Annotated in this window: 62 protein-coding genes, 1 tRNA gene, 1 other RNA gene, 1 pseudogene and 1 riboswitch (2 of these 66 running past the window's edge); of the genes and pseudogenes, 17 read left to right on the top strand and 48 right to left on the bottom strand. The window is 36.5% G+C overall.

The genetic code is table 11. The annotated features are described in order from the left end of the window. From AC3WTA_RS21205 to AC3WTA_RS21195, 3 genes are all read right to left on the bottom strand, one after another. Positions 1 to 328 carry the 5' portion of an SET domain-containing protein gene (locus tag AC3WTA_RS21205; protein ID WP_000573650.1) on the bottom strand. The gene continues 68 nt to the left of window position 1, outside the view, so only the first 328 of its 396 coding nucleotides appear in the window; its start codon is at positions 326 to 328; its stop codon lies beyond the left edge, outside the window. A 211-nt stretch (positions 329 to 539) separates the two neighbouring features. Further along, positions 540 to 2042 (bottom strand): DUF4077 domain-containing protein, encoded by a 1503-nt coding sequence (locus tag AC3WTA_RS21200; protein WP_000455090.1) that lies wholly within the window; start codon positions 2040 to 2042, stop codon positions 540 to 542. A 34-nt stretch (positions 2043 to 2076) separates the two neighbouring features. Further along, positions 2077 to 3135 (bottom strand): endonuclease/exonuclease/phosphatase family protein, encoded by a 1059-nt coding sequence (locus tag AC3WTA_RS21195; RefSeq protein ID WP_000734839.1) that lies wholly within the window; start codon positions 3133 to 3135, stop codon positions 2077 to 2079. 221 nt (positions 3136 to 3356) lie between these two features. Further along, a riboswitch (Fluoride riboswitch) is annotated at positions 3357 to 3416 on the top strand. Between the two features lie 54 nt (positions 3417 to 3470). On the opposite strand from AC3WTA_RS21195, the gene crcB (AC3WTA_RS21190) reads away from it, so the two are divergent. Both crcB (AC3WTA_RS21190) and crcB (AC3WTA_RS21185) read left to right on the top strand, forming a co-directional pair. Beyond that, positions 3471 to 3875, top strand: coding sequence for a fluoride efflux transporter CrcB (crcB, locus tag AC3WTA_RS21190; protein WP_033659220.1), 405 nt, complete (start codon positions 3471 to 3473; stop codon positions 3873 to 3875). Next, the gene (gene crcB, locus AC3WTA_RS21185; RefSeq protein WP_000969608.1) at positions 3872 to 4228 is read left to right on the top strand and encodes a fluoride efflux transporter CrcB; all 357 of its coding nucleotides are present in this window, start codon (positions 3872 to 3874) and stop codon (positions 4226 to 4228) included. The genes crcB (AC3WTA_RS21190) and crcB (AC3WTA_RS21185) overlap by 4 nt, the downstream gene beginning before the upstream one ends. Positions 4229 to 4261: 33 nt before the next feature. Here the strand turns inward: crcB (AC3WTA_RS21185) and AC3WTA_RS21180 are convergent, their stop codons facing one another. The 6 genes from AC3WTA_RS21180 to psiE all read right to left on the bottom strand — a co-directional run bounded on the left by AC3WTA_RS21180 (position 4262) and on the right by psiE (position 9458). Then, a complete protein-coding gene (locus AC3WTA_RS21180) occupies positions 4262 to 4501 on the bottom strand; it encodes a DUF3947 family protein (RefSeq protein ID WP_000980965.1) in 240 nt (79 codons plus the stop codon). A gap of 100 nt (positions 4502 to 4601) precedes the next feature. Continuing rightward, positions 4602 to 4835, bottom strand: coding sequence for a DUF3955 domain-containing protein (locus AC3WTA_RS21175; protein ID WP_078183282.1), 234 nt, complete (start codon positions 4833 to 4835; stop codon positions 4602 to 4604). A 159-nt stretch (positions 4836 to 4994) separates the two neighbouring features. Next, entirely contained in the window at positions 4995 to 6188 is a 1194-nt protein-coding gene (locus AC3WTA_RS21170; protein WP_000016325.1) for an MFS transporter, read from the bottom strand. 5 nt (positions 6189 to 6193) lie between these two features. Further along, a complete protein-coding gene (locus AC3WTA_RS21165) occupies positions 6194 to 7741 on the bottom strand; it encodes an ABC-F family ATP-binding cassette domain-containing protein (protein WP_492333017.1) in 1548 nt (515 codons plus the stop codon). 435 nt (positions 7742 to 8176) lie between these two features. Then, positions 8177 to 8692 carry a spermidine N1-acetyltransferase gene (gene speG / locus AC3WTA_RS21160; RefSeq protein ID WP_000076834.1) on the bottom strand — a complete coding sequence of 172 codons (516 nt, stop codon included), beginning with the start codon at positions 8690 to 8692 and terminating at the stop codon, positions 8177 to 8179. A gap of 361 nt (positions 8693 to 9053) precedes the next feature. After that, the gene (gene psiE / locus AC3WTA_RS21155; protein ID WP_000834706.1) at positions 9054 to 9458 is read right to left on the bottom strand and encodes a phosphate-starvation-inducible protein PsiE; all 405 of its coding nucleotides are present in this window, start codon (positions 9456 to 9458) and stop codon (positions 9054 to 9056) included. Between the two features lie 294 nt (positions 9459 to 9752). Here psiE and AC3WTA_RS21150 point away from each other — a divergent pair, with 294 nt between their 5' ends. Next, positions 9753 to 10310 (top strand): cysteine hydrolase family protein, encoded by a 558-nt coding sequence (locus AC3WTA_RS21150; protein WP_064476230.1) that lies wholly within the window; start codon positions 9753 to 9755, stop codon positions 10308 to 10310. A 40-nt stretch (positions 10311 to 10350) separates the two neighbouring features. On the opposite strand, the gene AC3WTA_RS21145 is transcribed toward AC3WTA_RS21150, so the two are convergent. Further along, positions 10351 to 10779 carry an Lrp/AsnC family transcriptional regulator gene (locus tag AC3WTA_RS21145; protein ID WP_223270633.1) on the bottom strand — a complete coding sequence of 143 codons (429 nt, stop codon included), beginning with the start codon at positions 10777 to 10779 and terminating at the stop codon, positions 10351 to 10353. Between the two features lie 434 nt (positions 10780 to 11213). Here AC3WTA_RS21145 and AC3WTA_RS21140 point away from each other — a divergent pair, with 434 nt between their 5' ends. Next, complete coding sequence (locus AC3WTA_RS21140; protein WP_001036744.1) at positions 11214 to 12179, top strand: DUF4822 domain-containing protein; 966 nt, start codon at positions 11214 to 11216, stop codon at positions 12177 to 12179. A gap of 279 nt (positions 12180 to 12458) precedes the next feature. Here AC3WTA_RS21140 and AC3WTA_RS21135 read toward each other — a convergent pair whose 3' ends face one another. Then, positions 12459 to 12890 (bottom strand): Lrp/AsnC family transcriptional regulator, encoded by a 432-nt coding sequence (locus AC3WTA_RS21135; protein ID WP_002096214.1) that lies wholly within the window; start codon positions 12888 to 12890, stop codon positions 12459 to 12461. Between the two features lie 167 nt (positions 12891 to 13057). On the opposite strand from AC3WTA_RS21135, the gene AC3WTA_RS21130 reads away from it, so the two are divergent. The 3 genes from AC3WTA_RS21130 (at position 13058) to AC3WTA_RS21120 (ending at position 15552) form a co-directional block, all read left to right on the top strand. After that, the gene (locus tag AC3WTA_RS21130) at positions 13058 to 13639 is read left to right on the top strand and encodes a beta-class carbonic anhydrase (RefSeq protein WP_000926488.1); all 582 of its coding nucleotides are present in this window, start codon (positions 13058 to 13060) and stop codon (positions 13637 to 13639) included. Between the two features lie 55 nt (positions 13640 to 13694). After that, positions 13695 to 14144, top strand: coding sequence for a cyanase (cynS, locus tag AC3WTA_RS21125; protein WP_033657709.1), 450 nt, complete (start codon positions 13695 to 13697; stop codon positions 14142 to 14144). Positions 14145 to 14271: 127 nt separating this feature from the next. Beyond that, positions 14272 to 15552 carry a purine/pyrimidine permease gene (locus AC3WTA_RS21120; protein WP_492333016.1) on the top strand — a complete coding sequence of 427 codons (1281 nt, stop codon included), beginning with the start codon at positions 14272 to 14274 and terminating at the stop codon, positions 15550 to 15552. A 51-nt stretch (positions 15553 to 15603) separates the two neighbouring features. On the opposite strand, the gene alo is transcribed toward AC3WTA_RS21120, so the two are convergent. The 6 genes from alo to AC3WTA_RS21090 all read right to left on the bottom strand — a co-directional run bounded on the left by alo (position 15604) and on the right by AC3WTA_RS21090 (position 22555). Next, positions 15604 to 17142 (bottom strand): anthrolysin O/cereolysin O family cholesterol-dependent cytolysin Alo, encoded by a 1539-nt coding sequence (alo, locus tag AC3WTA_RS21115; protein ID WP_070169206.1) that lies wholly within the window; start codon positions 17140 to 17142, stop codon positions 15604 to 15606. Positions 17143 to 17633: 491 nt separating this feature from the next. Then, positions 17634 to 18386, bottom strand: coding sequence for an iron ABC transporter ATP-binding protein (locus tag AC3WTA_RS21110; RefSeq protein WP_215600787.1), 753 nt, complete (start codon positions 18384 to 18386; stop codon positions 17634 to 17636). Continuing rightward, entirely contained in the window at positions 18383 to 19447 is a 1065-nt protein-coding gene (locus AC3WTA_RS21105) for an iron chelate uptake ABC transporter family permease subunit (RefSeq protein WP_492333015.1), read from the bottom strand. Before AC3WTA_RS21105 ends, AC3WTA_RS21110 begins: the two co-directional genes overlap by 4 nt. Further along, on the bottom strand, positions 19444 to 20460 hold the full coding sequence (locus AC3WTA_RS21100; RefSeq protein ID WP_000042060.1) for an ABC transporter permease: 1017 nt from the start codon (positions 20458 to 20460) through the stop codon (positions 19444 to 19446). Before AC3WTA_RS21100 ends, AC3WTA_RS21105 begins: the two co-directional genes overlap by 4 nt. A 19-nt stretch (positions 20461 to 20479) precedes the next feature. Next, positions 20480 to 21493 (bottom strand): siderophore ABC transporter substrate-binding protein, encoded by a 1014-nt coding sequence (locus AC3WTA_RS21095; RefSeq protein WP_492333014.1) that lies wholly within the window; start codon positions 21491 to 21493, stop codon positions 20480 to 20482. A 384-nt stretch (positions 21494 to 21877) separates the two neighbouring features. Next, positions 21878 to 22555: a response regulator transcription factor gene (locus AC3WTA_RS21090; protein ID WP_492333013.1), complete on the bottom strand. Its 678-nt coding sequence runs from the start codon at positions 22553 to 22555 to the stop codon at positions 21878 to 21880. A 561-nt stretch (positions 22556 to 23116) separates the two neighbouring features. Between AC3WTA_RS21090 and AC3WTA_RS21085 the strand changes: the two genes are divergently transcribed. Further along, positions 23117 to 23746, top strand: coding sequence for a LysE family translocator (locus AC3WTA_RS21085; protein WP_492333012.1), 630 nt, complete (start codon positions 23117 to 23119; stop codon positions 23744 to 23746). Between the two features lie 338 nt (positions 23747 to 24084). Here the strand turns inward: AC3WTA_RS21085 and ssrA are convergent. The 7 genes from ssrA to AC3WTA_RS21050 form a co-directional block, all read right to left on the bottom strand. Further along, positions 24085 to 24439: a transfer-messenger RNA gene (gene ssrA / locus AC3WTA_RS21080) on the bottom strand. A 125-nt stretch (positions 24440 to 24564) separates the two neighbouring features. Beyond that, positions 24565 to 25032 (bottom strand): SsrA-binding protein, encoded by a 468-nt coding sequence (gene smpB, locus AC3WTA_RS21075; RefSeq protein ID WP_001123908.1) that lies wholly within the window; start codon positions 25030 to 25032, stop codon positions 24565 to 24567. 267 nt (positions 25033 to 25299) lie between these two features. Beyond that, the gene (gene rnr / locus AC3WTA_RS21070; RefSeq protein WP_492333011.1) at positions 25300 to 27726 is read right to left on the bottom strand and encodes a ribonuclease R; all 2427 of its coding nucleotides are present in this window, start codon (positions 27724 to 27726) and stop codon (positions 25300 to 25302) included. A gap of 142 nt (positions 27727 to 27868) precedes the next feature. Further along, positions 27869 to 28609 (bottom strand): carboxylesterase, encoded by a 741-nt coding sequence (gene estA / locus AC3WTA_RS21065; RefSeq protein WP_000761971.1) that lies wholly within the window; start codon positions 28607 to 28609, stop codon positions 27869 to 27871. 162 nt (positions 28610 to 28771) lie between these two features. Continuing rightward, on the bottom strand, positions 28772 to 29005 hold the full coding sequence (gene secG / locus AC3WTA_RS21060; protein WP_000557263.1) for a preprotein translocase subunit SecG: 234 nt from the start codon (positions 29003 to 29005) through the stop codon (positions 28772 to 28774). A 94-nt stretch (positions 29006 to 29099) separates the two neighbouring features. Then, a complete protein-coding gene (locus AC3WTA_RS21055) occupies positions 29100 to 29792 on the bottom strand; it encodes an LrgB family protein (protein WP_000078299.1) in 693 nt (230 codons plus the stop codon). Further along, positions 29789 to 30157, bottom strand: a complete 369-nt coding sequence (locus AC3WTA_RS21050) for a CidA/LrgA family holin-like protein (protein ID WP_000673212.1) — start codon at positions 30155 to 30157, stop codon at positions 29789 to 29791. Before AC3WTA_RS21050 ends, AC3WTA_RS21055 begins: the two co-directional genes overlap by 4 nt. Positions 30158 to 30492: 335 nt before the next feature. Between AC3WTA_RS21050 and AC3WTA_RS21045 the strand changes: the two genes are divergently transcribed. Then, positions 30493 to 31443: a nucleoside hydrolase gene (locus tag AC3WTA_RS21045; RefSeq protein WP_001125045.1), complete on the top strand. Its 951-nt coding sequence runs from the start codon at positions 30493 to 30495 to the stop codon at positions 31441 to 31443. A 51-nt stretch (positions 31444 to 31494) separates the two neighbouring features. On the opposite strand, the gene eno is transcribed toward AC3WTA_RS21045, so the two are convergent. The 15 genes and pseudogenes from eno to AC3WTA_RS20970 form a co-directional block, all read right to left on the bottom strand. Next, positions 31495 to 32790, bottom strand: a complete 1296-nt coding sequence (eno, locus tag AC3WTA_RS21040) for a phosphopyruvate hydratase (protein WP_000103948.1) — start codon at positions 32788 to 32790, stop codon at positions 31495 to 31497. Positions 32791 to 32820: 30 nt separating this feature from the next. Further along, positions 32821 to 34350: a 2,3-bisphosphoglycerate-independent phosphoglycerate mutase gene (gpmI, locus tag AC3WTA_RS21035; RefSeq protein ID WP_492333010.1), complete on the bottom strand. Its 1530-nt coding sequence runs from the start codon at positions 34348 to 34350 to the stop codon at positions 32821 to 32823. Beyond that, positions 34347 to 35102, bottom strand: a complete 756-nt coding sequence (tpiA, locus tag AC3WTA_RS21030) for a triose-phosphate isomerase (protein WP_001231043.1) — start codon at positions 35100 to 35102, stop codon at positions 34347 to 34349. The genes gpmI and tpiA overlap by 4 nt, the downstream gene beginning before the upstream one ends. A gap of 32 nt (positions 35103 to 35134) precedes the next feature. Then, complete coding sequence (locus AC3WTA_RS21025; RefSeq protein ID WP_001036333.1) at positions 35135 to 36319, bottom strand: phosphoglycerate kinase; 1185 nt, start codon at positions 36317 to 36319, stop codon at positions 35135 to 35137. Positions 36320 to 36458: 139 nt separating this feature from the next. After that, complete coding sequence (gene gap, locus AC3WTA_RS21020) at positions 36459 to 37463, bottom strand: type I glyceraldehyde-3-phosphate dehydrogenase (RefSeq protein WP_000161234.1); 1005 nt, start codon at positions 37461 to 37463, stop codon at positions 36459 to 36461. A gap of 26 nt (positions 37464 to 37489) precedes the next feature. Then, positions 37490 to 38518, bottom strand: coding sequence for a gapA transcriptional regulator CggR (cggR, locus tag AC3WTA_RS21015; RefSeq protein WP_001258183.1), 1029 nt, complete (start codon positions 38516 to 38518; stop codon positions 37490 to 37492). 135 nt (positions 38519 to 38653) lie between these two features. Beyond that, complete coding sequence (locus AC3WTA_RS21010) at positions 38654 to 38899, bottom strand: glutaredoxin family protein (protein WP_000869735.1); 246 nt, start codon at positions 38897 to 38899, stop codon at positions 38654 to 38656. Between the two features lie 9 nt (positions 38900 to 38908). Next, positions 38909 to 40216, bottom strand: a complete 1308-nt coding sequence (gene rpoN, locus AC3WTA_RS21005) for an RNA polymerase factor sigma-54 (RefSeq protein ID WP_000647950.1) — start codon at positions 40214 to 40216, stop codon at positions 38909 to 38911. Between the two features lie 272 nt (positions 40217 to 40488). Beyond that, positions 40489 to 40785, bottom strand: a complete 297-nt coding sequence (locus AC3WTA_RS21000) for a hypothetical protein (RefSeq protein ID WP_001226875.1) — start codon at positions 40783 to 40785, stop codon at positions 40489 to 40491. Between the two features lie 419 nt (positions 40786 to 41204). Continuing rightward, the gene (locus AC3WTA_RS20995; protein WP_000380119.1) at positions 41205 to 41480 is read right to left on the bottom strand and encodes a hypothetical protein; all 276 of its coding nucleotides are present in this window, start codon (positions 41478 to 41480) and stop codon (positions 41205 to 41207) included. Positions 41481 to 41517: 37 nt separating this feature from the next. Continuing rightward, complete coding sequence (locus AC3WTA_RS20990) at positions 41518 to 42087, bottom strand: imm11 family protein (protein ID WP_000708219.1); 570 nt, start codon at positions 42085 to 42087, stop codon at positions 41518 to 41520. Positions 42088 to 42126: 39 nt separating this feature from the next. Beyond that, a pseudogene (locus AC3WTA_RS20985) lies at positions 42127 to 42687 on the bottom strand (AHH domain-containing protein); the annotation flags it as partial. A 421-nt stretch (positions 42688 to 43108) separates the two neighbouring features. After that, a complete protein-coding gene (locus tag AC3WTA_RS20980) occupies positions 43109 to 44089 on the bottom strand; it encodes a tyrosine-type recombinase/integrase (protein ID WP_000821432.1) in 981 nt (326 codons plus the stop codon). Between the two features lie 228 nt (positions 44090 to 44317). Next, positions 44318 to 44393: transfer RNA gene (locus AC3WTA_RS20975), tRNA-Arg, on the bottom strand. A 155-nt stretch (positions 44394 to 44548) separates the two neighbouring features. Beyond that, positions 44549 to 44902 carry a YxeA family protein gene (locus AC3WTA_RS20970; protein WP_000722241.1) on the bottom strand — a complete coding sequence of 118 codons (354 nt, stop codon included), beginning with the start codon at positions 44900 to 44902 and terminating at the stop codon, positions 44549 to 44551. A 205-nt stretch (positions 44903 to 45107) separates the two neighbouring features. On the opposite strand from AC3WTA_RS20970, the gene AC3WTA_RS20965 reads away from it, so the two are divergent. The 8 genes from AC3WTA_RS20965 (at position 45108) to clpP (ending at position 49694) form a co-directional block, all read left to right on the top strand. Next, positions 45108 to 45314, top strand: coding sequence for a DUF1657 domain-containing protein (locus AC3WTA_RS20965; RefSeq protein ID WP_000216166.1), 207 nt, complete (start codon positions 45108 to 45110; stop codon positions 45312 to 45314). A gap of 93 nt (positions 45315 to 45407) precedes the next feature. Then, positions 45408 to 45893 (top strand): YhcN/YlaJ family sporulation lipoprotein, encoded by a 486-nt coding sequence (locus AC3WTA_RS20960; RefSeq protein ID WP_001228534.1) that lies wholly within the window; start codon positions 45408 to 45410, stop codon positions 45891 to 45893. Between the two features lie 29 nt (positions 45894 to 45922). Further along, on the top strand, positions 45923 to 46399 hold the full coding sequence (gene spoVAC, locus AC3WTA_RS20955; protein ID WP_000095399.1) for a stage V sporulation protein AC: 477 nt from the start codon (positions 45923 to 45925) through the stop codon (positions 46397 to 46399). After that, on the top strand, positions 46400 to 47416 hold the full coding sequence (gene spoVAD, locus AC3WTA_RS20950; protein ID WP_000938954.1) for a stage V sporulation protein AD: 1017 nt from the start codon (positions 46400 to 46402) through the stop codon (positions 47414 to 47416). Beyond that, positions 47413 to 47763 carry a stage V sporulation protein AE gene (gene spoVAE, locus AC3WTA_RS20945; RefSeq protein ID WP_000575918.1) on the top strand — a complete coding sequence of 117 codons (351 nt, stop codon included), beginning with the start codon at positions 47413 to 47415 and terminating at the stop codon, positions 47761 to 47763. Before spoVAD ends, spoVAE begins: the two co-directional genes overlap by 4 nt. Positions 47764 to 47774: 11 nt before the next feature. Beyond that, complete coding sequence (locus AC3WTA_RS20940) at positions 47775 to 47981, top strand: DUF1657 domain-containing protein (RefSeq protein ID WP_000215919.1); 207 nt, start codon at positions 47775 to 47777, stop codon at positions 47979 to 47981. Between the two features lie 20 nt (positions 47982 to 48001). Continuing rightward, the gene (locus AC3WTA_RS20935; protein ID WP_000018937.1) at positions 48002 to 48871 is read left to right on the top strand and encodes a DUF421 domain-containing protein; all 870 of its coding nucleotides are present in this window, start codon (positions 48002 to 48004) and stop codon (positions 48869 to 48871) included. A gap of 241 nt (positions 48872 to 49112) precedes the next feature. Next, positions 49113 to 49694, top strand: a complete 582-nt coding sequence (gene clpP / locus AC3WTA_RS20930) for an ATP-dependent Clp endopeptidase proteolytic subunit ClpP (protein ID WP_001049163.1) — start codon at positions 49113 to 49115, stop codon at positions 49692 to 49694. Positions 49695 to 49941: 247 nt separating this feature from the next. Here clpP and AC3WTA_RS20925 read toward each other — a convergent pair whose 3' ends face one another. The 9 genes from AC3WTA_RS20925 to AC3WTA_RS20885 form a co-directional block, all read right to left on the bottom strand. Then, positions 49942 to 50190, bottom strand: a complete 249-nt coding sequence (locus AC3WTA_RS20925) for an HPr family phosphocarrier protein (protein ID WP_000250305.1) — start codon at positions 50188 to 50190, stop codon at positions 49942 to 49944. 23 nt (positions 50191 to 50213) lie between these two features. Beyond that, complete coding sequence (gene whiA, locus AC3WTA_RS20920) at positions 50214 to 51164, bottom strand: DNA-binding protein WhiA (protein WP_000006568.1); 951 nt, start codon at positions 51162 to 51164, stop codon at positions 50214 to 50216. Positions 51165 to 51253: 89 nt separating this feature from the next. Further along, positions 51254 to 52207, bottom strand: coding sequence for a gluconeogenesis factor YvcK family protein (locus tag AC3WTA_RS20915; RefSeq protein WP_000712179.1), 954 nt, complete (start codon positions 52205 to 52207; stop codon positions 51254 to 51256). Between the two features lie 3 nt (positions 52208 to 52210). Beyond that, positions 52211 to 53092 (bottom strand): RNase adapter RapZ, encoded by an 882-nt coding sequence (gene rapZ / locus AC3WTA_RS20910; protein WP_000138461.1) that lies wholly within the window; start codon positions 53090 to 53092, stop codon positions 52211 to 52213. 20 nt (positions 53093 to 53112) lie between these two features. Beyond that, on the bottom strand, positions 53113 to 53571 hold the full coding sequence (locus AC3WTA_RS20905) for an NUDIX hydrolase (RefSeq protein ID WP_001190080.1): 459 nt from the start codon (positions 53569 to 53571) through the stop codon (positions 53113 to 53115). Between the two features lie 228 nt (positions 53572 to 53799). Then, on the bottom strand, positions 53800 to 54606 hold the full coding sequence (locus AC3WTA_RS20900; RefSeq protein ID WP_000455192.1) for a DUF368 domain-containing protein: 807 nt from the start codon (positions 54604 to 54606) through the stop codon (positions 53800 to 53802). Positions 54607 to 54768: 162 nt separating this feature from the next. Next, positions 54769 to 55725 carry a thioredoxin-disulfide reductase gene (gene trxB, locus AC3WTA_RS20895; RefSeq protein ID WP_001288065.1) on the bottom strand — a complete coding sequence of 319 codons (957 nt, stop codon included), beginning with the start codon at positions 55723 to 55725 and terminating at the stop codon, positions 54769 to 54771. A gap of 85 nt (positions 55726 to 55810) precedes the next feature. After that, positions 55811 to 57322: a tetratricopeptide repeat protein gene (locus AC3WTA_RS20890; RefSeq protein WP_000517700.1), complete on the bottom strand. Its 1512-nt coding sequence runs from the start codon at positions 57320 to 57322 to the stop codon at positions 55811 to 55813. 144 nt (positions 57323 to 57466) lie between these two features. Further along, positions 57467 to 57671, bottom strand: partial view of an acyltransferase gene (locus AC3WTA_RS20885; protein ID WP_001255051.1) — the 3' portion only. The gene runs 302 nt beyond the window's last position; 205 of the gene's 507 nt are visible here — the last part of the coding sequence; the start codon falls outside the window, past its right edge; it ends in the stop codon at positions 57467 to 57469.

The following is a 57671-nucleotide window of genomic DNA, read 5'->3' as shown; positions in this document are numbered from 1 at the left end:
AATTGATTAGAATCTCTTCTCCCGCTTTTATATCTTTGTAAGCAAAGAAGTTAAACGTATGATTCTCGAAGACAATATCATACGTTGCATTCGGATTATATGCATGATTAAATAACATGCCGTATCCTAAAAGGAATGCCGTATGATTTACCCCATACTCAAATGCGTAGTCAGCAAGTAACGTTTTCTCAATGTGTTCATGCTGTTCATTCGGATAAGAGATAACTGGTGCTGAGTGAATCAACTCACCCTTTTTAATATCACGAGTTGCAAATACCCCTCTATTAAATTCTCCATCACTAAGTTCAGAAGTCTTAACTTCGATCATATGCGTCACCTATATAATTCTTTCTTTGAAGTATTTTATTCCGCTATTTGCGGGGTTCAACTAATAATCAGTAGCGTATAGCCCCACTAATTAAAGTCTCAGTTTATCTCCTTAAGCTTGGCAGAAAACGCGCAGAAAAGCAATTAAATTACTATCAAGTATTCATTTAAATGAAAAAAGAGCACACACGGTGTGCCCTTTTTAAGAGATATTACTTTTCTAAAATATTTTCTAGCAACTTCACTTGCTCGCTAACAGTATGTAACGTCTTCACCGATATATCATTTCGATGTTTTTCTTCTTCCACACTTGCTAACACTTCTTCCGTAGCCGCAGAAGTTTGCTGAATTACATTAGAAGCATGTGTAACATCCTTTACGATATTCGTCGTTTTAATCTGCAAGTTTTCTTGATGACCAACAATCTCTCTCATTACATCATTAATTGCATCAATAAACTTCCCTAAATCCGTTACATTTGTTAAAACACTTGCTAGCATTTCATTACATTCTTCTTGTACTTTTTCTGATTTCTCTACCTGCACTTCCACTTTACTTGCTTGATTACTAAACTCCTTCAAAATACCTTGAATTCTCCCCGCAGAACGATTCGATTCTTCGGCAAGCTTTAATACTTCATTCGCTACAATAGCAAATCCTTTTCCATGCTCGCCTGCTCTTGCCGCTTCTATATTTGCATTTAAAGCTAGCAAACTCGTCTGACTTGAGATATTCGTTATTACATCTACAATTTCATTAATTTGCTTCGACTGCATCATTAAATCTCTAAATATAATTCCTGATTGTGAAACAACATCATTTAAACTTCTCATATTCGCTTCAAAATTTCGTAAAGTATGTACACTACCCTTTGAAATCTCTAAACTTTCATCAACACGAGTCGATGCATTTCTTACTTGCGAAATGATTTGTTCAATATTCCCCTCCATATCATTCAATACTTCTACTGAACGATGCATCATCTCTGATTGTGATTGAGTACCAACTGCCACCTCTTCAAAAGCGAAATTAATTTCACTCATCGACTCCATCGATGTATTCATATTTTGTCTTAAATGATTGAAATTACTATCTAGTTTCACAACAGTTTCCTCAATAAGTCTTTGAGTCTCTTCTAGCTCCTGAGCTTTCCTCATTACTTCTTGCTTCTCATCACTTAAACGAGCTAACAAATTAGAGCCAATCTTCGTTACGCCCCACATCGCGATCGTTACGATCGCTAACAAGCTTGCGAAGTTTGCAGCTTCAGATGCCGCTGTATAAGCAAAAAATTGTTCCGGCCAATAACTACAAAGAATAAATGTAATAACAACCGCCACTCCGCCGAGAATGATAACGAGACGTTCACTTAAATAAATAAGTGAAACTGCTAGCGTAAAGTAGACCATTTGAAATACAGCCGGACTTTCATTAAAAGCTTGTACCATAATGAAAGACATAATAAGCAACATAAATGTCATGATATATTTATACATCGCTTCCATGCTTTCTATAAAAGTAAGAAGCGTTCCAAATACAACAACTGAAATACCACAAACCCAAAACGCTATTGCTCTCTCTGTAAAAATATATCCGTAATACCCAATCGCGATTATTCCAAGAAAGAAACTACAAATCGTAATGAACAGCAATAAATGATTTTTCTGTGATTCTTTCTCAAGGTTAGAAAAACAAGTTCTCTTTAACCACTCCATATATGAAGCCCCACCTTCTACTTATACATATCGATTACTTCAGCTTAAATACCGCACTTACTGGGTTATGATCGCTATTTTCAAACTTTAAATCTTTCCCTTGTACATTTACAATTTCCACATTCGGTGAAACGATAAAACCATCAATAATCGTGACGAAGTTTTCACCCTCCACATATTTCTTCACATCATCTCTCACCGTCATAACAGACGGATCTACAGCCCACTTAAAGCCACCATCAGTAAAGTCCTTTGGTAACTCTACTAACCACTCTGGGCGCTCTTTCACAAACTTCGGATCACTTAACTGAGCGTTCGAAAGTAATTGATTCCAATCTCCGCCCATTATTACGTAATCACCATTTTCATAATGCTTGTTCATATATTCTTTTAAAAACTCTACTTGCTGTTTTCTAATTTTCCCGCCTTCATCATACGCAGACAAATGTAAATTTACGAGTCTCACAAACTTCCCATTATTAACAGGTATTTTATGCTCAACAATCGCTCGATCTAAATCAAACAAACGCTTTGGCCAAGGCTCCATTCCAGGAAGTTGGAACCTCTGCGCTGTTTGGACTGTATATTTAGAAAACGTACTTAGTCCAGCCTCCGCATATCCCATTGGACTTGTAATTGGTACAGGGACCCATTTTGTATCATAGTTCTTTCCGAACGACGAAGCATAATCAGGTAATCCTTTTTTCAAAAATTCATGTCCATTTACATCAAAAGATCGCAGTGATTTTATATCAACCTCTTGTAATAAGGTAAAATCACTATTCTCATTTTGTAAAAACGAAAGCATATTCTTTAAATTCGTTTCCGTTTGCTCTTTACTACTTGAACCAGATCTCTTTCCACCATCCATAAAGAAGTCTTGATCCTTATCTAATCCAGCATAGCCAATATTAAATGTTGTAACTTTAAATTCATTTCCAAGCGCTAACACGCGTTCCTTATTATTCTCCACCTTCAAACTTATAACATTAGCCGGCTGTTCTTTTGTAAGTGTCATATACGCTAAAAAACCACCTACAACTCCCAATCCTACTAAAATACATATAAGTACTATTTTTAATAATTTTTTCAAACGAACGACTCCTTTTCTAAAACTACCAATTTTACTTTTCTTTATTTTCAGTTAACTAAAAACAAATGACAGACATAAGAAACATTTTATCACATCAAAAACCTTATATCACTATATTTAGTTTATAAACAGAAGTTCCCTATCTTAAAGCATCACATACATACAAAACAGCTCCACTTCTTCACTGGAAATTCTACGCAATTTTTAGTACACTATATGTAATAATTATAGGCGATGGAGTTCGCCATAACTGCTGCTTAGCTAATGACTCCTACCAGTATAACTACTGGTAGGAGTCTATTTTTTTGAGCAAGCTATTTAAAGAGGTGAAGAAATTGATTTATATTATCGTTGGCATAGCCGGTATATTAGGAGCCCTCTCTCGTTATTATTTAGGTCTTACTATTCATACTTCATGGCATCATTCATTTCCATTAGCTACGTTACTTATTAACTTAGCCGGCTGCTTCTTATTAGCGTGGCTAACTACGTATATCGCTCGAAGAAATATCTTGCCTTCAGAAATTATCACAGGCATTGGAACTGGATTCATCGGTTCCTTTACGACGTTTTCGACATTTAGTGTAGAAACTGTGCAATTAATCAATCATTCTGAATGGAGTACGGCTTTCTTATATGTATCATGCAGCATACTTGGTGGACTCATTATGTCTGGTCTTGGCTATACATTAGGTGATTTCTTACTTAAGAAACATCTTACGAAAGGTGATCACTTATGATGGAAGCTTTATTAGTGGCAACTGGAGGTTTCTTCGGTGCTATTACACGATTTGCAATTAGCAATTGGTTTAAAAAAAGAAATAAAACTTCCTTTCCAATTGCTACATTTCTCATTAATATAACAGGGGCGTTTTTACTCGGATATATAATTGGCAATGGCGTCACTACAGGTTGGCAATTATTATTAGGTACTGGATTTATGGGTGCCTTCACGACATTTTCAACATTTAAACTAGAGTCCATTCAGCTCTTCAATCGTAAAAACTTTTGCATACTATTTATATATTTAAGTGCTACTTATATAATCGGTATCCTTTTTGCATTCCTTGGAATGAAGCTAGGCGGAATATAAAAAAAGAAAGCGACTCTTATCAGTCGCTTTCTTTCATAAGAAGTATGTCCCGCCATATGGAATGGAGAATAAACCCGCTGGATGCACATCGTAATGTACAATTTGCATCGGAGACTGTGAGTACGACATATACTGCCCTTGCATCATTTGTGCAAAATATGCTTGCTGCTGCATTTGAATCGCTTGATTCACAGCATGAATTGTCCCCTGTGCTCCTGCCAGTGTAATAGCTGCTCCCACTTGTCTACCACTATAAAAATAATGATTCATCATGATTCAGCTCACTTATTATTTTTCTTCCATATAGTATGTTTCTATTTCATGGTGAGTGTTTTGTCCCGATTAATGACTCCCTCACTACTTAAACTTCATTTTATCTATTACTTTTTTTCAGCTTTGAAGTAATAAATCCAAATAGTAATACAACAATACCACTCAAGAACAATACATAACTTATCGGTACTAAGAAAAAGAAAGGTTCTTCAAGGAATCCATTCGCTCCCACTTTACTGTTTGAAGCATGTATAGCTAAAGAAATAATCGCTAAAATCATGAAAGAAATAGCTACTACGTATTTATTTATCATTTCACATTCTCCTCTATTCATATAATTACCCTTAGATTATTAACATCATATTACCTAAAACAAAATCATTCGTCAATAATTATTTATTGTTTTACAATAAATAATTATTGATTATTATAAATAGAAAAAGGTTTATGAAGCACCTTAAATTGCCTCACAAACCTTTTCAAACATAAATATTTACACTTCAAACCTCTTGCTTACTACAACATAAATCGCACACAATAGCACGAATATCCCAGCATAAATTAACAAAATTTCTACACTAAACATATCAGCCAATGGACCAAATATTATCATTCCTAAAGGAAACGCGCATGAATTAGCGATTTGTACAAGACTAAACATTCGTCCGTGCATAGAAGGTTCTACTTTTTCCTGCAATAACACGGTAACCGGTGTATTGAAGCACGGCATTGTTATACCAATTAAAAAGTTAAATACTAAATACACAATAAATACCGGAGCAATCCCTAGTCCAATCATAAGCAGTCCATACAACGCACAAGCTAGCGCTGTTGTATGCATACGATTACGGAAACCACCCCATGCCGCAATCAATACGCCACCAGCTGCCGCCCCCGCACTAAAAGTCATCTCACTAGCAGTAAGTCTCCACATTTCTGCACCGAAAGAACGAGTTACCATTAAAGGTGTTAAAAAGGCGGCTGGACTTATTAAAATCATGACAATGATTAATAAAAAGAGTAGCCTTTTAATAAATACATTTTCTTTTAAGTAAGCAAAGCCTTCTTTTATACCTTGTAAATTAGATTTTTGCTTACTCTCTGTATTCACATGTCTCTCCACTTGAATGATAAACATAATACTAATTCCAATCATAGCCGTAATAACATCAATAAAAAATGTCGTTTCAATGCTAGCAATAGAAAGAATTGCAGCACTTGCTGCTGGAGAAAGAAACATAATTAAAGATGTAATACCGCTATTTATCCCATTTACTTTCATAAGATAATCTTTCGGAACGATTTGTGGGATTAACGCATTCACAGCTGGCGTTTGTACCCCTGTCCCAGCTGAACGAATGAGTAGTACTATAAAAAGTAACCAAATACTTTTATATCCTGTTAAAAATAAAACTGCTAAAACTAACGTAGCAATTGCTATACTCCCGTCCGATAACATAATCATCTTTTTACGGTCGTAACGATCAATCCAAACACCTGCAAATAAAGATATTGCAATTTGCGGTAGGAATCCGCAAACAGTTGAAATGGTCAACATTAACCCTGACGATGTTGTTAAGGTGATATACCATATAATCGCGTATTGCACGAGAGAGGAACCGAACAAAGAGATCGTTTGAGCGGTCAAAAATAAAATAATTTTCTTTTCCCAATCATTTCCACTCATATGTTTCACACCCCCTTAACTAATCCTGTCTCTATATCAAAAATACTATCTGCCCAATCAAGATAAAAACTTGCTTCGTGAGATACGAGTATAATGCTACCTTTAAACTGAATGAGTGCCTTTTGCAAAGCTCCCTTCGCTTCTGCATCTAAATGATTTGTCGGCTCATCTAAAATTAAGAAATTACAAGGTGATAATAATAATCCGCATAATTTAACCTTTGATTGTTCACCACCACTCAACGTACGAATTTCTTGTGAAACATGAGTATCTTTCACACCACATGCAGCTAAATGATGACGTACCTCCTTCACATTTAGTTTAGGAAACTGTTCCGAAATAATTTGAAGCGGCGTTAAATTATCGTTATTCCAATTTAAATCTTGCTCATAATATCCAATCTTTATTTGCTCTGAGAAGTGAAATTCTCCGGCAATACTAGAAATAGTTCCAACGATTGTTTTTAATAAAGTAGATTTCCCTACTCCGTTGAACCCTGTAATAACAAGTTTTTGCCCACCCATCACTGAAAAATCCAATTTTGGTAAGAGAGCAAAATCGTAACCAACTTCAAGATTATTTACTTCCAGAACTGTCTGAACCGAAATAGGAAGTTCCTGAAAATGAATAGACGGTTTATGAGTAAAACTTGGTGGCGCAATTTTTTCCATACGTTGCAACTGCTTTCTACGTCCTTGTGCTATTTTTGAATTCACTCCAGCAATATTTCTACGAATATACTCTTCCGTTTTTTCAATTTTCTTTTGCTGTGCATAGTATTGGCGAATATAATCTTTTCGCAAATGCTCCTTTTGTCTTACAAAATCTGAGTATTTGCCGCAATACTTCTTCACCGTTCCAAACTCTACATCACATATGCAAGAAGTCACTTTTTCTAGAAAGTCAAAATCATGTGACACGACAATAAACGCCCCTTCAAAATTCACTAAATAATTAGCAAGCCATTCAACATGCTCTTTATCAAGAAAGTTTGTCGGTTCATCTAGTAATAAAATAGTAGGCTCTTCTAATAAAAGCTTTGCTAAAATTACCTTTGCCCGTTGTCCTCCGCTTAATTCATCAATAACACGATCCATCCCAATCGCATCAATACCTAAACCGGCTGCCACCTTATTTATTACGCTGTCTACTGAATAAAAATCACGAGCCTCAAGCTGTTCTTGTATTTCAGCTGCTTTCAATAGTTGATTCTCATCTCCAGTCATCGCACTTTCTTCATATAACTTATTCATTCTCTTTTCCATTTCAAACAAATCATAAAAGGCTCGCTTTACATATTGTGAAATGGTATAGCTCCCATCAATTTCTGCATATTGATCAAGATGTCCAATTTGAATATTAGGTTGCCACTTAATGCTCCCCTTATCAGAAATAATTTCCCCTACCAATATTTTCATTAATGTGCTTTTCCCTGCACCATTCTGTCCAACAATCCCCATATGTTCCCCTTTATACAAATCAAAAGAAGCATTTTCGTATAATACTTTATCTATAAAACTATGTGATAAACTTTCAACTTTAAGTAAACTCATTTTTATTCCTCTTTTCCTGAAATTAAAAAAGCAGAGAGATAGCGTCATTCGACACTAGCCCTCTGCTTCGTGGTTTTTCCCATACTACTCCAATTTACAGTAAAAGCTCATTGGAATAATATACACAAAGGGCCATAGACAAAGCATTGTCTATGGCCCCTTAATCTATTTTATACATCAACTGAAAAACCATAACCAAATAAGCATAGATAAACTATACTTTTTTAGAAAAGTTATTCAGTCGATGAATATAGGGATTTATGCCCCTTGATTAAGCTCCGTACAACGCTTCACCGTATACATTTGTGCGGAGCAAAGTTTTCTAATGAGTTTTACAAATTTTATATAAAGCATGTTCTGCACCTTCCTTAATACTTAAAAGGGATTTTAGCATACAGTTTTACGAAGCGTCAACATTACCTCCAAATCATTCAACTACTTATTTTTAAAATATTCCTTCTGGAACATACACATTCTTATCGCATTATGATAGTTACCATCAACGAAAAACTCGTCTAAAAGCTCGCCTTCCACTATAAATCCAACCTTTTTATACACATGGACTGCTTTCTCATTTTCTTTATCCACAACTAAATAAATCTTATGCATATTTAATACAGAAAAAGCGTAATCCATCGCTAAACGCGTCGCTTCTGCTGCGTAGCCATGCCCTTGATAATTAGGATCAATAATAATTTGGAATTCAGTTCTTCGGTGAATATAATCGATTTCCACTAATTCGACCAATCCAACCATCTCATTATTTTTCTCAACGATAAATCGGCGTTCACTTTGATCATGTATATGTTTATCGTATAAATCCTGCAGCTCCACAAATGCCTCATACGGCTCTTCAAACCAATACGACATAATATGGGCATTATTATTAAGTTCGTGTACAAACTTTAAATCTTCCCGTTCTAAAGGACGTAACTTCAATTCCTGACTCATTGTTATAACCTCCAAGTAAAAGAAACCTCTTCACTTAATTTCTCAATTTTTTTCAATTTCAAACGCCCTATTTACATTGTAAACTTTCAAGCAACTTGAAGGTCAAGACATAAAAAGTTAGTGCAAGCTACGCCTGCACTAACTGACCCTAACGACGAAAAACCTATTAAAGTTGCTAATGCCCCAATTCCACAAATCTTTTTTGCTCTTGAATTCCCCAAAAATTTATTAAACATGAATCACATCACTCCTTTTTAGATTTCCTTATTACAAAAACATGATAAACTAATATAAAAATTTCATGTCGAAATTTACAACTTATTAACGAAAAAATGAAAAATAGCGCAAACTTATGTCTGCACTACTCTTTTCTCAAATCTCTCATATTCGATATGTATAAAGCAATAACTAAAACAAGAATGGATCCCGCATATAACAACGTCTCCATCGGTTCCTCATGAGATACAATAATTAATCGAATTAAAGCCGTAATTCCGATATAAATAAAATAACGTAACGGAAAATGATAATTCGACTTAAAATACTTAATAATCAATGCGATGAACTCGAAGTATAAGAAGTAGACGATAATACTTTCAACCAATTTATACGATGTATACTCCTTTTCCGAAAAGATATACTGCACAAATGTGATTGTCTCATTCACTAAGAAAATCGATAACACAATGGATAATATAATTAAAGCTATATTTAATATCCATTGCAAAACACTAGCTATAAGATGATCGATATTAAACGACTTCATTTTATCTTTAAACTCCCCTTCGTGTAAGTACGCATTTATTATAGCAAAATTATACTTACAAAAGTGTTAAATCAAATATGATCGTCCTCTTTCACTAACACTTCACCATCCTGATATTTACGTTTAATATAGCCGTTTCCCCAATCTTTACTTTGTATCTTTTAGCTTTTTCACAATGAAACTGTATGCGTTAAAATCGTTTCATGACATTATTACCTGCACATACCTACACTTTATATAATAACGGTACAGTACAAACAACGTACTGTACAAATATATGTGGGGGGATTAACTATGAACGAAGCGTTACTATTAATCGACATGCAAAATGATTACTTTGAAGGCGGCAATATGGAATTGCATCAACCTGAAAAAGCCGCACAAAAAGCGAAAGAAGTCTTGAAAGTATTTCGTGAAAAATATAACACAGTTATTCACGTACAACATATTGCGAACAATGAAGGAGCTACTTTCTTCTTACCTGAAACAGTAGGTGTTCAAATTCATGATGATGTACAGCCAATCGCTAACGAAAGAGTCATACAAAAACATCACCCTAACAGTTTTTTAAGAACCAATTTATTTGAAACATTAAAGAAGGAAAAAATAGATCAACTAGTCATTTGCGGCATGATGACTCATGTATGTATTGATGCAACAGTACGTGCTGCCAGTGATTTAGGATTTCAATGTGTTGTAATTGAAGATGCTTGTACAACAAAAGATTTAGAATTTCAAGGAAATCTAATCCCCGCAGTACACGCTCATCAGTCATTCATGAGCGCATTAGAGTTTGGTGATATTTATGCAAAAGTCATGTCAGCAAACAGTTTTATAAACAAAAACAAATAAAGAATTCCATTTCCATATAAAAAAAGAAAGGATAAATATCTTATTCTTTCTTTTTTTCAATTGTCTTAATAACAGTATTTATACGATAATCACCATAATGTAAAACATCTGCAAGAGTCTCTTCTAATTGTTGATGTGAAGATGTGTGAAGAATCATGATATAACAGCCATCGCCACTTATACGATACATTTCAGTAATTACGTCCGTTTTTTCAAAAAAGGTTTGAATTTGATTATGGTAATGTGGTGCATGCAGAAATAGTGTCACAAACGTCATAATAGACCCTTCTAACTTAGCCCTGTCGATATCTATCGTATATTTTTGAATGACACCTGCCTCTTCTAATTTATTAATTCGTTTCCCAACAGCCTGGCCAGTCAAATGTACTCTCTCTCCAATTTCCTTCCAGTTCATTCTAGCGTTTTCTTGTAGTAACTTTATAATTTTAAAATCTGTTGAATCGAACATGGACATCCCCTTCCTCTAAGAATCCCTTCTATAAGATCTTCATTTCCCCTACAATTCATCTTAAAAACTTTTACAATACAATCAATTAACTCTATTAGAAATTACATTATTGTTAATGGCTTTCCTTCTTCCTTTACTATGTATTTTTCGATTACTCGTAGGTATCAGAAAAAAATTGATAAGCGTTCGAAAGGGCCATCCAGTAAGCCAGCGATTGTTTTTTATAAATATGAAAATTTTTTAGGAATTAGTTTATCTTTTTTTAATGATTTATTTAGAGGGAGTTTATACTCGGGGATTAACATGATAAACGTAGTAACTAAGTTCGTTGCTCCCACCTGAATCTTTTCATATAACAAAAATTTAAAAGGACGGACTGCTACTATAATCGCAAACCGTACTAACTAAAATCATACAATAAGGAGACGATAAAAATGAATAAAAAAACAAAAGTACTATCATCCATACTGCTAGGATTCACATTAGCATTAACAGGTTGCGCTGGCACGAAAGCTGAAGAAAATCATAGTAAACAAAAACAAGAACAAGCTGCGAAAGATACTAAAAAGGAAAATAAGTTAACTAAAGGGCAAAAAATGGCTAATATTCTTAGCGAGACAAATTGGCAAGGTACAAGAGTGTATGACAAAGATAAAAATGACTTAACGAAAGAAAATGCAAACTTCATTGGTCTTGCAAAATATGATGCGAAGTCAGGAAGATATGAATTTTTTGATGCTAAGACTGGTGCAAGCCGTGGCGATAAAGGAACTTTCTTTGTCACAAATGATGGGAAGAAAAGAATATTAATTTCAGAATCAATGAAGTATCAAGCTGTTGTTGACATGACAAAGCTAAATAAAAATGTATTTACCTATAAAAGAATGGGGAAAGATGCTAACGGTAAAGATGTAGAAGTTTTCGTTGAACATGTTCCATATAAAGAAAAAGAGCTTTCTTTCACGGATCCGGATAAGCAGCTAAACTCTACTACAGGTGATATCGTAAAAAACGTGGATGGAGATAAAATTTTAGGCGGAACCCTTTGGCATGGAACAAAGGTATTAGATGAAGCCGGTAATGATGTAACGCAGTTTAATTCGAATTTTATAAGTCTAGCAAAATTTGATGACAAGTCTAATAAATACGAGTTCTTCAATAGCGAAACAGGTCAAAGCCGCGGTGATTATGGCTACTTCGATGTTGTACATGAAAATAAAATAAGAGCTCATGTTTCAATTGGAAATAATAAATATGGTGCGGCTCTTGAACTTACTGAACTGAATAATAAGAAATTTACGTATAAAAGAACTGGTAAAGACCAAGCGGGTAAAGACATAACTATATTCGTTGAACATGAGCCTTATAAAGGTGATATAAAACCACAATTTAGCTTTTAAAAACGTTTGATTACAAATCCTGTACTGAGCTGCAGGATTTTTTTAAAGAAAAATCATTTATGATTCCCTTGAAAAAAATTGTCTTATATCCCCCTCAACAATTCAGCACGATTGTTGAATATAATATCCCTCATTTTTTTAACAGCTTTAAAAAGCCTTACTACACATAAATTGTAGTAAGGCTCTGACTATTTAAGATACACATGAAACGACTTCATTATCTCTATACAAATAAGGTTTAGCAAATAATGTTGCCATCCCCTCCAAGGAAAAGAAACCTTATTTCAACTTTCCTATTGATAAGTTAACACGATAATTCCCGTATTTTAATAGTCGTCCTAGAAAGTTATCTAATTCTTCATTGGAAGCAAAATGTGTTTTTAATAAATAACACCCCTCACCACTTATACGGTGTACTTCAGAAATCCCTTCTTCTCCTTGAAAGAAATTCATAAACTCTTGGTGATTAGCTGTTGTTACGAACAAAGTAACAAATGCAGTCACTACTTGTCCTAATTTGATTCGATTTATTGCAATTGTATATTGTTCAATAATCCCTAAATCCTCTAATCTTCGAATTCGATTTCCTACGGCCTGCCCCGTCATATGTATTTTTTGACCAAGTTCTTTCCATTGTATTCTTGAGTTTTCTCCTAATAATTTCAGTATCTCAAAATCTGTTTGATCAATGATATAAACCAATCCTTTCACCGTGAAAGTAGAAAGCCAGAAAGTGTTTCGCCAACTTATTCTGCTTATCGATACAATTCACTATACTTAGTTTATCCTCTTACATCACATTATTTATCAGTTATATTTACTTATAACACAGAGGACGCAACAAAAAAATACATCTAGATTTAAAGGAGGTTACAAATATGTTATTACAAGAAATTCTATCGTTCAATGAACAATTTGTAGAAAATAAGGAATACGCTCCTCGTGAAGCGACAAAAATGCCTAAAAAACGTATGGTTGTTGTTTCTTGCATGGATGCTCGTTTAATTGAGCTACTTCCAAAAGCTTTAGATATACACGATGGTGATGCAAAAGTTATCAGAAATGCAGGTGGTAAAATTGCTTCTGCTTTCGATAGTGTTATGCAAAGTGTTGTCGCGTCAGTATACGATTTAAATGCAGATGAAATCTTCCTTATTGGACACCATAGATGTGGTGCGAGCCAAACGAATCCAAAAGGAACACTTCAAAAAATATTAGATCGTGGAGTAGCTTCACCAGAAATTTTATCAGCGATTGAATATGCTGGTGTTGACCTTAAAAAATGGTTATTCGGATTCGATGATGTTTGCGATTCAACACAAGCTAATGTTGATTTAGTAAGAAATCACCCACTTATTCCAAAAGATGTTCCTGTACACGGTTTAGTTATTGATCCACATACAGGGAAATTAGATGTAGTGGTAGATGGATATAAAGCATTACATGGTGAAACAAAATAATTAATATTACTTACACGAAGGGAAGTTATTAGATATGAAAAGACAAGTATTAGATATGAATCGACCAGAAGCTACAAAAAAAATTTTAGAAGCAAAAATTGCAAAAGGTTTAACATGGGAAGAAATTGCAAAAGTAAGTGAAAACTCTGAGACTTGGGTTGTAACAGCGTTATTAGGACAAGCTACAATGACACGTCCAGAAGCAGAAAAAATCGGTAAACTATTAGAATTAGATGAAGAAGTAGTTCAAGCATTAACAGTAGTTCCACTTCGCGGCCAAGTAATGGAAATGCCTCCTACTGACCCAATTGCATATCGTTTATATGAAATGATGTTACAATATGCACCAACTATTAGAGAGTTAATCTTAGAAAAAGCCGGCGAAGGCGTAATGAGTGCGATTAACTTCAACCTAGGTGTGGATACACAAGAAGATCCAAAAGGCGGCGATCCTCGTATCGTGATTACACTTAACGGGAAATTCTTACCATTCCGTACTTGGTGATTAATTAAAAATCTATCTATATAATTAAAATAATTTTATAGATTTACAAAATCCATCCTTTTTAATCTAACGGTGTAGAAAGGATGGATTTTTACTATGCGATTCTTTTTCAGCAAAGGAGACTAATATGAATAAAAAATACTTTGATACGAGCTTTAGTATTCTACAATGGTTTGTGTTTCTATTAGCAAATGCAATTGCATTACCTATCATTATTGGTGGCATATTCCATTTACCAATAGAAGATATCTCAACATTAATGCAGCGGACTTTTTTAGTCGTGGGAGTAAGTTCGTTTCTACAAGCGTGGTTTGGGCATTGCTATCCCATAGCGGATGGGCCAGCAGGTTCATGGGTAAGTATATTTGTCATATTGGGACAAGTAGCTATGCATCAGGGACAAAGTGCAAAAGATGTATTACAACTTTTAGAAGGCGGGTTAATTATTGCAGGTATATTACTCTTCGTTCTTGGTATAACAGGGCTTGTTCATCGAACCTTACGTTTATTTACCCCTTTAGTTACAGGAACTTTTCTTTTAATCTTAGCACTTCAGCTTAGTGGTGTATTACTAAAAGGAATGATGGGATTACAAGAATCTGCAACTCATCCCGACTATACAACAGCTACTATTGCGCTCTTTGTTTTTGCCCTTATTACTTTCTTATCAATTAAAGGGAAAGGATGGATGAAAAGTTACGCTGTGTTACTTGGAATTTCATGCGGTTGGCTTTTGTATGCAGTATTAGGAAAATCATCTCATATGCCTTCACATACAACGCTAGTTAAGTTACCAGAGATATTTGCTTGGGGCACACCTAGATTCGATATTGGAATGACTCTAACTGCGACTTTATTTACCTTTCTTTTAGTTGCAAATACAATTGCTGCTATTTCGGCTGTAAAACAAGTGGCTCCGTTATCTAAAGAAAATGAAAAGCAAACACTGAACCGTGGTGTATGGGTCGGAGGTATATCACATATTATCTCATCATTGTTCTCTACAATTGGAATTGTACCATTACCTGCATCAGCAGGATTTATTCAACTAACAGGTCAAAAAAAGGTGAAGTCGTTTCTTATAGCAAGTCTTATATTAGCAAGTATTTCTTTTATCCCCTCAATTGTAAACTTTATATCCTTGCTACCAGGTCCTATTGCTAATTCTGCACTTTTAGCTACATTTGTCCAAGTAATAGGCATTTCATTTCAATCCATTTTACGTGAAGAATTAAAGCAACGCCGATTAACTATATTAGGAATTTCATTATTAATCAGTTTGGGAATAATGTTTCTTCCAGAAAGTGCATTTAGCGGAGTTCCTTCTTTCTTACAATATGTTTTAAGTAACGGATTACTCGTAGGTACTATGATCGTTATTTTGCTAGAACAGTTTTGGAAAGAGTAAAATTTGTGACTAAGTAAAAAAGCGCCCTGATTACAGGGCGCTTTTTTATACCTAATGACTAATACTAGCCGTTGGGTATAATGTTGTTCCTCCAATTGAAACTTTTATTTCATTTGTTAATGGAACATTTTGTTCATTAATAATTGTTCTCCACCATTCCCATGCAAGACCAGTACATTCTCTAGCTACGATTTTTATATTTTTTGAATTTGGTGGAAGAGGGATAACTGTAGAGTAATGAGCTGTTTTGTCTCTGCCGCTACCATCCCATGTTTTATGTGTTAGTACTTCTTTCCCATTTTGATCAAATGTGAATTCATCCCAAGATACATCAAATTGAGCAACGTAAGCACCGTAATGATCAAGTGTCATTTTAGCACTTGAATATTCTGTAGTTGTCGTCTCAATATAATCTGTATTGTTATGAACAGCAGCAGTTGCATTATCTTTTAAGAAAGTGCTTGTATATGAAATTGGATATGCTGGATTTTTAAGACTTAATTCAGCATTATCTTTAATGATATTTCGGATTTCATTGAAATCTTTAGTAACAACCTTGTTATGCTCTTTCGCATCTCCGCCTAATACTACAGCAGTAAAGGTACTTTCTTCAAAAATATCTTTATACTGTCCACTCGTTTCGACGCTGTTATTCTTAAGTAAGGCTTTAAAAGCAGCTTGTACATCTTTACTCTTAGATGTTGTTTCTAATTTTACATAAACAGTTCTACCATAAGCTACATTTGAAACCATAACAGGTGGAGCCGAATTACTTACACCTTTACGAGTTAACTCACCAAAAGTAACACTATTATCAAAAAGATCGGATGGATTGTTAGGTAGTTCAGCACTTACGGTATAAAATATTTGCTTATATGCCGCTACCATCACTTTCTTCTCTCCATTTGCAACCGCATTAAAATCGATGTTTAGACTGTTATCGAGATATTTAGCGTTAACGTTCAGGGCACTTGCGATTTGTGATTTACTATAAACCATAGATTCTGTATACTGCATTCTTGCAGGTAACGTATGTGTTTTAGAATACTTTTCATTCCAAGTAGATACTAAATCATCTACTGCTCCAGCCACATTACCATATGTCGGATTTTGGACAGTAATTGTATTTTCTTTTCTCATGCCAGGTAAGTCTATACTAATATTCAAAGGCTTTCTCTTAGCCACTAATAAACTCGGTTGATTGTCTGCAAAAGCTTTATTTGCAAGTTGTACCGCTCCTGGATACGTACGATTCACCACAGAATCAATAATCGAAATATCGACTGGTGAAGTTGTAAGTGATTTTTTCTCGCGTTCCACTACTACAAATTTACCATTTGAATTGATACTTTCTTTCGGAACAAAACTCTCTACCTTATCACCATTTACAGCTAAAACCTCTTGATTATTATATTTAAGATTTGCTATACCAGTATCAATGCCACTAGCATTTTTGATTACATCAGTTGCATTACCTACTTGTGTTTCTGCGAAGGAAATAGATGAATAATTAATAGTGCATAGACTAACTAATAAACATGCAAGGAACTTTCTTCTTTTAGTGTTTTTCTTAATATTCAGAAAAATCACCCCGTTCTTTTTTTAGTAAGATATGATAATGATTGATAAATGATAGCTAACTAATAAACCTACATAAATGCTTTTAAAAGTTCTTGAATTAACGGGATTACGCCACCTACAAATTTCAAAACTGCCATTGCGATTTCCATATTATTTCCTCCTTTTTTATTGCTACGAAAATGTGATTAATCTTTATGCCCTCATTATAGTGACCCCTTACACTTTTATCAATACACTCTTATATGCAATATTACATACTAAGAACCAAACTGAATCCTCATAAAAAGTTATACAGAAATAAATTTTCCGTTTGGTAGATACTTGAAAAATTGAAGCATTCCTTTACATTTTATGAGTAATTTACAAGTTTATTGTTGGAAGCGTCGCAGGGCCGGAAGTAATGAAATACCTGTGGGACAGAGCTATCATCGGCAATCGCATAAAAAAAGCTGCTGCCTATAAAATATAGACAGCAGCTTTTTTGCATACTCATTTTGTAACTAATACACAGCAATTGGCCCATAAGGACCATTGATAATTTCTATTTTTGTTTCAAAAATATCTGTCAAAATTGTTGGGTCCATAACCTCTTCTACTGTTCCAAAAGCAGCAATTTGTCCATCTTTCATAGCACAAATTTTATCAGAGTATTTGGCTGCAAAATTGATGTCATGCATAACAGTCAAAATTGTTCTTCCAAATTCATTAGCCGCACGTCTCAAATGCTCCATCATTTGAACAGAACGAGCAACATCAAGGTTGTTCAGAGGCTCGTCTAAAAGCACATATTCAGTCTCTTGGCACAATACCATCGCTACATATGCCCTTTGTCTTTGACCACCAGAAAGCTCATCTAAATATCTATTCTCTAGACTAGTTAAATCTAAGAAATCGATATATTTAGAAATAATAACCTCATCTTCTTTAGTTAATCTTCCCTTTGAATAAGGAAAGCGCCCAAATCCAACTAGTTGTCTAATAGTAAGCCTCGTTACAAAATGATTTTCTTGTCGCAATATAGTCAAAACTTTTGCTAAGTCTTTTGATTTGGATTCAGAAACATCCATATTCGCTACTTGAATTTGGCCTTCATCCATATCTAAGAGTCTTCCAATCATCAATAGTGTCGTAGACTTTCCAGCACCATTTGGTCCAATTAAAGAAGTAAAGCCCGCTTTTGGTATTTCAATATCCAAAGGTCCTATTTTTACCTTATCAGTATAGAACTTTTTAACATTATCAATTTTTATCATAAAGCCCTCTTCCTTAAAACTATAGTTAAGAATATGATTCCACCAAATAATTCAATAATAACTGAAACTACACCTTGAGCATTGAATACATGATACATTAAAAAGTATGCACTCGTCATTATCAAAAATCCTATTGCAAAAGCCATTGGAAAAATATATCTATGATCATAAGTTGAAGCCGCCTGATAACTCAAAGTTGCTACTAAAAAGCCGTAGAAAGTAAGTGGCCCAATTAGAGCTGTTGAAATGGACATCAAAATAGCAACTAATACAAGCGTATAAATTACACTAGGTTGATATTTAACCCCAAAGGAAGTAGCAACATCCTTTCCAAGTGATAAAATATTCAACTTCTTAGAATGAGCAAAAATTAATACCGCTACAACTATAATCATAGGAATTACAACAGGAAAATATGCAGGATCTGCATGATTAACAGAACCAAATAATTTCGCTTGTAAAATATCAAACTCTGAAGGCGCAAGTAGCTTTCTCATAAAAGTTGATACGGAATTCAGTCCAGTACCAATAATAATTCCAACTAAAAGCATAAGTTGTAAATTCCCGTATTTACCGGAAAGTAACCATCCATAAAGTATCAAACTCATCAAGACCATAGCAACAACTTGGAATAAAAATGATCCAATTCCATTAAAGTTTATTAATGCACTAGCACCAAAGAAGAATATTGTACTCGTATGAATTGCTGAATAAAGTGATTCGAAACCTAAAAGCGAAGGCGTAATAATCTTATTGTTCGTAATAGATTGGAAAGCAACTGTCGACAAGCTATGGCAAACTGCAGCAATAATCATCGCAACAATAGCTATTATCCTTCTCTTAACAACTGGGATAAAAGAAGGTGAATCTATCGGAACTGGATTGTTATAAACTAAAAGTCCATATGAAGAAAGGAGACCTAAAGCAATCAATGTTATCAGTACAATCCAATAACGTCTTGCTTCCTTCTTAGAACGAAAGGCACTAGCTGATCTACTTTCATTATGAAGGCTAGAATCGATTTCGACATTTTCTTTATTTTTATAGTCTAATGTGATCATCGTAGCCTCCTTGGTTTTCTTCGTCTCAATAAAATAGTAATAAACACGACTGCTCCCACTGTTGCAAGTATTAAAGAAACAGGTACTTCAAAAGGCTTTATAATTGTTCGAGAAATGATGTCACAGGTAGTTATTGTCCCCATTCCGATCACACATACCCAAGGTAAATTACTCCTAAGATCATCCCCTCTAAACATTGAAACAATGTTTGGAACAATTAATCCCAAGAAAGGTAAGTTTCCAATAACAGCTGCAACAATTCCAACTGCAACAGAGATAAGGCCAGTCCCAAAAAGAACAATTCTATTGTAATTAACTCCAAGGCTTGTTGCGACATCTTCTCCTAGCCCAGCTAAAGTCAATCTATTTGCATACATAAAAATAAGCAAAGTAACGATAACAATTAGCCATAAATATTCATATCTTCCCACCTGAACGGTAGCAAATGAACCTACGAACCAAGTTTCAATACTTTGCGTCATTTGAAAAAGGAGTCCCAAAAAAGTAGACACTGCAGAAATAACTGCTCCAAGCATCAATCCAATAATAGGGACAATTAAAGACGAACGAAGTTTAACTCTTCTTAAAAACAGAAAGAAAATCATAGTTCCTATAAAAGAAAAAATGATTGCACCAGTCATTCTTTGAACTAAAGTCGGGGCAGGAAATAATAAATATACAAAAAGCAGGCCTAAGCCTGACCATTCAATAGTCCCCGTTGTAGTAGGTTCAACAAAACGATTCTGTGTAATTAATTGCATTACGAGCCCTGCCATCGCCATTGCAGCTCCAGTAAGCATTAATGCAACTGTTCTCGGAACACGAGTGATGAAAAACATCTCCATTCCGTCCTCTTGTCCACGTATATCATAAACTCCAGTAAACAGTGATATAATCCCTAAAATTATAACAACTATAATCGCTATTATAAAAGGTTTTGTCCATATTTTATTGTGATTATAAAACTGGGGTTGAGAAATATTCTCAACCCTAGAAATCATATTTTTTGACACTGTTTCGTACTCCTTTACACTACTTAGCTAAAGTTTTTGCGATATTTCCAAATAACTCTATATAAGTCTGAATTGATTCATTTGTGTAAGTATCTGCTGGTGCATAAACAACTTGTTTTTTAGAAACAGCAGTTGTGTTTTGAAGAGCTGGTGATTTAGAAATAACATCTTGAGCAGGAGCTGAAGTAGCAGCATCAGATGTTGCAGCATCACGATCTAATACGAACAACCAATCAGGATTTGTTTGTGCAATAGCTTCAACAGAAACGTCATCACCTTTATGACCTGCAGTAGAATTAGCAACTTCTAATGCTGGAGTCCAACCGAAAATTTCATACATCGGTCCCCAAACACGACCAGAATGTGGAGCAGCAAAACCAATATTTCCACCAGTAACGATAACACTCATAACTTTATCTTTTCCATTATAAGCAGATTTTACTTTTTCAATAGATTTATCAAAATCAGTTACTACTTGTTTAGCTTCTTTATCTTTATCAAAGATTTTTCCTAAAGTAATTGTAGAATCTTTAAGTCCTTTTACTAAGTTTTCGCCAGGCTTAGTAGCTTTCTCTGAAACATCAACATTAAGATCAATAACAGCTGCATTTGGCACTAATTTTTTGATTTCTTCGTAATGACCAGCAAATCTTTGACCAACGATTACAAGTTCAGGGTTTGCCGCTGCAATAATTTCAAGATTTGGTTCGCGGTGATTCCCAATATTTTTAACTGAATCATCTTTTACATATGCTGAATCTGCAGGCATTACATCCTTTGGAGCAGCCGCTAATTTAATTCCCCAATCAGCTAAAGTTTCAAAAGTTCTATTATCTAAAGCAACTACATTCTTTGGATTTACAGGGACTTTAACAGTTCCATGAGCATCAGTGATTTCAACCGTTTTTGGCTTATCACTACTATCACCTTTATTAGCTTTCGAAGTTTCCTTACCTGAATCTGAGCAAGCTACTAACATTAAAGTGAAAATTGCTAGAATACTTACTAATTTTAAAAGCATAGTTTTTTTCATACGTATACTCCTTATTATGTAATTTAGTTCGAAAATGATAAAGTCCATAGATTAAATTAGATAGTAACTTTTATGCATCTAAATCGCTATTGATAATCATTTTCATTTGAACATCCTGTAAATAAGTATAGTCATTAATTCTGTGAAAATCTTGTGAATGGTGTGAGTTAACAAAATTAAAAACAAATTAGATACAGTCTCCACCAGATCCATCCCCCACACGTACTAACTGATAGATTAGCACCTTATAAACCATGATTTCTACTGCAAAAAAGGGCCCATTAATAGCTAATTTTTTCATATTCAACTATCTGATAGCAATCTTCTTTTTATAGTTTCCGTCTTTTAATATTTCACAGAAACTATTTTATTATCTTATTTTTATCATTCAACCATTGAATAGCCTCTGCCATGTATCGTTTGAATATATCTGTCTTTCTTCTCGCACTTTAACTTTTTTCTTACATACCCAATATATAAGTCTACTACATTTGGATTTACTACTACGTTATATCCCCAAACCTGATTCAAAAGCATTTCACGGCTCAATATTGTATTTTTATTCTTGATTAAAAATACGAGTAAATCGTACTCGCGCTTCGTAAGCGAGAGATTTTCACTACCTTTTTTCACAATATTGCTAGATCCATCAACAAAGAGATCTTTAAACTGAAAAAAGTTTGTCTCATTTTGCTGGATATAGTCACTTCTCCTTAAAATAGCTTGAACCCTGGCTACTAATTCTTCTTTCACAAATGGTTTTCTTATATAATCATCTGCTCCTGCTTGTAACCCTGCTATACAATCCTTGCTAGAAATATTGTCGGTCACAATAATGATCGGTGTCGTTTTAACAAGTCGTATTTGTCTGCAAATTTCTGGTCCCGATATACTTAATGAGTCCCAATCCAATATGATAATATCCCAATCTTGTTCATATACTATATTTAAACCTTGGTTTTCATTGTGAAGTTTTAAAATGAAATGGCCTTCTTTCTTTAAACCGCTTACGATTTTCTTCGCTAAAGACCGTTCATTCTTAATTACTAACACCTGCTTCACCGATGGTTCACCTCTACTTCAATATAACTTAGTTAGATAAAAAATTATCTCAAAAAAACATTTTAAAATTTATAAATATGAAACCCCTAAAAAAGGCCATTGTAACAGCTTATTAGGAGAACTCTATATAATCTTACAATAAATATGAATAGAAACACAAAGGATATGAAGATTTAAATACATATTATGTAATCATTAAAGGTAGCTATAGTATCTACCTGTTTATCGTCAATAACTATTTCTTCATTTTCTTTTTCAGGGGTACCACCCTTCCCCCATCAACTTAAACATTTTATAAAACTACAAAACAAAAAGAACCATAAGCTTGCCACAAAAAATAGTAGTGGTCCATCTCCAACATTTAAAATCAAATATTTTTCATTGGGAATATCTTGTTTCATTTAAAAAATGCTTTAGACTATAGAATAAAGTATTAGACCATTAAAAATGGTTGTAGGCTGAAAAGTTGTTAATCTTTTGATTAAATAAAAAATACTTTTGTTTTTCTTTTATTTACTTTAATATCAATAAGGGCACCAAAAAATAGATAGAGGTGCTAAAATGTACGGAATTATTAATTATGAAGTGTTTTTACTAACAGGGATTTTATTAAATTTAATTCCTGGTGCGGACACCATGTATATTGTGGGAAGAAGTATTTCACAAGGCAGAAAAGCAGGTGTGTATTCTGTTTTTGGTATTATTACTGGCTCTTTAGTTCATACGTTATTTGTTGCTTTTGGTTTATCTATTATACTTACAAAATCCGTTGTATTATTTAACATCATTAAGATTATTGGTGTTATCTATCTCGTATATCTAGGGATTAAAATGGTACTTGATAAGACGAATGTAGATTTCCAGGCTTCATCCAATAAATTAAACATTAGAAAGATATATATACAAGGGCTTTTAACAAGTCTTACGAATCCAAAAGTCTCTTTATTCTTTATTGCGTTTCTTCCGCAATTTATAGATACAAAGGCTTCAGGTCCTATTCCCTTTATCATTTTGGGACTTACTTTTACAGCCACTGGATTATTGTGGTGTTTATTTGTTGCTTATTTCTCTTCATATGTTACAAAAAAACTAAGAGGAAACCAAAAGGTAGGAGTGATTCTAAATAAGGTAACAGGAATGATTTTTATTGGTATGGGGTTAAAGTTGCTTCAAACGAAAGCTCCTCAATAAACCTGAATAACATAACAATGCCCCCTTCTAAGAAATGTTATATCGGGTTTAAACCAATTCCTATATACTAAAAAGTCCCTTCAGAATTTGAAGGGGCTTTTTAATATACCTGTCTTAATGATACGATTCACTCTTTATTGAAACAAATGAGCGTAAATTAAGTCTGCTAACAAATAATTACTGTTAAAATAGATATTTCTTGCTGTTAGGAATAGTCGATGTATCTATTTGTATAGAGAAAGCATAACTTTGCCACAAACAAAAAGAACCATAACCTTGCCAATCTGGCAAAGTTATGGTTCATATCATACAAAATAAAAAAACCACCAAATATGTATTGGTGGAGACGGTGGGAGTCGAACCCACGTCCAAAAATATCGGCACTTAAGCTTCTACGAGTGTAGTCGATATATTAGCATTTCGCGAACTCTTCGGCCTATCGACAGGCTTCCAAGTTGCTAGTCTGATTGTTCTCTTCCTTCGCCCTCAGACGGCGAACTCCGGCGTAGTCCACTTAGTTTGAGTCCCTTACCCTACCACATGGACGATGGAGGGAGGAACCTTTAGTGCAATTAAGCAGCTAAAGAAAGATTGTTTTGTTTGCCAATTATAGGCTTTGACGTTTTAACGAGGCCGATCCCCTCGACTCGCAACCTAAGCTCGAACTATCCCTGTCGAATCCGTAACGTCCCCATGATAAAAATGGAGCATACGAAGAAATATCGTGATAGCTACTAAGAGCTGTTTTTCAATGTGCAACAATCTTACATAAGTTATTATAACATACGCGCGTCGTTTTACAAATGTAAATATCTGTATTACATCTTTTGACGATCACGGAACGCGCGTGCAATTTCACGTTTTGCTTCTTTTTCTTTTAAATCGTTACGCTTATCATATTGCTTTTTACCTTTTGCTAAACCAAGTGCCATTTTCGCGAATCCATTTTTTAAATAAATTCTAACTGGAACTAATGCATAGCCTGTTTCTTTTGAAGCACCCGTTAACTTCTCAATTTCTTTTTTATGAAGAAGTAACTTTCTCGTGCGAAGCGGATCATGGTTGAAACGATTCCCTTGCTCATATGTACTAATATGCATATTATGTACCCATACTTCACCATTATGTACACGTGCAAACGCATCTTTCAAGTTCACGCGTCCAGCGCGAATCGACTTAATTTCAGTTCCTTGAAGGACAAGCCCTGCCTCGTATGTTTCTTCGATGAAATAATCATGAAATGCTTTTTTATTTTGCGCAATAACCTTACCTGAACCCTTTGGCATATAACGTCCCTCCTCTATTTTTACTATTGTAACAAATGTTAATAAAAAGCGAAAGTGGCTCGCTCAGAATTTGAGGTGGATGGAGCTTCTGACCTTGAGGCGCTCTTTGCCTCTCGGGAAGAAGCGAAGCCGCCGAACATTCTAGCCACTGTAGCTGGATTCCAACAAAAAACGAAAGTGGCTCGCTCTCAAGCCACCAATAAAAAAGAAAAGGCCCCGCTTTTCATTAAAGCGAAGCCTTTTCATTAAAGCGAAGCCACTCTTTTCTTACTTGCGCTTTTTCTTTTTCTTCTTGAATCCTGGTACATTTTCAAAGAAGCCTTTTTTCTTCTTACCATTACCGTTACCATCTTTTTTCCCTGGCTGACTAGCGGATGTGGCTGCTGATGCTTTTCCTTTTCCTTGGCCACCACGATCAAACTTTCTTCCTGTGCCGCGTTCGCCACCGCGCTCATTACTACGCTCGCTACGTCCACCGCGTTTCTTTCTGCCTGTTCTTGGCTGTTCGATAACGACTGGACGATCTTTGAACTTACGACGAGGCGTACCTTTCATGCCAACGATTTCAAAGTCGATTGCACGCTCGTCTTTGTTTACGTTAATAACACGAATTGTAATTTCGTCTCCGATGCGGAATACGTTACCTGTACGTTCTCCGATCATTGCGAAATGTTTCTCATCATAACGGTAGTAATCATCCGTTAAGTAGCTAACGTGTACAAGACCTTCAATTGTATTTGGAAGCTCTACGAATAAACCGAAGTTTGTTACAGAGCTAATCATACCGTCATACTCTTCGCCAATCTTATCAACCATATACTCTGCTTTTTTCATTTCGTCTGTTTCACGTTCTGCTTCAACAGCACGACGTTCCATATTAGAAGAGTGCTCTGCTATCTCAGGTAAGTTTTCACGCCATTTTGCTTGTGTTTCGTTGTCGACTTTACCGTTAATAATGTATTCACGAATTAATCTATGAACGATTGTATCTGGGTAACGACGAATTGGTGATGTGAAATGTGTGTAGAACTCAGTTGATAAACCGAAATGTCCTAAGCTATCCGCATCGTAACGCGCTTGCTTCATTGAACGAAGCATTACTGTTGAAATAACTACTTCTTCAGGCTGTCCTTGAACCATTTCAAGAATTTGTTGCAGCGCACGAGGATGTATTTCATTCGCACGTCCTTTTACTGCATATCCGAAGTTTGTTACAAACTCGAAGAAACGTTCCAGCTTATCTTCTTTCGGATCTTCATGGACACGGTACATGAATGGTACGTTCATCCAGTGGAAATGCTCTGCTACTGTTTCGTTCGCAACAAGCATAAATTCTTCAATTAACTTCTCTGATACAGAACGATCACGCATGACAACATCTGTCGGTTTACCTTCTTCATCTACTAATACTTTCGCTTCTTTAAAGTCAAAGTCGATTGCACCGCGGCGCATACGTTTTTCACGTAAAATCTGTGCCAATTGACCCATCTCTTTAAACATCGGTACGAGCGGCTCATAGCGTTTGATTAACTCTTCGTCCTCATCTTCTAAAATGCTTCTTACGTCAGCATACGTCATACGCTCTGTCGTTTTAATCACACTTTGGAAAATCTCATGCTTTACAACATCACCTAAGTTGTTGATTTCCATTTCACAAGATAACGTCAGACGGTCTACTTTCGGGTTTAACGAACAAATACCGTTAGATAGACGATGCGGAATCATCGGAATTACACGGTCAACAAGATATACACTCGTTGCTCTTTCCGCTGCTTCTACATCAATTGGAGAACCTTCTTGAACGTAATGACTTACATCCGCAATATGAACGCCAAGCTTGTAGTTACCGTTCTCGAGCTTCGTTACTGTAACAGCGTCATCTAAATCTTTCGCATCTGCACCGTCAATCGTTACGATCATTTGGTCACGCAGGTCACGGCGATCTTTTAAATCTTCTTCTGAAATCGTTTCTGGTACACTGTTTGCATGCTCCATCACTTCTTCAGGGAATGCTAAAGGTAGATGATGTTTATGGATAACTGATAAAATATCTACTCCTGGATCATTTTTATGACCTAGAATTTGAATAACTTCACCTTCTGCACTTAAACGATTCTCTGGATAGCTCGTAATTTTCACAACTACTTTATGGCCTTCTACAGCACCCATTGATGCACTTTTCAAGATAAAGATATCACTCGTCCAGCGCTTATTGTCAGGTACAACAAATCCAAAGTTTTTCGATTCTGTATATGTACCAACTAGTTCTTTCGTGCCGCGCTCTAAAATACGTACAATTGAACCTTCTTGGCGTGATCCACTTGATTGTGCGCTAACACGCGCTAATACTGTATCGCCATGAAGTGCACCGTTTAACTCTGTAGGTGGGATGAAAAGATCATCGTCTCCGGTTTTCTTCTCTTCTGGTACAACGAATGCAAAGCCACGTGCATGTCCAATTAATTTACCGCGTACTAAATTCATCTTTTCAGGAAGACCGTAACGGTTACTACGTGTGCGAATAACAAGTCCCTTCTCTTCCATCGTTACAAGTGCCTTTACAAAATCTTTAAAGCCCTCAGAACCTTCAATTCCAAATGCCTCTTCTAACTCTTGTATCGTTAGCGGTTTATACGCTTCTTCTCTCATAAATAATAACAACTTATCAATATTTTCTTGTATGATTTCTTCCAAGCAGAAATACCTCCTTTAAACCCTTATATTATTTAGTGTATCCGAAAGACCGGGGATGTATAAAGCGAAACTTTAATACTCCCCTAATGATTTTTACAGTTTTCACAAAAAATTCCTTATGAAAAAAAGAGGCAACTAGATCTTACCAATCTAGTTGCTCCAAGAAGTTATATACATCCTCATGTAGCTCGTCACGTTGCTTATCAAGTGTAATGACATGCGTAGAGTCTTCATACCATTTAATGTCTTTTAACGTAGATTCTACACCGTTATAAATAATGTTAGCACTATCTGTATTAATCATTTCATCATGACGCGCTTGTACAACAAATGTTGGGGCATAAATCATATCCACATTGTTACGTACGTCAGCAATTAGCTCTTGTAGTGCTTTTAATGTATTCATCGGTGTCTTTTGGAATTCCAACATTTCTTGTTCAATTTGCTCTGGTGATTTTTGCTCACGTTTTTTATATTCGCGGGCATATGCCAATATACCTTGGTACATCGTTTCTTCACTCTTAATATACATTGGTGCACACATTGGCACTACACCTAAAACCGGTACTGTATAACCTAATTTTAAAGAAAATACGCCGCCAAGTGATAATCCAGCAACAGCAATTTTCTCAAAGCCTTTATCTTTTAAAAGCTGATATGCTTCCATTACGTCTTGCCACCAATCTTCAGGACCTGTATGAACAAGCTCTTCTGGTGGTACACCGTGCCCTTTAAAAATTGGCGCATGACAAGTGTAGCCTTTCTTCTCTAAGAAACGCCCTAACATACGTACATCAGCTGAGTTTCCTGTGAAACCATGTAGTAATAAAACAGCGCGGTCTCCACCCTCAAATGTAAATGGTTTCGGAGATGCTAATTTCATCATGTACTTCTCCTCTTTCTCTTCTGTAATCTAGTCGTATTCTTTCTATATCTTAGTGTACCATATTTATATTTCTATAATCTAATTAGAAACATCTTTCAAATGGCAAAATAAAAAAAGAAGAACCATTAGTACATCTTACTAACGCTTCTTCTTTCAATTCTATAAATTTAAGTACGTAACAGCAATTGTTAATACGAAGAATAGAACAGCTAAAACAATTGTAATACGGTTTAATACTGCTTCAATTCCACGTGCTTTTTGCTTACCAAATAATTGCTCTGCACCGCCTGAAATTGCACCTGAAAGGCCTGAGCTATTACTAGACTGCATAAGTACCATAACAATCATTAAAATCGATACAATAATAAGTAAAACGGATAATAACGTATGCACTTGGCGTACCTCCTACAAAGATTCAGTTATTTTAACTGTAGCATAAATTCTATAGAAAAGCGAGAGCTATAGAGTCGCTCTCGCTTTTCTTCTATTACATAAACATCATTGCAAATAACGGCCCGAGCAAACATGTCAAAATTGCTGTTAATGTCATTGTTACCGATCCAATAACACCTTCATGTTCATTATTTTTCATCGCTCTCATTACACCCATAATATGAGAAGCACATCCAAATCCGATACCTTTACCAACTGAGTTTGTAACACGGCTCCATTTTAATAAAAGTGGGCCGGTAATCGTTCCAGTAATACCTGCGATAACAACGAAAGCTGCTGTTAATGACGGTACACCACCAACTTGCTCTGAAACACTCATCGCAACTGGCATTGTCACCGATTTTGGTAAAGAAGATAAAATTAAGCTTTTATCTGTTCCCATAAGTGATGCGATGGCAAAATCACTTGCGATTGCAACTGTTGTCCCTACTAATACGCCACCAGCAATCGGTACAACATATTTTTGCAGAACGTGACGTTGCTTATAAAGAGGAATTGCAAATGCTACAACACCGGGTCCCAGCAGTTTTGCAATCCAGCCACCACCGCTTTCCATATAATGTTGATATGGTATATCAAGCATGATAAATAAGAAAGCCATTAATCCTGTTGCTACAAGCATTGGAATGGTGAATGGTGTTGGAAATAATTTATAGATTTTTTTAGATAATTGGTATAATAGCACCGTAAAAAGAACCCAACCGATTCCGATTAATATTTGGCTCATCGCGACTCTCTTTCCTTTCTATTCGCAAGATATTGTCCCGTATGTCCTGCGACAATAATAATTAAAAATGTACTCGCTACAATTGTAATGAAAAGAGAAATTCCTTTACTCATAAAAAAAGCACCGTAATTCATTAGGCCAAGCGTTGGCGGAATTAATAAAAACGGCATAATAGCAACGAGTGTTTCTGCTCCTAAATCGAACCATTTCACTGGAAGGACTTTTAGGCTAAGTAAAACAAGTAAGAGGAACATTCCAATCAAACTTCCTGGAATCGGAATATTTAACACTTCTTGTACCCAATTTCCAACCATATAAAAAACGTAAAGAGCTGCAATTTGGACAAGAATCTTTGTAAATTTCATGTTCATCATCCCTCATGTTTATACGATCTTCTCTTAATATCTTTATCATAGTATAAATTGTAAAAAGCTGCAATTTATCAACTTGACAGCAAAAACAGCCTATGTTATACGCTTACACCCTTGATATGACTGCATTTCTAAACAAAAATTAAGTCAAAAACCTTGACCTAATATAAAAAGTTTTTATTTTCTGAATTTGTAATGTTATTATTTCAATAAAATAATCTTTTTATCCTTAAACTTACATATATATAAAGTGAAACTTTCATTAGTGGCGGTTTTGTTCCTTCCCACAATCGGACTTTTACGGGATAAACAAGATAGGTGGTGAGCATATGCCAAAAAAAGTTCTTATTTTTTGTGATCCTGGGATTGATGATACGATGGCTCTCCTCTTAGCATTCTTTATCGATGAAATAGAAATCGTCGGCATTGTTGCTGATTACGGCAATGTTCCAAAAGAAATGGCCGTACAAAACGCTCATTTTCTTAAGAGCGAAGCAAAGGATAGAAATATCAAGATATTTGGTGGATCAGAACGCCCACTTACTGGCGCCCCTCCTGCTTTCTTTGCGGAAGTACACGGGAAACAAGGGCTCGGGCCAATTATTCCAAAGGGACATGTGACTAACGGAGAAATGGAGAATTTTTTCGAAGTCATTCCTCTTATTGAACAGTATAAAGATGAATTAATCATTGTTAGTTTAGGAAGACTTACCTCCCTAGCAATTTTATTCATCTTATGTAAACAGCTCATGAAGCAAATTAAATCTTACTACGTAATGGGCGGCGCCTTTTTACATCCTGGTAATGTGACCCCTATTTCCGAAGCGAACTTTTATGGCGATCCTACTGCCGCTAATATAGTCCTTCAATCCTCACCTAACATGTACATCTATCCATTAAACGTCACTCAGTATTCCATCATTACACCAGAAATGGCTGAATACATTGAAGCAAAAGGAAAAGCCCCACTCGTCAAACCGTTATTCGATCATTATTACTACGGCTATTATAAAGACGCCTTACCGCATTTAGAGGGAAGCCCCTTCCATGACACAATGCCAATACTCGCTTTACTTGATAACTCTATGTTTACGTATCACAAATCACCTATCGTTGTCATGACGGAATCCTATGCACAAGGAGCAAGCATTGGAGAATTTCGCTCTTTAGGAGAATCTAAACCATTTACTGATTGGCCGAATCATCAAATTGCAATTGATTTTGATTATAACCGTTTCTTTAAACATTTCATGTCACTTATGACGGGTGAGCAATTTTAAGCATAAAAAAACAGACCGTGATTTCTCACGGTCTGTCGTTATTTTCTACAATTATCGTTTGATGTTGTAGAAAGATTTGATACCATCGTAAACAGCGATTTCGCCTAGTTCATCTTCGATACGTAGTAATTGGTTATATTTAGCAATACGGTCAGTACGGCTCATAGAACCAGTTTTGATTTGGCCAGCGTTAGTTGCAACTGCGATGTCAGCGATTGTAGCATCTTCAGTTTCACCAGAACGGTGAGATACAACTGCTGTGTAACCAGCACGTTTAGCCATTTCGATAGCTTCGAAAGTCTCAGTTAAAGTACCGATTTGGTTAACTTTAATTAAGATTGAGTTAGAGATACCTTTTTCGATACCTTCAGCAAGTTTTTGAGTGTTAGTTACGAATAAGTCGTCACCAACTAATTGTACTTTATCACCGATACGCTCAGTTAATAATTTGTGACCATCCCAGTCGTTTTCGTCTAAACCATCTTCGATAGAGATGATTGGGAAGTCTTTGCAAAGCTCTTCGTAGAAATCAACCATTTCTGCAGAAGTTAAGCCAGTACGGCCTTCGCCTGCAAGGTCATATTTACCAGTTTCTTTGTTGTAGAACTCAGAAGAAGCAACGTCCATTCCTAAGAATACGTTCTCGCCAGCTTTGTAACCAGCTTTTTCGATAGCTTCGATGATTACTTCTAATGCTTCACGGTTAGAACCAAGGTTTGGAGCGAATCCACCTTCATCACCTACTGCAGTGTTAAGACCTTTGTCATGTAATACAGCTTTAAGTGCATGGAATACTTCAGCACCCATACGGATTGATTCTTTGAATGTTGGAGCACCAACTGGTAAGATCATGAACTCTTGGAAGTCTACGTTGTTATCAGCGTGAGAACCACCGTTGATGATGTTCATCATTGGAGTTGGTAATTGTTTTGCATTGAATCCACCAAGGTAACGGTATAATGGAAGACCTACGAAGTCAGCTGCTGCGTGAGCTACTGCCATAGATACACCAAGGATAGCGTTAGCGCCTAGTTTACCTTTGTTTGGAGTGCCATCTAATTCGATCATAGCACGGTCGATACCAGCTTGGTCAGTTACGTCGAAACCAACGATTTCTGGAGCGATTGCTTCGTTAACGTTGTTTACTGCATTTAGAACACCTTTACCAAGGTAACGAGATTTGTCACCGTCACGTAATTCTACTGCTTCGTGCTCACCAGTAGATGCACCACTTGGTACGATAGCGCGTCCGAAAGCGCCGCTTTCTGTGTAAACTTCTACTTCTACAGTTGGGTTACCACGAGAGTCAAGGACTTCGCGAGCATAAACATCAATAATTGTTGACATAATAAATTCTCTCCTTTTTATATAAGCAAATTATTTAATAATTGTTTTACCTGTCATTTCTTTCGGTTGTTCCACATTTAAAAGCGTAAGCATTGTTGGAGCGATATCTCCTAAAATACCACCTTCACGAAGCTCTACATCATTTTTTGTAACGATGAAAGGAACCGGGTTAGTTGTATGAGCTGTCATTGGTCCACCATCAGCAGTTAACTCCTGATCAGCATTACCATGGTCAGCAGTAATAAGTGCTACACCATCTTTTGCAAGAATCGCTTCTACAACTTTTCCTAAACATTCGTCAGTTGCTTCTACTGCTTTAATTGTTGGTTCCATCATCCCAGAATGGCCAACCATATCACAGTTTGCAAAGTTAAGAATGATAACATCATGTTTATCATTTTCGATTTCATTTACTAAAGCGTCCGTTACTTCGTAAATGCTCATTTCAGGTTTCAAGTCATACGTTGCAACCTTCGGTGAGTTAATTAAAATACGCTCTTCTCCTGGGAATTCAGCCTCACGACCACCACTAAAGAAGAATGTAACGTGCGGATACTTTTCAGTTTCCGCGATGCGAAGTTGCTTTAATCCCGCTTGCGCAACAACTTCACCTAATGTGTTATCAAGGTTCATTGGCTTGAATGCCACGTAACCATCTACAGTTTCACTGAAATGTGTCATACAAACGAATTCAGGAATGTGAGGTACTTTTTCACCACGATCGAACTCACGGAAGTCTTCGTTTGTAAATACACGAGCAATTTGAATTGCACGGTCTGGACGGAAGTTATAGAAGATAACTGCATCATCATCATTGATTGTTGCAACTGGCGTGTTATCTTCGTTAACAATTACAGACGGCAATACGAATTCATCATAGATACCGTTCGCATAAGAGTCTTCTACACACTCTTCTGCTGATTTATAAGTAGGGCCTTCACCATTCACCATAGCACTGTAACATTTTTCTACGCGATTCCAACGCTTGTCACGGTCCATGGAGTAATAACGACCAGAGATAGTCGCGAATTGTCCTACTCCTGTTTCTTTAATTACTTCATTTGTTGCATCGATATAACCTTTTGCTGTTTGTGGTCCAACATCGCGGCCGTCTAAGAATGCATGGATATAAACTTTCTCCACGCCTTCTTTTGCTGCTAAGCGAAGAAGAGCAAACATATGGTTCATGTGACTGTGCACACCACCATCAGAAAGTAAACCGAATAAATGAAGAGCAGTACCTTTTTCTTTTACGCTTTTAATTGCATTTTGGAAAGTTTCGTTCTGATCGAACTCACCTTCACGAATTGCAACGTTTACGCGTGTTAAGCTTTGATATACGATGCGGCCAGCACCGATATTTAAGTGACCAACCTCAGAGTTACCCATTTGACCTTCTGGAAGACCTACTTCCTCACCACAAGCTGTAAGCGTTGTGTGAGGGAATTTGTTCCAGTAACCATCAAAATTAGGTTTCTTAGCTTGTGCTACAGCATTCCCATGAGTTTCTTCACGTAGTCCGAAACCATCAAGAATGATTAAAGCTGTTGGCTTTCTCATTTTACCGCCCCCAGAAGACCTAAGAACGAAGCAGGCTCTAAGCTAGCACCGCCAACTAAAGCGCCGTCGATGTCAGATTGTGCCATATACTCTTTAATGTTTTCTGGTTTTACGCTACCGCCGTATTGAATACGAACAGCTTCTGCAGCTTCTGTAGAAACAGCTTCTGCAACAACTTTACGGATGTGCGCACATACTTCGTTTGCATCTGCAGAAGAAGAAGATTTACCTGTACCGATAGCCCAGATTGGCTCATAAGCGATAACAGTTGCTTTAACTTGCTCTTCTGTTAAACCTGCAAGTGCTTTTGTCACTTGACCTGCTACTAGATCAAATGTTTTTCCGCTTTCGCGCTCTTCTAAAGTCTCACCACAACATACGATTGGTGTTAAACCATGTTCAAATGCTGCAAGAGTCTTTTTGTTTACTGACTCGTCTGTTTCAGCAAACATTTCACGACGCTCAGAGTGGCCAAGTACTACGTAGCCTACTTTTAAGTCGCTAAGTGCTACTGGGCTAATTTCACCAGTGAATGCACCATTTTTTTCGAAGTGCATGTTTTGTGCACCTACTTGTAAATCAGTTCCTTCAGTTGCTGCTACTAAACGCTCTAAGAATAGAGCTGGAGAGCAAACTACTGCATCAACAGCTGAAGCTGCTGGGATTTGACCTTTAACTTCCTCTACGAAGCTAACTGCTTCAGATAGAGTTTTATTCATTTTCCAGTTACCTGCGATAATTGGTTTACGCATGCTTTGCACCGTCCTTTTTCTTTGGCTGCTACTTATTTGTCGTTAAGACAAACTACACCTGGAAGCTCTTTACCTTCCATGAATTCTAATGACGCACCGCCGCCAGTAGAAATGTGGCTCATTTTATCAGCCATACCGAATTTTTCAACAGCTGCTGCAGAGTCACCACCGCCGATAACAGAGTATGTATCTTCTGCATCTGCTAATGCTTGTCCTACTGCTTTTGTACCTTCTGCGAATGGAGTCATTTCGAATACACCCATTGGTCCATTCCATACAACAAGCTTAGAATTTTTAATTACATCTGCATAAATTTCACGTGTTTTAGGACCGATGTCCACGCCTTCCCATGTAGAAGGAATAGAGTCGATACCTACGATTTGAGTTGTTGCAGTTTCAGAGAATTCCTCTGTGATTACAACATCAACTGGCATGTAGAAGTTTACGCCTTTTTCTTTTGCAAGTTGCATAAATTCTTTAGCTAGTTCGATCTTGTCGTCTTCACATAGAGATAGACCAATTTCATGACCTAAAGCTTTAACGAATGTGTAAGCAAGTCCGCCACCGATGATTAAGTTATCTACTTTGTCTAATAGATGACGAATTACACCGATTTTATCTTTTACTTTCGCACCACCAATGATAGCTGTGAATGGACGTTCTGGGTTAGAAAGTGCTTTTCCAAGTACATCTAACTCTTTTTCCATTAATAATCCAGATACTGCTGGTAGGTAGTCTGCGATACCTGCTGTAGAAGCGTGAGCACGGTGAGCTGCACCGAATGCATCGTTTACGAAGATATCAGCAAGAGCTGCAAATTCTTTCGCAAGTTCTGCATCGTTCTTTTCTTCGCCCGCATAGAAACGTACGTTTTCAAGAACTAATACGTCGCCTTCGTTCATTGCTGCAACCATTTCTTGTGCAACTGGTCCGAATGCTTCGTCTGCTTTTTTAACATCTTTACCAAGAAGCTCGCCTAAACGTGCTGCTACCGGAGTAAGACGTAATTCTTCTACTGCTTGACCTTTTGGACGGCCTAAGTGACTTGCTAAAATAACTTTCGCACCTTGCTCTACTAAATATTGAATTGTAGGAAGAGCTGCACGGATACGAGTTTCATCTGTAATTTTGCCTTCTTTCATAGGTACGTTGAAATCAACGCGGCAAAATACACGCTTACCTTTTAAATCTACGTCACGAATTGATTTTTTGTTCATTGGATTTCCCTCCGACTACTAGTTAGGATTGACAAAACCCACTCAAAAGCTTAACACATTTGCTTTTAAAACGAAAGAAGAGAGAGAGGGAACAAACCCTCTCCCTCGTTTTGTCATTGATTACTTATATAATTAAGAATTAAAGACCTTTAGAAGTCATGTATGCTGCTAGGTCTACTACGCGGTTAGAGTAACCAGTTTCGTTATCGTACCAAGAAAGTACTTTAACCATGTTACCTTCCATTACCATTGTAGATAATGCATCGATTGTAGAAGAAGCTGTACATCCGTTATAGTCGATAGATACTAATGGCTCTTCGCTGTATCCAAGGATACCTTTTAATTCGCCTTCAGCTGCTGCTTTGAATGCTGCGTTTACATCTTCAACTGTTACTTCTTTGTCAAGTTCAACAACTAAGTCAACAAGAGAAACGTTAGCAGTTGGAACACGTACAGCGCCACCGTTTAATTTACCTTTAAGTTCTGGTAATACTAATGCTACAGCTTTAGCTGCACCAGTAGATGTTGGGATCATGTTTTCAGCTGCTGCACGAGCACGACGTAAATCTTTGTGTGGTAAGTCTAAGATTTGTTGGTCGTTAGTGTAAGAGTGAATTGTTGTCATCATTCCGCGTTTTACGCCGAATTTTTCGTTTAATACTTTAGCGAATGGAGCTAGACAGTTTGTAGTACAAGAAGCGTTAGATACTACGTTGTGGTTAGCTGCATCGTATTGTTCGTGGTTAACACCCATAACTACAGTGATATCTTCGTCAGAAGCTGGAGCTGAGATGATAACTTTCTTAACTGATCCACCTAAGTGTTTTTCAGCGTCTGATTTTTTAGTGAAACGGCCAGTAGATTCTACTACTACTTCTACTCCGTAGTCGCTCCATGGTAATTGAGCTGGGTCACGCTCAGCGATAACTTTAATTTCTTTACCGTTAACAACGATGCTGTTTTCGTTAGCAGATACTTCTGCATTTAAAGTTCCGTGAACTGTGTCATATTTTAAAAGGTGAGCTAATGTTTTAGCATCTGTTAAGTCGTTGATTGCTACTACTTCTACCTCAGAGTTGTTAAGAGCTGCGCGGAATACGTTACGTCCGATACGTCCAAATCCATTAATACCAATTTTAGTCATTTGAATTTCCTCCTTGGGGGATTATATTAAAGGGTAATACCCTTTGTTAACTGTTTTGCTGCACCTTCATCTGTAATTAGAATTGAAGTGTGCCCTTGTTTAATTACAGCCTGTATTGCCTTTGCCTTTGAAGAACCTCCAGCGACTGCAACAACGTGAGATACATGTTGTAAATCCTCAAGTTGCATACCAACTGTTCTTACTTTATGAACAACATTTCCTTGTTCATTAAAGTAGTAACCGAAAGCTTCGCCTACTGCTTCGCTTGCTTGAATCTTTAACCAATCTGCTTCTGAAGTATTTCTGCGACGTGCCATTGTTAACGCATCACCTATTCCATGAATGACGATATTGGAAGATCGAATCAACTCAAGAACTTCTTTCACGGAAGGCTCTGTCACAATAGACGCATATGCTTCGCTACTAACATGGTCTGGAACATACAATAAGCGATAATTACTCATCGTATTTTGCGCCATCTTGGCACAAATGGTATTGGCTTCTAATTCGACGCCCTCTCCAATTCCACCACGCGCTGGGACAAATAGCATATGTAAATCTTTGCAATCAAGCTGCATCATGTCCGCAGCAGCAGCTAGCGTAGTTCCTCCAGCCACAGCAACGATATTATTCGCTGTCAGACGGTCTTTTATACAAGTCACACAAGCACGGCCCATCTCCAGTTTGACCCAAGGTGATTCATCACTATCACCAGGGACAACGAAAACTTCATCCAAGTCTAATGTTTCCTTAAGTTGCTTTTCTAAAACCTTTAACCCGGAAATTTCTTTCATAAAGTCTTCCAAAGCAAGAACTAAAGCTGTTCCTTCTTCTGTCAAAGTCATTCCAGAAGAAGCGACGTGAACTAAGTTTTGTTCTTTCAAAACTTGAACTTCACTTCGCAATACTCGTTCTGTCATACCGAGACTTGCTGACAAGTTTCTTCTTCCAATCGGCTGCATGAGCCTAATGTATTGAAGAATTTGCATTCTCGTTTGCATAACAGGTAGCAGATCAGGTAATAATTTTTTTGTGTTCTGAATCCATGAGCGCATATCTTTTCTCCTCACTACATTGGTTCATTTTTCCTCGTGGTCACCTTACGTCCCGTAGTGACATTTTGTGTCCCACATAGGTTAAAAAAATAATCCCTGCTACGTGTATTATTGTAACAGGAGATAGAAACTTATTCAACTCTTAACTGCATTGTTTATATAGTTTATTATGACACCTTTGTGAATGTTACCATATTCTACCTGTTTCCCGCCTATTTCTACAACCGGAATCATTAAATGATACTTCTCCAAAAGGTCATTATCTTCATATATATCTATTTCCTCGATTTGAAAAGAATATTCATATTGTACTTCCTGTAAAACTTGTTTCGCCTGCACGCAAAGGCCACAATCTTTTTTTGTATACAGTACAACTTTCATATTCTTCACCTATCCGATCGTTTTTCGTAATGACGACGCTGGAATGTGCATTTGTTCTCTATACTTCGCCACTGTTCTTCGAGAAATAATGATTTCATGCTCTTCTTCTAATAATTTTGAAATCTTTTGATCTGAAAGTGGCTTTTTCTTATTCTCTGCCTCAACAAGCTTTTGGATAAATCGTTTCACACGCTTTGTAGAAACTGCTTCATCCTCAGTAGTCGAAACAGCATTACTAAAGAACGATTTCATCTCAAATAAACCGTGTGGTGTTTGCACATATTTATTTCGCGTTGCACGACTAATTGTAGATTCATGCACACTTAACTCTTCCGCTACCTCTTTTAAAGCAAGCGGTTTTAAATATTCTGGACCTTCCCAGAAGAAATCACGTTGTTTTTCCATAATAATAGTCATCACTTGCAGAAGCGTTTGTTTTCTCTGTTTTAAACTGCGCATAATCCACTGCACATGCTGATACTTTTCTGATACGTAAGATGCTACTTCACTTTCACTATTATTCAGAAGCGCACTATACTCAGAATGAATTTCAATTCTCGGCATATTTCTCTCGTTCATTTGTAAAACGAGACGATCACCATCTTTTTTCACCGCCATATCAGGCACAATATAAAGTGGTTTATCAGAAGAAAACGCAAGACCTGGTTTCGGCTGTAATGACGTAATACAGTTCACCGCCGATTGCAATTCTTCATTACTACACTTCAACACTTGAACGAGCTTTCGCCAATCTTTCTTCACGAAATAAGCGAAGTGATCCTCTATAACCTCTTCCGCTAATCCATTCCGTCTTTGTAAGCGCTTCAATTGCAAAGTTAGACATTCCTGAATATTACGCGCTCCTACCCCTGCTGGCTCAAGTGATTGGACAAGCTCTACAGAGCGGTCGACTACATGGATCGGTGCGGAAAGGAGCTCCGCTAACTCTTCGTTCGTTTCTTGTAAATACCCATTTCCATCCATGTTCATAATAATGAAAGAAGCTAATTTTCTCTCTTCTTCATCTATTTTATAATACTGTATTTGATTTAATAAATGTTGTTGAATCGTTGTTGAATCCACACTGTAGATTTCCATCTGATTCTCGACTTGTTTGCTGGTACTTTTACTGTTGTTAGAGCTCTTTTTCTTCTCCCTCTCAAAACCACCTAACTCAATAAGGGGATTCTCTAACGATTGCTCATACAAAAACTCCGATAATTCTTGTACATTATACTGGAGCATTGTAATCGCTTGCCTTAACTCTTGTGTCATTGCCAAACGTAAGCTTTGTTCTTGTAAAAGACTTGCCTTCAAACTAATCTCCCCCTTGTTTCTATTGTACAATAAGTTTGGTAAAAGGAGAATGCTATCACAGACACCCATTCCAAAATATTATTAATTTATATGTATTAATGAGATTTACAACTTACAACCGAAATTTGAATAATATTGAAAGAAAATAATAGCGCGATAAAAATTATTACCACATACTAATAGTAAATCTTATTATCAGATATAACAACCATTAATAAAAAAGGTCTGCACTTATATTTGTAAGTGCAGACCTTTTTATGCAGATAGATTCATTATGCTTCGTTAAATATAACATCCCCTTCTTCAGCAGGCCATTCACCTTCTAATTCCATTTCGTCTAACATCATTTCAGCCGTAAAGACAATCGCTATTAAATCCTTATGGTAGTCTCCGCTAGGCAAATAGTGACTAGGTCCAAAACAATCCCTATCAATTTCTTTATAGTGCAATTCCATATTTAACATGAATTTCAACATCTCATCGCCTGTAATTTCACCAGAATCAGATACAGCAACGGTTCTACGTTCGTTATCCCCTAAAATGCTTAAATATCCACTAATTTTACGCACCTGCAATCCCCTCATACTATAAGTTTTAGATAATTTTAGTATAAACTCATTACAAAATTAACAGAAGAACCTTGTAGGGCCATAACAAAAACCCCCTATACACGATTATTTCTAATCACATACAAGAGGTTGTTTTAAATTTACTATCTATTTTCAACACGTAACACCAACAATACATAACGCGCCCAGAGGGATTCGAACCCCCGGCAGACGTGGTACCGGAAACCAAACGGTAACGGTTATGTAAAATTATCAGTAAAATCAAGGTTTTACCTTGCATGTAATTTAGAAATGATTTTTTTTGACATGAACATACAACGTTATGTATGCTAAACTATTTCGATTATAAATCGCTTACGTACTTTTTTCAATATTAATTTCATTTCTTCTATTGTTTCACCTTTATTTTAAAATATAAATTAATGCGTAGACGATTGATGTTTCTCAATCATTGCTAATGGAATTTGAACAGTTCCATAAGAAACCCCACAAGTGAAGATATGCCCTATCATATTCATTATAGCTTCATGTTTTTCTGTTTCAGTTCTAGACTTATTATTAAGTATCGTATCTATCATTTCTTCACATTGTTTATATTTAACCATTGCTTTAGCTTGAATCTGTTCAAAAATTTCTTTCTCATTCCCCTCATAATTGTCTAACATTCTTAGGATTTCTGAAACTTTTGTGTCCATGCTGTTAACTCCTATCAGTTATTTTAAGGACTTTCTTTTACATGTCCGCTTTTGAATCCCATACCTCTACAAATTCAAAGCCTTTTAAATCACTCTCTAAAACTGCATTTCTAAATTCATCTGATACCAACAGATAGTTCGGATGAATTTTTTCATTTATATACAATTTAAAAATCGTTTCATTTTGAACAACACTAGGAATAAATACAAATTTTTCACAGCCTATTATTAAACCTGAACTTAACTTTTCAAATATTGTATTATTAATATCAAGTGCATTTAATACACGTAAAACATGAATAGCATAGTACTTTTCGTTTGTTGTTTTATGAATTAATGGTAAAAATTCAACATTATTGCCTACTAAGGGTTCTAATACTCCTTTAGCTTTCTCACTAATTATTTGTACACCAGATTTCCCCCAAAAAATAGGACAATCACTTTGATACCCTTCATCTATAATCTCAATAAATTTAACTGTCCATGAATCTGACAAACTTACTTTGGAATTAAAATCGTTTTTAAAATATTTCTTGTCCTCTTCATAATTTAATAATTGAAAAGTTTGATAATCATCAGTTGAACTTTTTAATCGCCAAATTTTCATATGTATATTCTCCTTTACAATTTGTTAACTGATATATAATTATTTCTTTGGTTCATTTAATCTTATCTTACCTTCTAATAAATCTTGTCTTATTTTGTGTAAAACTTCAGCTACATCAGCTTGAGTACCACCCATTTCCATAACACTATTTAGTCGTTCTGTTACTTCTCTTATATACTCTTTAGAATGACTACCTATATGCAATACTTCAGTGGTCACATAATCATTCACTTTATACGGTAAAAATACCCCATTAACAGCAGCATCATGGTGTATTCCAATCTCTTTTAATAATTCCTGTACTTCCACAGCCCTACCATCATTCCAAGGTACAATATGATGTGCCGCATTAGGATACGGTGGTGGTTCAATTCCTGCTTCTTTAAGTTCTGCACGCAATTTTTGAGATGCTGTATACGAATCGGGATACTCATTTTTTACATCTACTTTATCAAGAACCTTATCTGCGTAATCTTGGATTACCTCTTGTACATCTTTAACTCTAGTTTTTCCACCAGTTTTGGAAAATATAAATGTATCACGGGCTTCTTGTAAAGCTTCAAAAGTTTTTATCTGATTACTTCCAAAGCCACTAGCACCGTAATGCTAACGATAACCACCCGAACCTTTTAGGGAATCGTCCCTGGGCAAGTTCTCGCCCTCCCTCAATAGAAGAACAGGATTCCAATGAGGGGTGCTGTTTTTGTAGGCGTATACTCTGTACCCCCTGCACGACCAACAGCTAGCCACGCCGTAACACGTTCCCGCTAAATAGATGTATGCAGCACGGAATTACAGCTTATCAGTTTTTATTTACGTGGTATCAGGCAATTCCACGTTCGGAATTACCACACACCAACGCCACTAATCACCTAAAAAAGGCAATAAGAAACTAGACCTCTTGCATTATATTTTTCAAAAATTTATAATGGAGGTGCTGAATGTACGGAATATCCGTTATTTAGTTTTGAATTTGAATTGTTTTGAGTCTCCGATTGCCGTCGGGGACTTTTTCTTTGTTCTAAACCTCTAAATTATCGTTATCACTAGCCTTCATATATTGTTCAACTACGTGAGTATCTGAATAACTTAAATACACCTGTGTAGTCGATAAATCACTATGACCCAAAATAAGACTTAACGTCCTTATATCCCCACCATTCTTTAAAAAATTAACAGCAAAAGTATGGCGTAAACTATGTGGTGAACATCTACATTCTTTATTCAAACCAGCTTGCTTCCCATAGTAATTCATTCTTTTACGTATATGGTCGTATTTTAAAGGTTCACCAAACGAATTAACGAATACAGCAGTTCCCAACCCTTCAAAATACTCTCTTGTTTCTGTTACTAGTTGGGCCAACTCATTTTGAACCTTTTTAGACATTGGAATTACCCTACTTTTTCGGTTCTTGTTTTTTCTACCAGGCAATAAAATAACGCCATTATCAAAGTCAACGTCATTGATGTCTAATGTATTGACTTCGTTGATACGCAAGCCACATTTAAGCATTACCAGCATAGCTACATAATCTCTATAGCCCGCATAAGAAGTCTTATCAATCATCGCGAATAGGCGTTTTATTTGATTGTCGGTCAAAGTATAAATTTTTTGTTCATCTACCTTTAACTTTCTAACACCCAACACAGGATTATTTTCAATAACCGTTTCTTTTTCCAAACGATTAAAAATTGCCCTAATAGCAGATAAGCGAATATTAACTGTCACAGGCGATAACTTTCTTTCTTTTAGCAGTTGATTCACGTACTTCCTTATATCCTCTTTCGTAACATCTGTAATTAACTGCCGGTCAATTATCTTAATAAACTCCGTCCAAAACATTCTATAATCGCTTATAGTACGTTCTCTGTACCCTTCGGCTACATAAATGTCCATTACACGTTCTAAAGCCCTATTAACAGTAATAGATGGCTTATATAGGACAATATCCGTATCAACATCGCGACGTTTTCCAATAGCACGCCTTTTAATTCTTTTCATAACGAAAAAACCCCCTGTACACGATTATTTCTAATCACATACAAGGGGTTTCCCTAGATTTACTATTAATTTTCAACACGTTCTTCACGCTGTTGAGTGCTGCTTACTTAATACCGTAATTCTTTCCGTTTTGGAATAGAACGTGTCATAGTAACGCTAAATGTATGACGGTTATCCAAAGTATTTCTTAAAAGAATGTAGATATAGCAAGACTTTAACGATAAATAACGCACCCAGAGGGATTCGAACCCCCGGCAGACGTGGTACCGGAAACCACCGCTCTATCCGACTGAGCTATGGGCGCATGATTATAAATTATACTCTATTTTCTCTTCATAATAATAGCAATAAAAACCATTTAAATCAATAAAAACTCTTTGATAGCACATTATATATAAGCTATTTTCTACATAAAAACGCCCCCTAATTTCTACATTTAGGAGGCAATTCTTACCCATCTTATTTATCTAATTTCTCTTTAATCTCTTTTGGGATTTCATTAGGCTGTACTTCTTGATATGTTTCAATATATTCCCCTTTCGTTTTAACCTTTACATATGCTCCCTCTCTAAGCCCACGGGGTGCATAAAACTTAACGTCTCTTCCTTCACCTGAAGCGTAATAACCAGTAAGTTTATAGTCTCCAGCTACCTTACCTACTCTGGATAGTCGACCCGATTCTTTCGCTTTTACATATACAAAGTCCTCTTTTACAAGCGGATTATACCTATCTGTTATCTCATTATGAGAAAAGCTTGCCACACCAATAACTAATATAAATATTCCAATTAAACCTAATAATATTTTTTTCATTTTTCTCTCCTTAAAATATCCTTCTAACTTGTTTTACCTTCTTTATTCTAGGAGAAATAGTTTTTTTCCACTATCGCTTATCCTTACATATTCATTACAAAATTGTAATTTAAACATGATACATCCCTAAAATTCCCAATCATAAATTCACCCCAACTCACAAATTATAATCTTTGAATTGATATTCCAAAGGGGGCTTCATTCAATGACTGTAATTACAAAACTAAAGCAAACTGTTTCTGGATTAAAAAGTGCACAAGCTAGCTTGGAGGGATTCGCTCTTGATACGGATAACCAACAAGCGAAGCAACTTTTCCAAACAGCTGCGCAACAAACGCAAACGATTATCGATTCTTTAAACCCACGCGTTGAAGAAGTCCAACAAGAAGAACCACAATACTCACAGCAATAACAGATTCGTCATGCTGTGAAATAGAAAAAGGATGATATGCAGTCATCCTTTTTCTATCACATTACATATTGCAATAGAAATGGAATGATAATCATGCGAAAACTCGGCCTCATAACCGCTTTATTTGCCCTTCTATGTAGCTCTTTTGCCGGATGTGATAATAGTCCCTTAGATAAAAAAGTGAAAGAAGAAGCAAAACGAACGGAGAAAGAAAAAAGTCCCAAATTAACAAAGACGAGTACGGAATCCTTTAATCAATCTATATCACAAGGAGCCAAGAAAAGGGCTCTCGCTATGGATGAAATTATAAAAAGCACAGCAGTGAATTCAAATTTAGATCTCTACATAGCAGTTCTACCTGAGCATCACGAAAGGTTTGGATTAAAAGCTTTGCGTAAGAAGCTTCAAAAGCAACTAAGTGATGAACATCCTACTTTCGATGTTCGTGTAAGTACAGATAAAAAAATCTTTATGTTACTCGAAAAGCTTGAGAGCAAAATTAAGAAAAAAGAAGTATCTAAAGACGAGATCAATAAGCAATTAAAACTCATTGGGAAAAAAATGGAGTCTAACACTTAACGCTTTTTAATAGAAAAGGAAGGATCGCAATGTCTAGTAAAGATAAGAACTTAACCCCTGTGCAACAAGAGTATAAAAAATTCGAGCAAGAACGCGAACCGAAGCGCCCTGTCTTGAAAAATTGTATTAAAGCCTTTTTCGTCGGTGGTTTTATTTGCTTCATCGGACAACTCATTTCTACGTTTTATATCACATATTTTGATTTCACTGAGCGTTCAGCAGGAAATCCAACAGTCGCAACTCTCATTTTCATTTCCATGTTACTAACTGGATTCGGTATATACGATCGGTTTGGACAGTTTGCTGGAGCAGGCACAGCTGTACCTGTCACTGGATTTGGTAACTCTGTTATTGCCGCATGTATCGAACACCGAACGGAAGGGTTCGTCCTTGGTGTTGGCGGTAACATGTTTAAATTAGCTGGATCCGTTATTTTGTTTGGTGTATTTTCGGCTTTCGTCATCGCACTTATTAAAACGATTCTCGTTCAATGGGGAGGGCTATAAATGTTACAAGGACACCGAACGTGGGTATTTGAAAACAAACCAGTTATTATTTCGACAGGAGTCGTTGGCGGGCCGTTTGAAGCGAAAGGGAAAATCCCAGAAGACTTCGATATCCTTCATGAAGATTTATGGCTCGGACAGGATTCCTATGAAAAAGCACATAAAATTTTATTCGAAGAAGCTTGTAGCCGAGCTACTGAAAAAGCAGAACTTCGTAAAGATGATATCCAATTCGTACTTGCAGGAGATTTAATTAATCAAATTACTCCTACAAGCTTTGCTTGTCGTACACTCGGCACTCCTTATCTTGGATTATTCGGTGCTTGTTCTACTTCTATGGAAGGTTTAGCACTTGGGGCAAGTATCGTAAATGCAAAAGGTGCAAAATATTTATTAACTGGGGCATCAAGCCATAACACCGCGGTAGAAAAACAATTCCGCTATCCAACTGAATACGGCGGTCAAAAGCCTCCTACCGCACAATGGACAGTAACCGGGGCAGGCGCGGCTATTTTAAGTGACACTGGACATGGTCCTAGGGTAACATCTGCAACAATCGGACGAGTGGTTGATATGGGACTAACGGATCCGTTTAATATGGGCGGTGCGATGGCTCCAGCTGCCGTCGATACAATTGAAGCCCACTTGCGCGAACGCCAAATTGATGCCTCTTACTACGATTTAATCGTAACAGGCGACCTAGGACATGTCGGACGCGAAATTGCTTATGACTTACTACATAAACACGGAACAAAAGTGACAAGCGAACAGTTTCAAGATTGCGGGCTACTCATCTATAGAGAAGGACAACCTGTCATAGCTGGTGCTAGCGGACCAGGATGTTCTGCAACAGTTGTATACGGTCATTTATTAAACCGAATGAAAAGAGGAGAGTTCAAAAAAATACTTGTCGTTGCGACAGGCGCTTTACTATCTCCACTTACATTCCAACAAGAAGAAACGATTCCATGTATCGCTCACGCCGTTTCGATTGAATTTGGAGGTGCAACGCAATGATTTTTTTCTGGGCTTTCGTCATCGGCGGACTCATATGTGTAATTGGCCAACTTATGTTTGATGTTGGCAAGCTAACACCCGCTCATACAATGGCAACACTCGTTGTTGCCGGTGCTATACTGGACGGATTCAACCTGTATGAACCATTAATCGACTTTGCTGGAGCCGGGGCAACTGTACCTATTACAAGTTTCGGTAATGCCCTCGTTCACGGCGCAATGGAAGAAGCTGCAAAACACGGCATCGTCGGTGTCATTACGGGAATGTTTAAAGTAACAAGCGCTGGTATTTCTGCTGCTATCATATTCGGATTCATTGGTGCATTACTATTCAAACCGAAAGGATAAGAGGTGTTTGTATGACAGTTATCGCTAGCGTTAAAACCTGCCTTGCTAGTGTAAGGGGCGCTCAAGCAAGTTTAAGCTCCCTTTCACTAAATTCTACAGATAACGAAGCAAAACGCGTATTTCATGAATGTATGTTAGAAATGGACAGCATCATCGCTGATTTACAGAATAGAGTTTCAGTATTAGAACGCGAAGAACCTCAATATAAAGGGTTTTAAGTAGACTGGAGGAAATGACTATGTCTCACCTGCCGGAATGGACACTTGTCATCCTTCGCTCTGTATTCATATTAATTATTTTATTCACTATTACAAAATGCTTAGGAAAAAGACAAATCTCTCAACTTTCCTTTTTTGAATACATAGCGGGAATGACAATCGGTGATATCGCTGCTCAAATATCTACAGGGCTTGATCAAAAGTTTTTCCATGGTGTCTTTGCCATACTTATTTTCGCCTCGGTACCTTTTTTCGTTGGAATTCTTTCCTTAAAAAACAAAACTGCTAGAGACTTTTTTGAAGGAAAGTCTACCGTTTTAATAAAGGACGGCAAAGTACTTGAGGATAATTTAAAGAAAGAGAAATATACAAGTGATGAATTACTTGAACTTCTTAGAGGAAATGGTGCATTCAGTATAGCTGAAGTCGAATTTGCTGTCTTAGAACCGAGCGGAGAATTAAATGTATTATTAAAGAAAGATTCTCAGCCACTTACAGCAAAAGACATCGGGTTAAAAGTACCAAATGAAAAAGAACCGCAAACTGTTATTATGGATGGCAATGTCTTAGATGAACCTCTATCCTCTAGTGGACATAACCGTGCTTGGTTACATTCTGAACTAGAAAAGCTCGGTGTTGTTATTGAAAATGTCTTTCTCGGTCAAGTGGATTCATACGGACAACTTACTATCGACATTTATAATGACAAACTACAAATGCCTTCTCCTCAAAACAAGCCTTTATTATTAGCATCTTTAAAAAAATGTCATGCTGATCTTGAACTATTTTCCCTAGAAACAAAGTCGAAATCAGCAAGCGAAATGTATAGTAAAAACGCAAAACACATCGAAAAGATTTTAAATAAAGTAACCTATCTTTTAAAAGATTAGATATCGAAAGAACGCTTCAGTAAAAAGGCGTTCTTTTCTTTTTGTATGCAGCTTTCATGACGTTTAAATTTATGTAATTCGGTTATGATGTTGAAGATACATAAGCAGGGAATTTCAAAAACATAGCGAATAATTCATGGTACAACTACATATTTTTTTGATTTAAAGTGGTTTCGTTTGACCTTTATTGACCATAATTGTATTATAAGACTAAGAAAGCTTTAGAAGGAGGAAATAACAGATGAATTTAATTCCTACAGTAATTGAACAAACAAATCGTGGAGAACGCGCTTACGATATTTACTCTCGACTATTAAAAGACCGCATCATTATGCTTGGTAGTGCAATTGATGACAACGTAGCTAACTCAATCGTTTCCCAGCTTTTATTCTTGGAATCTCAAGATCCAGAAAAAGATATTCACATCTACATCAATAGCCCTGGTGGTTCTATCACAGCAGGTATGGCAATTTACGATACAATGCAATTTATTAAACCACAAGTATCAACAATCTGTATCGGTATGGCTGCATCTATGGGTGCATTCTTACTTGCAGCAGGTGAAAAAGGAAAACGTTATGCACTTCCAAACAGTGAAGTAATGATTCACCAACCACTTGGTGGAGCACAAGGTCAAGCGACTGAAATCGAAATCGCTGCAAAACGTATCCTATTCTTACGTGAAAAACTAAACCAAATTCTTGCTGACCGCACAGGTCAACCACTTGAAGTACTACAACGCGACACAGACCGCGACAACTTCATGACAGCTGAAAGAGCTCTAGAATACGGCTTAATCGATAAGATCTTTACAAATCGTTAATACTTAAAAGCGGAAGCGGCTCGTTCAGAATCGCAGGACGATGGAGCCCCTGATTCCGAGGCGCTTTTTGCCTCGAATGAAGGGGCGAAACGACCGGAGATTCTAGCCGCTGGAGCTGGATACATTTAAAGCGGAAGCGCCCTATAATAGGGCGCTTTTTTATGGTCAAACCTCCGCACGTGCATACCCCCACAGACAAACACCAAACAACAAAACAAAAAAGCTATCGCACATGCGCGATAGCTTCTTATTGTATATATGCAGCTAATGCTTCTAAAGCTTCTTCTGCATCTGAACCTTCTGTTGTAATTGTTATCATGCTACCAGTTCCAATTGCTAAGCTCATAATCCCCATTATGCTCTTTGCATTCACTGTCTTTCCATCTTTCTCGATGAAGATATCCGCATGAAAGCGATTGGCCTCTTGTACAAACAACGCAGCCGGACGTGCTTGTAAACCGTTTTTTAATGAAACCTTAACTCGTTTTTGAACCACAGCTCCATTTCCCCTTTAACCTCTTATTTTTTTGCTACCGTTTCCCCCGCGCGTAATTTCTCTGCAATCTCATCGATTTTACGCAAACGATGATTAATACCCGATTTACTAATTTTCCCCCCGGATACCATCTCGCCTAACTCTTTCAATGTTACATCTTGATAATCTCTTCGTAATTGTGCAATTTCTCGCAGTTTATCTGGTAATATATCAAGACCAACCGTCTCATCAATATAACGGATATTTTCAATCTGCCTTAGCGCTGCACCAATTGTTTTATTTAAATTGGCTGTTTCGCAGTTCACTAAACGATTTACTGAATTACGCATATCGCGAACGATTCGAATGTCTTCAAATCTTAAAAGTGCATTATGAGCGCCTATAATATTTAAAAACTCCGTAATCTTTTCTGCTTCTTTCAAATACGTAATGTACCCTTTTCTTCTTTCCAACGTCTTACTATTTAAATCAAATCCGTTCATCAGTTCACATATAGCATCATTATGTTCCTTATATAACGAAAAGACCTCTAAATGATAAGATGATGTTTCTGGGTTATTTACTGAACCACCTGCTAAAAATGCACCACGTAAATACGATCGTTTACAACATTTCTTCTCAATCAATTCTTGTGATATATTTCGGATAAACGAAAAGTCGTCTCGAACAATATGAAGATCAGCTAATATTTCGCGAGACTTCTCAACAAGCCGCACAATATATACATTATTTTTCTTCAATCGCATTTTTTTACGAACAAGTAATTCTACCGTCACGTCATATCCTTTTTTCAAAAGCGTATAAATCCTTCTTGCAATTGCCGCATTCTCCGTTTGAATATCGATAGATAGACGACGGTTTGAAAAAGAAAGCGATCCGTTCATTCGAAGTAACGCTGATAATTCTGCTTTCTCACAGCATTCCTTCACCTCAAGATTCGTTAGCTCTTTCTTTGTTTCTGATGCAAATGACACAGTCAACACCTCCTTATACGATTACTTTGGAACAAAAATCTTGTCCTATATGAAATGATGAGCGTTACCTCAAACGAGGCAACGCACATCTACAACAGTGAATATAAAATAGAAGCTAGTTTTAATGTATCGTGCCTTACAACACGATCATCATACTTCGCTAATTGATCTTGAATGACATCAATATTACTCTCTGTAAAACGCTCTTCATCTACTACAACTGGTGCCGACAGTTCTTCCTCATATAACTGACGTAATTCACAAGGAATATCACGGTTATTTACAATTGCAGTATCGATAAATGGTTTACCTAAATGATCATGTAACGCCTGCACATGGTCAAACGCAGTATATCCCATCGTTTCACCAGCTTGCGTCATAACATTACACACATATACCTTCTTCGCTTTTGCAGCAAGAACAGCGTCCCCGATTTTGTTAACAACTAAATTCGGTAATATACTCGTATACAAACTTCCTGGACCAAAAACAAGTAAATCAGCTCGTTTAATCTCAGCCAACGTTTCATGTAACGGCTCTACATCTTCTGGAGTTAAAAAGACGCGGTCAATCTTCTTCCCGGAATAAGGAATCTTTGATTCACCTGTTACAATTTCTCCATCTTCTAGTTCTGCATGAAGTACCGCACTTTGGTTCGCTGCCGGTAACACACGTCCTCTGACATTTAACACTTTACTCGTTTCCGTAATCGCATGGAAGAAGTCTCCTGTAATCGAGGTCATACCCGCTAATAATAAATTTCCTAACGCATGACCTTTCAGCCCGTCTCCCGTTGTGAAACGATGCTGAAATAAAGCTTCCACCAGCGGCTCTACATCTGATAACGCAACAAGTACGTTACGAATGTCACCTGGGGGTGGAATTTCGAGCTCATCACGTAATCTACCTGAACTGCCACCATCATCAGCGATTGTAACAACTGCTGTAATATCAACTGGATATTGTTTTAATCCTCTTAATAAAACAGAGAGTCCAGTACCGCCTCCCATGATAACAATTTTAGGTTTTCTCTCTTTTTTCATCCCTTAATGGCCCTTTCTCTTCTCCACATCACGATGAGATACATGAACGCTATACTCTGGTTTCAAATGTTTCCCAAGGTATTCTGTAAGCGTAACAGAACGATGCTGTCCACCTGTACATCCAATTGCAATTACAAGTTGACTCTTGCCTTCTCTTTTATAATGAGGCAGCATGAAAGTAATAAGATCCGTCAATTTTTCTAAAAACTTATGTGTCTCATTAAATTTCAGTACATACGATGAAACTTCTTCATCTAGTCCTGTTAATGGCTTCATATGTGGAATGTAATATGGATTTGGTAAAAAACGAACATCAAATACTAAATCTGCATCAATTGGAATACCGTACTTAAATCCAAACGACATAACATTTACACGAAATGCTTGCTCAGTTTCAGTTGAAAACAGATGAACAATTTTTTCACGTAATTCTTTCGGTTTTAAATCCGATGTATCCAGCACAATATTCGCTCGTGCCTTCATATCAGTTAATAAGCCACGCTCCATCTCAATTCCCTTTAACGGCAAACCAGTTGGTGCAAGTGGATGCGAACGTCTCGTTTCTTTATAACGAGTTACAAGCGTGCCATCTTTCGCATCTAAGAATAAAATATGAGGAATAATCCATGTACGTTCTGATAAATCATCAAGTGCTCCCCATAAATGTTCGAAAAACTCTCGGCCACGTAAATCAACGCCAAGTGCCACTTTATTCATTTTCCCTTTTGAATCCGCCATAAGCTCAATAAACTTCGGCAATAACATCGGTGGTAAATTATCTACACAGAAATATCCTAAATCTTCAAAACTTTGTAAAGCTACTGTCTTACCAGCTCCAGACATTCCTGTAATAATTACCATTTTTATATCATTATTCTCTGTCATCGTATCCTCTCCTTGACGGTTTAACTCGGATCTAATCGATATGAAAGCAACTCAAAATCTGGGGTATATACAAATGTACCGTAGATTATGCCATTTCCTTTAATTAAATAATCAATAATGTGATAATCTCCTGGTGCCATTGCTAAATCATCAATTTTGTCAAATGTATGCCAACCAATGATGCCTTCTTCGCTCTCTAGTTTGTTTTCTCCTGCAAAATCTGTCGCTAAAAAGGAGAACATCATCCATTCAGAAACAACTTTATCACCTTCTTGGATGACAAAGGTGAAGACCCCTTTTAACGCTGGGTTCTTTAAATAAATACCTGTTTCTTCACGATACTCGCGAACAACGGAATCTCTTACTGTCTCACCACGCTCCATTTTCCCGCCTGGTGCAACCCACCAATTTCGACGAGGTTTTTGGAGTAAGAGTACTTCATTATCTCTAATTAACACACAGTTTGTCACTCTTTGCATGTTTCTTCACCTCAGCTACTTGCAGTAAATTTCTCACTGCATACTCATTTCATTATACTATCAAAAACAGTTTGCTACAACGAAGGAGCCAGTCCTCTTTCGCTAAGCACATGCTACTCAACAATTTTAAAAAAGCTTTCTAGAACAAGCAATGTAAATGCCTAGACTTTCAATGAATAGCATGAAAAATCCCCTTAACGATTTTTATCGCCAAGGGGATTAAAGTCCTTATTTCTTACCGAAATAAGTAACAATCGCAAATCCTAAAATAAAGGTAATAATTGAACTTATAATTGAAAATCCTCCAGTTGGAATACCCGGGAATACAATTACGATTGAGCCGATAACAAGTCCAATAATTACCGCAAATGTCATACTTTTATAACGATCTAACAAGAAACTAATTCCTTTACTACTTACAACAAACCCCGCCATAACACCGGCACCGATAACTACAATTAAAGGTAAGTTCAGTGTAGTTAAAGCATTAATTGCTGTCGGATACACACCAATAATTAATAAAATAAATGATCCGCTAATTCCAGGAAGCAACATAGCCATACTAGCCATCCAGCCCGCGAAAAATAAACCAATTGCATTTAAAATTGTTAACGTCGTAATTGGATCTGCTGCCTTATCCGGTTTAAAGAAAGCTGTGATCGCAACAAGAATTGCTGCAACTATTAATAAAACAATGTGCTTAGCTTTAAACGAAGACTTTGCATCAGCTTCTCTCATTAACATCGGTAATATACTAATAATTAAACCGAGGAAGAAAAATTGAGTCGGTTCATAATGATTTGCAAGTAAATATTTAATAACGTGACTTAACGTTAAAAACGCTGCTGCCACACCAGCTGCAAGGGGAATTAAAAAGCCTAAATGTTTTTTCCATTCGCGACTAAAGAATCCACTAATTGCCGCAAGCAATTGTTCATAAATCCCTAACACAACAGCGATTGTACCGCCGCTCACACCAGGAATTAAATCACTAACGCCCATACAAAATCCACGATATATATTACGCCATTCCATACTGAATAAATTCCTCATTTCTTATAGTGATTTTTCCGTAAAGTCCAGTATATCAATAAGAAATCTTATAATCTTAATATTTTTTGACAAAACTTTGACATTTTCATAAAAAAAGAAGAAAGCTCCTATCGGTAGCTTTCTTCTCAAAAGGCATATTATCCCTTATTTTTCTGATACTGTTTTTAGTTCTTCTAATAATTCTTCTACGTAATGTTGTGCACTTTGTGCTGCGATACTACCATCACCTGTTGCAGTTACAATTTGACGTAGCATTTTTTCACGAACATCTCCAGCTGCGAAAATACCAGGAACTTTCGTTTCCATACGCTCATTTGTTTCAAGGTAACCATTTTCATTTGTAATACCTAGTTCAACAAATGGTTTTGATAGTGGTAACATACCGATGTATATAAACACGCCATCAGTTTTGACTTCTTTCTCTTCTCCACTGTTTACGTCTACAAGTGTTACGCTTCCCACTTTACCATTTGCATCGTTAATTTCTTTTATAGTGTGATTCCAAATGAAATCAACTTTCTCGTTTTGGAAAGCACGATCTTGTAAAATTTTCTGTGCACGAAGAGTGTCACGACGGTGAACGATCGTTACCTTTGATGCGAAACGTGTTAAGAACACACCCTCTTCAACTGCAGAATCTCCGCCGCCAATAACTACAAGTTCTTTCCCTTTAAAGAATGCCCCATCACATACTGCACAATATGATACACCACGGCCGCCAAGTTCTGTTTCGCCTGGCACACCAATTTTTTTATACTCTGCACCGCTTGCAACGATAATTGCACGTGCTTTATATTCTTTTTTACCAGCAATAATTGTTTTGTATTCTTTACCATCGATAACTGCTTTCACATCACCGTATGCATATTCAGCACCAAATTTCTTCGCATGCTCGAACATTTTATTTGATAAGTCTGGTCCTAAAATAGACTCATAACCTGGGTAGTTTTCTACATCTTCTGTGTTTGCCATTTGGCCACCTGGGATACCACGCTCAAGCATTAATGTGCTTAAATTCGCACGAGATGTATATACTGCAGCTGTCATACCAGCTGGTCCTGCACCAATAATAATGACATCATAAATTTTTTCTTCTGACACACTATTCACTCCTATTCATTCCTACACAATTAAGTTACCCTCATTATACTGTTAGCATCATTTTTTTCCCAATGATTTGCTTACCCTATGTGTGCGTACGCTTAACAGCCTGCACATACTTTCGAACAGTCGCTACAGATACATTATATACATCTCCAAGCTCCGACTGTGTCATCTTATTTCCTTGTTCGCCGCGCACAATATATTCAACCGCAGCTGACCAGCCGTATACATTTGTAAAAACTGCCCCAGATGTATATAAACGTATGAACGTACAAAACCAAAATTGTAAACACTCTTCGATTAATTCATCATCTTTTTTCGTATAATTATATAAAGCATCCGCAATTTGCGCGCACTGTTCAAATTGCTGTAAATCAGCTGGAATGCTCTTATGGCTATTAAGTAAAAAGAAATACTTTGCAAGTTGCGATACGATTGGAACACCGTTTTTCGCCTGCGTTACATCAAAGAAGAATCCCACCTTCTCTGGCGTTGACAATTCATTCATTAAATATAAAGCTAGCATTTGTTCCTCTAGCGTCGCACTTTGTTGAAATGATTTTCGTAATTCTTCAAATAATACGTTTTGTCCTTCATCTGCTAAATTCAGCGCATTCCACGGTTCTTTTCCCTTTTTATCAGGGTGCAATTCTACAACATGCTGCCACATTTTTTCAGCTACTTGCTGATCTTTCACCATATAAGCAGAATATGCAAACCAATAATAAAAACTAACGTCTCCCTCATATCCTTGACGCTTTAATACTTTGAACCATTTATATGCAGGCTCAAAATGGCCAATTGTTGCAAGTGTCGTTCCAAGTTTCAAACGATGCTCGAACGAAATCGGATATACTGAAACTAACTGCTCCGCTAACGCTTCTACTTGTTTATGCTCTCCAATTGAATATAGGAAAATAAGCGTATTACAAAGCGCATGTATATTACCAGGATTTTTCTCTAAAATCATTTCCGTTAACTTCAGAGCTTTATCTACATTACCAGATTGAAAATGTGCAATGGCTAAATTATTATGACCCGACCAAAATTCCGGATAATCTTTTGTAACAATTTCTAATGTAGCAATTGCTTCTTCCAATTGTCCGTTACGAATATAACGATTCGCTTCTTCTTGCATAACAATTAGATCATCTTCATCCTCAATCTCTTCCTCGCCCATCGCTTCTTCTTCCATAATTTCAAGTAATTCTAATGTATCTTCTACAAATTCCTTCTCTTCTGCAACTTCTAAATAGCGATCCGCATACTTTTTCGCCTGCTGAAATAGCCCCATATATGCATAATTATTTGCAATAAAATAATAGCATTGTTCAAGTTCTGGATTAGATCTAACAAGCTTAAAGAAGATTTGATTCGACTCTTGATATTCACCAGCCTCAGATAATACTGTTGCTAATTGGCATAAAATAAACGGCTCCTTCTCACTTTGTGCCGCTCTTCGAAAATATTTAATTGCATCTTGCAATTTTTGCCCTTTGTAAGCCCTCATTCCTTTTTTATAAAAGAAGTCCGCTAATTGATTAAAAGAGATAACTTGTCCGTTCTCCTTATATATTCCTTGATTTTTCCCCATATATCCTCCAGTTTTTTGTTTTCTTCGTTCACACATTCTTCTATCTATAAGTATAAACGATTCCGTAAAAAACAAAACAGTATATTATACTCAATTATTTCCTTTTAATTCATTAAAAAGAAGAGAAATGTTACATTTTTAGTATCAACCTTCTCTAGCATCCATTTCTTCTTTCGTATAAATAACACGCATTGGATTTCCACCCACGAAAGCACCACTTGGGACATCTCTATGAACAAGTGTGCCAGCTGAAACAATCGCGCCATCCCCAATTGTCACACCTGGTAATATAGTCGTATTTGCTCCAATCATCACTTCATTTCCTATGACGATCTCTCCAAGTCGATAT

It is taken from the genome of Bacillus sp. EB106-07-01-XG149, from assembly GCF_058791555.1.
The sequence above is the reverse complement of the archived record's forward strand: the minus strand, read 5'-3'. Positions and strand labels throughout refer to the sequence as shown.

Excerpts from the sequence above, each read along its gene's own strand:
- AC3WTA_RS20995 (WP_000380119.1), bottom strand. The coding sequence starts at position 41,480 with ATGGACACAAAAGTTTCAGAAATCCTAAGAATGTTAGACAATTATGAG.
- eno (WP_000103948.1), bottom strand. The coding sequence starts at position 32,790 with ATGTCAACAATTATTGATGTTTATGCTCGCGAAGTCCTTGACTCTCGT.
- AC3WTA_RS21110 (WP_215600787.1), bottom strand. The coding sequence starts at position 18,386 with ATGATAAAAATTGATAATGTTAAAAAGTTCTATACTGATAAGGTAAAA.
- AC3WTA_RS20890 (WP_000517700.1), bottom strand. The coding sequence starts at position 57,322 with ATGGGGAAAAATCAAGGAATATATAAGGAGAACGGACAAGTTATCTCT.
- clpP (WP_001049163.1), top strand. The coding sequence starts at position 49,113 with ATGAATTTAATTCCTACAGTAATTGAACAAACAAATCGTGGAGAACGC.
- gap (WP_000161234.1), bottom strand. The coding sequence starts at position 37,463 with ATGACTAAAATTGGTATTAATGGATTTGGACGTATCGGACGTAACGTA.
- AC3WTA_RS21175 (WP_078183282.1), bottom strand. The coding sequence starts at position 4,835 with ATGAATAGAGGAGAATGTGAAATGATAAATAAATACGTAGTAGCTATT.
- AC3WTA_RS21145 (WP_223270633.1), bottom strand. The coding sequence starts at position 10,779 with ATGTTCGATTCAACAGATTTTAAAATTATAAAGTTACTACAAGAAAAC.
- AC3WTA_RS21150 (WP_064476230.1), top strand. The coding sequence starts at position 9,753 with ATGAACGAAGCGTTACTATTAATCGACATGCAAAATGATTACTTTGAA.
- AC3WTA_RS21095 (WP_492333014.1), bottom strand. The coding sequence starts at position 21,493 with ATGAAAAAAACTATGCTTTTAAAATTAGTAAGTATTCTAGCAATTTTC.
- tpiA (WP_001231043.1), bottom strand. The coding sequence starts at position 35,102 with ATGCGTAAACCAATTATCGCAGGTAACTGGAAAATGAATAAAACTCTA.
- AC3WTA_RS21200 (WP_000455090.1), bottom strand. The coding sequence starts at position 2,042 with ATGGAGTGGTTAAAGAGAACTTGTTTTTCTAACCTTGAGAAAGAATCA.
- spoVAE (WP_000575918.1), top strand. The coding sequence starts at position 47,413 with ATGATTTTTTTCTGGGCTTTCGTCATCGGCGGACTCATATGTGTAATT.
- AC3WTA_RS20905 (WP_001190080.1), bottom strand. The coding sequence starts at position 53,571 with ATGCAAAGAGTGACAAACTGTGTGTTAATTAGAGATAATGAAGTACTC.
- AC3WTA_RS20915 (WP_000712179.1), bottom strand. The coding sequence starts at position 52,207 with ATGAAAAAAGAGAGAAAACCTAAAATTGTTATCATGGGAGGCGGTACT.
- AC3WTA_RS21050 (WP_000673212.1), bottom strand. The coding sequence starts at position 30,157 with ATGAAATTTACAAAGATTCTTGTCCAAATTGCAGCTCTTTACGTTTTT.
- AC3WTA_RS21085 (WP_492333012.1), top strand. The coding sequence starts at position 23,117 with ATGTACGGAATTATTAATTATGAAGTGTTTTTACTAACAGGGATTTTA.
- crcB (WP_000969608.1), top strand. The coding sequence starts at position 3,872 with ATGATGGAAGCTTTATTAGTGGCAACTGGAGGTTTCTTCGGTGCTATT.
- rapZ (WP_000138461.1), bottom strand. The coding sequence starts at position 53,092 with ATGACAGAGAATAATGATATAAAAATGGTAATTATTACAGGAATGTCT.
- AC3WTA_RS21045 (WP_001125045.1), top strand. The coding sequence starts at position 30,493 with ATGCCAAAAAAAGTTCTTATTTTTTGTGATCCTGGGATTGATGATACG.
- speG (WP_000076834.1), bottom strand. The coding sequence starts at position 8,692 with ATGAGTCAGGAATTGAAGTTACGTCCTTTAGAACGGGAAGATTTAAAG.
- AC3WTA_RS21010 (WP_000869735.1), bottom strand. The coding sequence starts at position 38,899 with ATGAAAGTTGTACTGTATACAAAAAAAGATTGTGGCCTTTGCGTGCAG.
- AC3WTA_RS21165 (WP_492333017.1), bottom strand. The coding sequence starts at position 7,741 with ATGAGTTTACTTAAAGTTGAAAGTTTATCACATAGTTTTATAGATAAA.
- spoVAC (WP_000095399.1), top strand. The coding sequence starts at position 45,923 with ATGTCTAGTAAAGATAAGAACTTAACCCCTGTGCAACAAGAGTATAAA.
- cggR (WP_001258183.1), bottom strand. The coding sequence starts at position 38,518 with ATGCGCTCATGGATTCAGAACACAAAAAAATTATTACCTGATCTGCTA.
- cynS (WP_033657709.1), top strand. The coding sequence starts at position 13,695 with ATGAATCGACCAGAAGCTACAAAAAAAATTTTAGAAGCAAAAATTGCA.
- estA (WP_000761971.1), bottom strand. The coding sequence starts at position 28,609 with ATGAAATTAGCATCTCCGAAACCATTTACATTTGAGGGTGGAGACCGC.
- AC3WTA_RS20965 (WP_000216166.1), top strand. The coding sequence starts at position 45,108 with ATGACTGTAATTACAAAACTAAAGCAAACTGTTTCTGGATTAAAAAGT.
- AC3WTA_RS20935 (WP_000018937.1), top strand. The coding sequence starts at position 48,002 with ATGTCTCACCTGCCGGAATGGACACTTGTCATCCTTCGCTCTGTATTC.
- AC3WTA_RS21120 (WP_492333016.1), top strand. The coding sequence starts at position 14,272 with ATGAATAAAAAATACTTTGATACGAGCTTTAGTATTCTACAATGGTTT.
- spoVAD (WP_000938954.1), top strand. The coding sequence starts at position 46,400 with ATGTTACAAGGACACCGAACGTGGGTATTTGAAAACAAACCAGTTATT.
- AC3WTA_RS20990 (WP_000708219.1), bottom strand. The coding sequence starts at position 42,087 with ATGAAAATTTGGCGATTAAAAAGTTCAACTGATGATTATCAAACTTTT.
- AC3WTA_RS20970 (WP_000722241.1), bottom strand. The coding sequence starts at position 44,902 with ATGAAAAAAATATTATTAGGTTTAATTGGAATATTTATATTAGTTATT.
- psiE (WP_000834706.1), bottom strand. The coding sequence starts at position 9,458 with ATGAAGTCGTTTAATATCGATCATCTTATAGCTAGTGTTTTGCAATGG.
- AC3WTA_RS20940 (WP_000215919.1), top strand. The coding sequence starts at position 47,775 with ATGACAGTTATCGCTAGCGTTAAAACCTGCCTTGCTAGTGTAAGGGGC.
- AC3WTA_RS21140 (WP_001036744.1), top strand. The coding sequence starts at position 11,214 with ATGAATAAAAAAACAAAAGTACTATCATCCATACTGCTAGGATTCACA.
- AC3WTA_RS21180 (WP_000980965.1), bottom strand. The coding sequence starts at position 4,501 with ATGATGAATCATTATTTTTATAGTGGTAGACAAGTGGGAGCAGCTATT.
- AC3WTA_RS20900 (WP_000455192.1), bottom strand. The coding sequence starts at position 54,606 with ATGGAATGGCGTAATATATATCGTGGATTTTGTATGGGCGTTAGTGAT.
- gpmI (WP_492333010.1), bottom strand. The coding sequence starts at position 34,350 with ATGAGAAAGCCAACAGCTTTAATCATTCTTGATGGTTTCGGACTACGT.
- AC3WTA_RS21055 (WP_000078299.1), bottom strand. The coding sequence starts at position 29,792 with ATGAGCCAAATATTAATCGGAATCGGTTGGGTTCTTTTTACGGTGCTA.
- AC3WTA_RS20980 (WP_000821432.1), bottom strand. The coding sequence starts at position 44,089 with ATGAAAAGAATTAAAAGGCGTGCTATTGGAAAACGTCGCGATGTTGAT.
- AC3WTA_RS21105 (WP_492333015.1), bottom strand. The coding sequence starts at position 19,447 with ATGATCACATTAGACTATAAAAATAAAGAAAATGTCGAAATCGATTCT.
- AC3WTA_RS20960 (WP_001228534.1), top strand. The coding sequence starts at position 45,408 with ATGCGAAAACTCGGCCTCATAACCGCTTTATTTGCCCTTCTATGTAGC.
- smpB (WP_001123908.1), bottom strand. The coding sequence starts at position 25,032 with ATGCCAAAGGGTTCAGGTAAGGTTATTGCGCAAAATAAAAAAGCATTT.
- AC3WTA_RS21025 (WP_001036333.1), bottom strand. The coding sequence starts at position 36,319 with ATGAACAAAAAATCAATTCGTGACGTAGATTTAAAAGGTAAGCGTGTA.
- AC3WTA_RS21130 (WP_000926488.1), top strand. The coding sequence starts at position 13,058 with ATGTTATTACAAGAAATTCTATCGTTCAATGAACAATTTGTAGAAAAT.
- AC3WTA_RS21170 (WP_000016325.1), bottom strand. The coding sequence starts at position 6,188 with ATGAGTGGAAATGATTGGGAAAAGAAAATTATTTTATTTTTGACCGCT.